This window comes from Brevundimonas sp. GW821-FHT10E09 (assembly GCF_058809375.1).
On the sequence record NZ_JBXASO010000021.1, the window covers coordinates 1 to 47,150 of the forward strand.

Genomic DNA, 47,150 nt, shown 5'->3' on the forward strand with positions numbered 1-47,150 from the left:
GTGACGTCCATCCCGAACCTCAAAAGGGGGTCCCTATTGCACGCCGATAGGGGGTCCCTTTTAGACGCCGATTGACACTGATGACCCGCATGCTCGGCGCATTCGAGCATCGCGTCGTAGGCTCTCCGGGTTACTTCGAACGCTTTGGGCGGCCCGAAACGCCGGAGGACCTGAGCGGACATGCCTGTCTTCAGCATCGTTTTCCCTCGACGGGTAAGTTCGAACGCTGGCCGCTTTATCGCGGCGAGACCTTTGTCGGGAATGACCTTCCCTCGACACTCAGCGCGAGCACGTTGGAGCCGCTGATTTATCTGGCCGAGCAGGGACAGGGTCTGACATGCGTTCCGCTGTTCACTGTCAGGCGACAACTGGCGAGCGGCGAACTTGAGCCGGTGCTGACCTCATTCATGAAAAGCACAGGCAAGCTGCGCATCGTCTGGCCGTCAAGCCGTCATCCGACGCCCAAGGTCCGCGCCTTCGTGGACTTCGTGGCGGCCGAACTCTTGGTCACCGAGCGGGCGGGCCCGGTGTCGGCGACATCGCAAGTGTCAGCCTAACAAGAGCGGATATTGCGGCCTAGGACTGTTAACGACCTTCCGAACGCTAGGAAGGTCAGGGAAGAGTCACGACCCGACAATCAGCCTGAACGAGGCTGATTAGAAACTCATCTAGGGCGCGATCCGAAACGTGGCTACAGACGTGGGAAAAATTGAAGAAGCGCCCATAGAATATTGTTTTTCTTTCATTATTTACCCCAGAAAGCGGATCGCCCGCTCCGCCATTCGTCTTAGGCCCCAAACCGGGGCCGGCGAAATCAAACTTTCGAATTGAATCAGCAGGGCCCGGATCGGGCCACGCCCCCGTGTTCCGCAGCCTGAAGGCTGCAGGGCTCCGCCGCGATCACGCCGCGACGGAGCGCCCTTGCCTTATTGGGCCGCCAGCGCGGCCTGGACCTCGGCCCGGGCGGCTTCCATATCGCGGCGGAAGACGTCGGAGCGTTGTTCGGCGCCATAGATGACCATGCCCGACTGGATGCCGGCCTCGACGGCGCTGTAGCTGTGGGATCCGCAGATGTAGCGGCTCTCGGCGAACTCGCGGCCGCGCGCATAGAGGGCGTCGGCGCGCTGGGGCGCCAGTTCGGCCAGGATCATCGCCACATGCATCCCATGGGCCGAGTGACCGGACGGATAGTCGGGATTACCGGCCAGATGGTCGCTCTTGGCTTCGCAGATCGGCTGGTCCGTGCCGATATAGGGGCGTTTGGTGGCCCAGTGAGTCTTGGCGTCGCCGACCACAGACCGGTCGTCGCCCGCCCGGTCCAGCAACGCCGTCAGGACCGGCGCGGTTTCGCGCGTCAGGCGCACGCCCAAGGCCTCGGCGAAATGATCATAGGCGTCCCCGGTGACGTCGTGGGTGGCCAGCACCCAGCGCGGCGTGCCCTCCAGACTGCGGGTCTGCAGGAAGACGCCCCGGTTGGCGATGTCGCGGGGCGAACCCGGCGCGGGCGGAGGCGCCAGGACGGCGGTCAGGTCCGGCCGGTCCGGCTTGGCCAGATAACCGCGCGGGACGGCGGCGCCGGTCGGCTCGATCGCCAGACCGTCGCAGCGCGTCTCGGTCCGCAGCCGGTTGCAGGCGGCGGCGTCCGCCCCCGTCAGCCGCACCTCATAGCCCGGGAAGCGCGGATCGGCCCACAGATAGTCCGTCGACACATATTGCGCCCCGCTGGCGAAGGCGGCGCTGCGGCGCGCGACGTCGCCGGAGCGGGCCTCGGCCGTATCCGCATCGGCGCGGGTGCGGACGATGAAGCCGGCGCGAACGGCGGCCTGGATGCGCGCCTGCTCGGCCACGGGGTCATTGAGCGTCAGATAGGCGGCGGCCGGCGAGGTCTCGTCGGTGTTGACGAAGAAGACGCGGCCTTCCAGCGAGCGGCGCGCGCCACGATAGCTGGCGACCTTTTCCGGGCCTTCGTCCAGGGCGAAGAAGACCTTGCCCCGCGCGGCTCCCAAGGTCGGCCAGCCGCCGGCCAGAACCGCGTCACGCAGGGTGGGATGATCGCCCTGGACACCGTCCGGCGTGATCAGCCGGTCGGCGTCGAAGACCGAGCGGACCTCGGCGTCCAGGGCGTCCCAGGCGGCGGCGTCGAAATCCAGGGGCGTCACCCCGCCCGGCATGGAGACCGCGCCCGTCTTGGCGTTCAGCATGATCAGGATCGGGGCGTGATCGGGATGGGCGCGCGACCAGTCGCGGATCTCGGTCAGACAGGCCACGAAAGTCAGGCAGGTGCTGCGGAAATCGACGTCCGGCATATGCAGGGTCTTGAAGCCGGGTCGGGCCATGGCTTCAGCGAAGGCGGCGCTGGTCAGCGCCCCCTGCCCCGGCCGGCCCAGGGCGGACAGGGGATGGGCGTAGCGCCCGCCCTGCGGATCGTTCAGCACGTCGATCTCGATCTGGCGCGCGCCGGCGTCCAGTTGTTCGGTCAGGGGCCGGTGCGAATAGTCCAGGGCCACGGCGGCGGGATTGACGGCGATCATGGCCTGCAGCTCGGCGGCCGGGATCGGCAGCTTGTAGCTGTTATGGGTCCCCACGGCCGTCAGATCGTTCATCCCCAGACGCCGATCCATCCAGGCCACAGCACAGGCGTCGCCGCCCGCCGCCCGAACGTCCGGCGCGCTCAGATCACAGGTCGGCTGGACGGCGTTGAGGGCGGATCCGGCCAACAGGGCGGCCATCAGGGTGAACATGGGGAACTCCTTGGGTTTGGAACAGGAAGGGCCTGGGCCGCGCGGTGCGGGGGCTATAGCGACCAGCGCAGGCTGGCGGTGACGCTGGGACCGACGCGGCCGAGTTGCAGCAGGCGTCGCGTGTCGTGCTCATAGGCCAGGTCGGTCGTGTCGGTCAGGTTCGAGGCGGCGATCACCAGTTCCCCGCCCGATCCGATGTCGAAAGAGGCCTGGGCGTCCAGATAGCCGGCGTCCGCCACGGTGAAGTCCGACACCCCTCCCCCCTGCATGTCCGCCTCGGATCGGAAGGCGGACCGCCAGGACCAGGACAGACCGATGGCGACCGGTCCCCGCTCGAAGAAGGGGTTGATCGAATAGGCCAGACGCGACACCCCCGCCAGGCTGTACCCCTCCGGCCCCTGGCCGTCCGTCCAGGTCCCGCTGGCCCAAAGGCCGAATCCCGAAGGCAGCCGCCGATGGAGCCCGACCTCCAGCCCCCGGCTGACCGCCCGCCCCAGATTGGCCGGCCGCGACATCAGCACCTCGGCATGCACCAGGGGACCGGCCCGGGTCTCGAACACCAGCATCTCCGGCGCGGCCACCAGTCCGATGAAGTCGTCGATGGTCTTGTGGAAGACCGCGACGCTGAGCGCGCCCTGAGGGAAGGTCCATTCGTAGGAGGCGTCGAGATTGGTCGACATGTAGGGACTGAGATCCGGGTTGCCGCCCACCCCGACGAACAGCGAACCCGGCGAAGGATCGTCGATCTCGGCCTGTCCGCGCTCGTAGATGGACGAGACCAGAGAACTGGCCGGCGCCGTCGCCAGCCGCAGATCGGCCAGGGACGGCCGGGTCATGGTGCGGGACGCCGCCAGTCGCAGCCGGCGCCCCTGATCAAGGTCGAAGGCGATGTTCAGGCTGGGAAGCAGACGGATATCCGACCCCGTATGAGATACGCCCCGGATCGCCGCCACGCCCTTGTCATCCGCCGTCAGCAGCGCGCCGTCCACGGCCGTCCGGGTCGCCACCAGGCGAAGACCCAGATTGCCGAAGAAGGGCGCCGATCCCGCTTCGCCTTCAAAGTCGATCCGCGCATAGACGGCGCCGACCCGTTCGCCCACCTTGTACGAATTCTGCAGGTCGGCGCCGGTGGGCTTCAGGTCGCCCGGCGAGACTACGATGCTGTCGCTTTCACCCGGGAGGATGAAGGCGGTCTGGAAGGGTGCGAAGTCGGCGACGACCCAAGATCCTGGATGTTCGTCGATAACCTGATCGAAGACGCCGTTCTGAACGCGCGAACTGAAGAAGTCCGGGCTCAGCGTCTTTCCCGGTCCAAGCACGGCTTCGCGGTCCCGGCGCTGATAGTCGCGAGACCGGTCGCTGACCTGGCCGCCGAAACGAAAGTCAAACAGGCTCAGCCCGCCGATCCGGATATCTGCAGCCCGGCCGATGTCGATCAGGGCCGTGGCGTCGTCATCGACGGATTCGATGGCGCGCACGCCCAGCTTTTTCCATTTCAGGGCGGAAGGGTCGTCAAGATCGAAGTCGGTCCGCAGCAGGGCCGCCTTTCGAACGGAGACGGCGTCGCCCACGTCGAAGCTGTAGGATGGCGAAAGGCGCGCGCGAAAAGAGAGGCGTTCAAGCGGCGTATCCAGTTTCGATCGTGCGCGCGACAGGCTGACCCGCGGCTGAAACCTCCACGCCCCCAGCATCACCCGGGCCATTCCCGAGACCACGATATTCAGATGCGCCTGGTCCGAGAACTCGGTGTTGTTGTCGATCGTGCCGGACTGGACGGCGCCGGCCGAAACCACCCCGTCGGTGATCGTCGCCTGTGCATCGTCCGCCTCCAGCAGCTTGCCGAGCCCATAGACGATCCGGTCTTCACGGATGGCGTTGTCAAAGGTCGAGACCAGGCTGTCGAACCGCAGATGGACGGACGGCGACGCCCGCCATTCTCCCCCCAGGAACAGGCTCCGGCGCAGGCGGTCCTCCTGTTCGACGGTCGTGCGGACGTCGCTGGGCGCCACGACCTGTTCACCGTCCAGGGCCACCGGCAGATAGCGCTGAATCTGGAAACGGTCGTAGAGAACCGAACGTCCCTCTTGCGACAGGCCGCCGACCAGCCCCCAGTCGCCGTCGTCCGAAACCAGCCGCCCGGCCACGGACAGGTCGAGACGGGGGTCCCGCAGTCGCGCCTCGGCCGCGCCGCCGACCCGCAGGCTCAGGAACGGATCGCCATCCAGCCCCCCGACCGTCTCGATATTGATGTTGGAGCCGATTCCGCCCTCGATCAGATCCGGCGTCGCGGACTTGGTCAGTTGCGCGCCGGCCAGCAGGTCCGCCGACAGGGCGCGAAAGCGGAACTGGCGGCCGCTCTGGGTCGAGTTGCGGATGTTCTCGTTGAAGGCCACCGGCGCGCCGTTCAGGGTCACCGACTGGAACAGGGGGCCCAGGCCTCGGACGCTGACAAACTGCCCCTCCCCCACCTCGCGCTCGATGGCGACGCCAGGGACGCGCTGGAGGGCCTCGGCCAGATTGGCGGCCGGCAGTTCGCCGATCCGGGTCGAAGAGGCGCTGTCGGAGATGACGTCGGCCTTGCGCTTGCGGCGCAGGGATTCCTCGATCTGTTCCGACAGCCGGCCGACCACGGCAATGTCTTCCAACTCGGTCGGGGCCGCGGGCTGCGGCCGCTCCGGCGCCGCGGGCGCCGCCCAGACCCGAACGCCACGGGCGCCGATGAAGCGGTATTGAAGGCCTGCGCCGTCCAGCATCCGGCTGACCGCCGCGCGCCAGGTCATGCGGCCCCGAACGGGACGGCTGCGCCGCGCTTCGCCCGGCGAGGCGACAAAAGCCAGTTCACATCCCGCCGCCACGCAAAGATCCACCAGCGCACGGCGGGCGTCCTGGGCAGGAATATCGAACGTCAGTGTCCCGTCCTGCGCTTGGGCGCGCCCGGTCCATCCCCCGCTGACCAGCACAGACAAAACCGCCCCCGCGACAACGACACGTCGCGCACCGAGCGGCGTCGATGGTGCGAACGGCTTCAAACGGAGCAGGCCTTAGGACAATGGGACGAAGTTCAGCGTCGATCCTTAGCGCGACCGCGTGACAGCTCTGCGATGGCCCCAGCCTGCACTGACCTAGTCTGCTCGTATCAGGGCGCGACCGTCCGAGGTCCGTTCAATGGAAATCGGCAACAGATCGTCCATGCGGTCGATCAGTCCGACCTGTCCGGTCAAGGGCAACACCACCGTCACCCTCGTCTTCGCCAGGGCGGGATCGGCGATGACCATCGGCCGGTCGGCATAACGGGCAGCCTCAGCGATCACGTCGGACAGCGGCGCGTCATGGAAGATCAAGCGCCGTTCGCGCCAGGCCGTGGCGGACTCGACGTCCGGACGGCTCAGATGGACGCGGTCCAGGCCGGGGGTGAAGACGGCCTTCTGGCCGGGCGCCAGCATCACCGCGTGATCAAGCGAACGCCTCTTGCCGACGTCATGGCGGCCGATGGCGACACGCCCTTCCAGCAAGGAGACCTCCGCCCGGTTCCGCCGCAAGGTGGTGGTGAACCGCGTGCCCGTGACGATGACATTCCGATCCGCAACAGCGACCTGGAACGGGCGGGCAGGATTGTGGACGACATCGAAATAGGCCGCGCCCCGCAACAGGACGACGCGCCGGGCGTCATCCTCGAACCGCACCCGGATTTGCGTATCGGCGTCCAGGGTGACGCGAGAACCGTCCTCCAAGGCGAGATCGGTGATTTCGCCGGGCGCGCTGGCGTAGACCACCGCCCCCTTGTCGGCGCTCTGGGATCCCAGGCCGGGCAGGATCATCAGGACGGCGATGGCCGCGACGGCCGAGGTCGCCAGGCCGCCGATCAGGATTCGTCGGCCGGTGTTCACGGGCTTGCGCCCCCGCAGCCGCGCCAGATCGCCTTCGAAGGCGCCGGCCAGAGGCGCGAGGCCCGCCAGACGCGCCTTCGCGGTCTCGTAGGCTGGCAGGTTGTCGTCCTTCTCCAACCAATCGAGGAAGGCCGCCTGATCGCGCGCGGGGACGGTCGGCCGACGCATGCGCGCCAGCCAGTCTTCGGCGGTTCGCGGCCGACGATCGAACAGGGATGTCAGGCGCTGGATCATGCGCGAACGAAACGCTCCTGGACGCGGCAGGGGGATAAGGCGCCGACGCCTTCAATATTCACAACGACACAGGGGTACGACACCTCAACCCTCTCGCGAAATCTTCAGCTGACGGAGGGCTTCGGCGATGTGTTTCTCGACCATGCTGACCGAAACCCCCAGGCGTTTGGCGATCTGGCTGTAGGTCTGCCCCTCGAACCGGTTGAGCAGGAAGGCGTCGCGCGTTCGCGGCGGCAGGGCGCGAATGATCCGGGCGGCGGCGGCCAGGTTTTCCCGGCCGATCAGATGCTGGTCCGCGGCGGGGGCGTCGCTGGCCACGGCCCGCGGGCCGGCGTCCAGGGCGTGAATGTCGTCGGTTCCGCGCACGCCCTTGCGGCCGGCCGATTTCCAGCGGTCCGTCTGCAGATTGCGGGCGATCACAAACAACAGGGGTCGAGCGTCGGCGCCTGACAGATCGTGGCCGGCGCGATGAAACCGAACAAAGGCCTCCTGCACCACGTCCTCGGCGTCCTCGATCGTCTGCCCCTTGCGTTGCAGATAGCCGATCAGGTCGCGGCGCAGTTCGACGACAAGACGCTCAACCGACATGGTCGCCGTCTTCCCGCTGGGCAAACGCGCAAAGACGTCCCCTCTTGCGGAGGGGACGTCGCGCCAGGCCAACCTCTAGGGGATCAGAAGTGATGGTCTGAACTGCTGCCATGGTCACGGCTCCCAAGCGAGCCGGCGCCTCAGCCGGCCGCATGAGCGGCCGGCTGGAAGTTCTGCAGACGACGTCGGCCGTCCGCAGCCCTCACCATGGTTCGGCGTTCCGGAAATGGATCAGAACTCCATCCGCAGGCCAAGGTTGATACGGCGACCCGACAGTTCGTACATGGTGGGGAAGGACGGATCCATCGTATAGCCCTTGGTCGCCTCATCGGTGACGTTGATGCCCTCCAGGTTGATCTGGAGGCTGTCGGTCACATTGTAGCTGGCCGACAGGTCGATCTGACCATAGCCTTCGCGCCAGATCGGATACATTTCGTAGCCGATCCCTTCGACGTACTTGTCCTTGAAGTTGTAGGACGCGCGCGCCTGGAACTTCGAGTTATCGTAGTAGAGGGTGAAGTTGTAGGTGTTGTCGGCCAGACCGACGGGCGGCATGCTGATGCCCAGTTTTGTCGTGGACGTCAGCGAGCTGTCCAACACCGTGTAGTTGGCGTTGATGCCGAAGCCTTCCAGCGGCGCATAGAACTGGCCGAACGGCACGACGGCGACCAGTTCGACGCCGCTGACTTCATACGAACCCGGCTCGTTGATGGGCTGATAGACGTCGAAGGTGTAGACGCCGTCGATCGAGCCGTTTGCGTTGTACTTGGTCACGTTCGGCACCGTGCCCGTCAGGGCCTGGCGAACGACGCCCTCGATCTCTTTCCAGAAGTAGGACACGGCCAGAAGACCGCCGTCACCCAGATACTGTTCCAGGCCCACTTCCCATTGCTTGGCGTAGGTCGGCTTCAGATTGGGGTTGCCGTCGGTGAAGCGGAACGAGTTCCAGCTGGCCGTGCGCTTGTAGGCCAGATCGGTCAGGGCCGGGCGGATCAGGGTTTCCGAAGCTGCGGCGCGGAAGATCAGGCTGTCCGTCAGATCGGCCGTGATGTTGAGGCTGGGCAGAACCTTGTCATAGCTGCCGTCGCTCGACACCGGCTCGGGCGTATAACCGGTCGAACCGTTCGGGTTCTGGATCTGGTGGTAACCCGACGAAGTGATCGAGGTGTCGACGTAGCGAGCGCCGCCGTTGACGGCGACCGGCACGGCCCCCAGGTCGAAGTTCAGGTCGGCCATGGCGTACAGCGACACGACCTCTTCCGACACCTCGTAATAGTCGCCCACGTTGAACGGCGTGTAGAAGCCGTCGTAGCGGAAGGTGCGGCGGGCGTAGTCGTTGGACACCTGGCTCCAGGTCAGGTCACGGACGCTGTAGGCGCCGCCGGGGACCAGATCGCTGACCGCCGTCAGTTCGCTCTGCGACATCGGGCGTCCGAGGTAGTCGACCTTGCCGGCGCCGGTGCCCTGGATGTTCAGGGAGCCGTACTGGCGCTCCTTCGACTTGTCGGTATAGCGGGCGCCGACCTGGACGCTGGTCAGGGCCGGGAAGAAGTCCAGATTCAGGTCTTTGGTGAAGTCGATCTGGGCGGCGTATTTGTCGTCGCTGATCTGCTCCAGCGACGTCTCGTAGCCTTCGAACAGATAGCTGGACGGCGAGTTGTACATGTCGATCGACGCCGGGTTGGCGCTCTTGATCGTCTCACCGCCCTGGGCCGTCCAGCGCGTCCGCGACGGCGCATAGACCGTGTGCTTCAGGTTGGCGTAGTCCAGCGTCTTCTCGGCGCCGGAATAGCCGGCCAGAGCATGCAGCTTCCAGCTGTCGCCGCTCCAGTTCAGTTCCGTCCCGAACTGCCGATAGTCCGTCTCGTTGATCCGCTCCTTGCTGAGCATCTCATGTTGGGTAAGGGTATAGGATACGTCGCGCAGCACGATCAGGCCGGAGTCAGCCAGGGTGGTCTTGTCGTACTCGTGGATGGTTTCCAGCGTCGAGCGGCTGGAGGCCGAATAGGCCGCCGCGTCATATTCGTCTTCGGTGGTTTCGTACCGGCCGATCAGGGCGTCGAAGGCCAGGCTGAAGTTCGATGACGGACGGTATTGCAGCGACAGGGCGCCGCCCCATTGGTCCTGGGTGTTCAGATAGGCGCGGTCGCCGACCTTGTCCTGGAAGATGATGCGGTCCGTCTCGGCCGTATTGGCGCGGTTCTGAACGACGACGCCGGCGTCGCGCGCCAGCACAGCCATCGCCTGGGCGCCCCGGGCGCCCGTCGAGTTGGCGAGAAAACGGGTCATCGGGCGGAAGTTGATGCCCGAGTTCGAGTCGGTCCGGTTGGTCCGGCGCGCGGTCGAGAAGGACACCAAGGCCCCGAGGTCGCCCCAGGTGTCGCTGGCCAGGAAGGACAGTTTCGGATCGGTCTTTTCCGAGATCGAATTATAGGCGCCCTCGACAGAACCGACGACCCGGCGGCCGGCGTAGTCGAACGGGCGGGCGGTCGAGATATTGACCGAACCGGCGATGCCGCCCTCTTCATCGGCGGCGCGCGGCGACTTCTGGACCGTCACCTGCTGGATGATTTCCGAGGCGAAGATGTCGAACTCGACGTCGCGGCCGCCGCTGCCCGAGGCGGTCGCCAGGCCGTTGATGCTGACGAAGGTGAACTCGCTGGGCAGGCCGCGCACGTTGACGCGCTGGCCCAGGCCCTTGTTGCGTTCGATGGTCACGCCGGGGATGCGCTGCAGCGCCTCGGCCAGGTTCTGCTCGGGGAAGTTGGCCACGTCGGTCGCGACGATGGAGTCCGAGAAGCCGACCGTCTTGCGCTTGATATCCACCGCCTCTTCGAGGCTGCGGCGATACGAGCCGGTGACGATGATCTCGTCGATCTCGGTCGCTTCAGCCGCGCTCGGCGCGGTGACGACGGCTTGATCGGCCGATTGCGCCAGGGCGGCGAACGGCGACGCGGCGACCAGGGCGAAAGCCGTGGTGCCCAGGATTCGGTTCTTCATTTCAGGTAGCCCCCAGTGAGTTCTAGGCGCTTCAACGACAGGGCCTCACAGCCCCTCAATGTGTGACAGGGCTTTTCATTCAAACTTCACGGCGCTGTCGCGTTCGCCGCTTCCGGACAGCAAAACGGCCCGCCGGACGCCCTGAAGGACGCCTGACGAGCCGCTGTCAGCCTGACTGTTCCGCCTGAAACGGTTAGCCGCCGTAGCTCCGGCCGCCGCCGCCGAAGCCGCCGCGCGACACGACGGCCGTGCGGCTCTGAACCCGGGCCGGCGCCTGACGCGCCACATCGCCATGTTCGCGGGCGTTGGCGACGGTGCGACCGGTCCGATAGTCGCGGTAGGTGTACCCGCCGCCGTAGCCGTTCGAGTAGCGGTTCTCGCGGTCGCGATACAGCGGGCCGCCGCCGCGATAACCGCCGCCGTTCAACAACTGGCCGACCACGAACCCCGCCAGCAGAGGCGTGAAGAAGGAGCCGTTGCCGCCCTGATTGTTGGGCTGGCATTGCGACGGCCCCCACTGGCCTTCGCATTCTTCGCGCGTCGCATAGCGCGGCGCGGTCTTGGCGGCTTCTTCCTGAGCCTTGGCCAGGGCGGCGTCGCACTGGTCGTCAGGGATGTCGTTGGCGGCGCGGCATTCGTCCAGACTGGCGTAGGCCAGGGCGGGTTCCGGCTCGGGCTCGGGCGCCCGGACCTGAGGCGAACTGCAGGCGGCCAGCGAGAAGCTGGCGGTCGCCATCAGACTGCTGACATGCAGAATGCGCGACCGTTTCAGCCGACGCATGGTTTCCGTCTTGGGCAGGTCCTTGGGATCGGTCATGGCGGTCACGACGTCATGCAGGCGGCGTTCAGCAGCCCGACGCAGATGGAGATGGAGGCCAGATAGACGGCCGCGGCGATTTCGCCCGCCTCGATACGGGCCACCAGATTGCGGAAGGCCATGCGGCTGATGGCGACGAAGACCACGATCTGGATCACGCCGGCCAACAGGGCCCAGGCCGCGAACTCCATCAGGCTGACGGTGTGCGACAGGGCCGAGGCCAGGGGCAGGACATAGCCGATCAGGGCCCCGCCCAGCGCAATGGCGGCGGCGGTGTTGCCCTCACGGATCAGCGTATGCTCGTGATAGGGCGTGACCCACTGGTAAACCAGCTTGAAGGCCAGGGTGAAGGCGCCGGCGACGGCGAAGGCGATCAGGAAGGCGATCGCGCCCTGCTGAAAAATGAACCAGTCGAACATTCAGTCTTCCCTTTCGGATCGCGCGGTCAGGCGCGGAACTCGGCCATTTCCAATGGAATGCCGATCATGATTTCGTGGGTGGTCTCGCCGCCCTCGGGCTGTTGCTCCAGGGCGATCATCAGTTCGCGGCCGTCCGCCAGTTGGCGCGCGTACAGCATGCAGGTCTGAAAGATCTTGGCGTAGGGCGTGGTCGCCGCCCGGTCGTCCCAGATGGTCTCCCATAGAGTGACCGGCGGCTGAACGGCGTCGCTCTCGGCGAACCAAAAGCGCGGATAGTCCGGCAGTTCCTCCGCCGCACCGTGAAAGACCGGCGCCGACAGACGGTCGCGCCAGATCCGGCGTTCCCGCTCGCCCGGCGGATAGGCCGAGGTCCAGGGGATGAACAGGCTGAAATCATAGCTTTCGGCGCCCGCCTCGTCGTCGCTCATGGCCTGAAGCATGACGTGATCGTCGGTGTAGAAGCGGTGGACGAACTGGCCGCTGTCCAGACTGACCAGGCCCTGGGCCGAGATGTCCAGCACGTCCCGATCCAGCACGAAATGGGTCTCATCGCCCAACCGGCGCCAGGCCAGCGGATCCAGCGACACCGTCCGACCCACGGTGATGTTTCGCACGGTCGCCAGCTTGGAGGCCGGCTCGACCTTGTTCGATGATCCAAAGAGTTTCTTGAACATGGGCGACTATCTAGGCCCGAAGCGCGCCGACGGCGAGCGAACAGCGAGGATGCGACCGAATGATGCGGTTCATGGCTCGAAAATTCAACACATCTTGCCGGACGTCAAGCGTTCATGTTACGCGTTTCATGAAACATGCCTGCAACCGCCCCGCCCTCGTCCGCCGCCAATGACCGCATCCGTGCGTGGCGACAGGCGCGTCGGGAGGCGGGGCTGGTCAAGCTGGAGCTCTGGGTGCCCGAATCCGCTCGCGACGACGTGAAGGCCGCCGTCCGCGCCATCATCACCGATTCCACCCGCGGCCCCCGGCTTGCTGCTCAGAGCCTTGCCGGCCGCTCGCGCCGCCCCACTTCTCATTCCATCCCCCCTGGAGACGACCACCATATGGACGCCGTGATCGAAACCCCCTGGACCGTGCCCGCCATCAAGGCGGCGCTCGATGAATCCCCCCTGCTGCGCGAGGGCGAGATGACCCTGCGCGTGCTGGAGGGCGCCGAGCCCGTCCTGTTGGCGACCATGCACGAATACGGCGACCTGCCGGTCTATCTCAGCGTCGGCGGCGCTCAGATCGTCTGTTCGGTCCTGCTGTGGCCCGTCGCCGAACAGGCCGACCGCCACGCCTTCAACGAATTCCTGCTGAAGGCCCAGCGCGTGGTGCCCCTGTCCAACTTCGCCATCACCAACGTCGGCGGCGAAGACGTGTATGAGCTGATGGGCGAACTGTCGTGCAAGACGACGCTACAGACCATCCTCATCGAACTGCGCACCCTGGCCGAGAATGCGATCGACGCCACTGAACTGCGTGAAACCTTCGGCGCCGACGCCGCCTGATCCGGAGACCCGACCATGTCCATGCTCAGAAAACTCTCCGCCCTGTTCCGCGGTTCGGCCCATGATGCGGCCCAGGGCGTCGTCGACGCCAATGCGCTGAAGATCCTCGACCAGGAAATCCGCGACGCCGACAACGCTCAGGGCAAGGCCCGCGACGACCTCGCCGGCTTGGTGGCCCGTCGCCGCATGGCCGAAAACGAAATGGCCAGCTTCCGCGACCAGATCGCCAAATACGAAAGCTCGGCCCGCTCCGCCCTGGGCCAGGGCAAGACCGACCTCGCCCGCGAGGTCGCCGGCCGTATCGCCGAGCTGGAGGTCGAGATCACCAGCCGCGGCCCGCTGATCGAGGACATGAAGACGGCCGAGACGCGCCTGCGCACCGCCATCGCCTCGACCGACCAGAAGATCGAGACGCTTCGTCGCGAGATCGACATCGTCAAGGTCAACGACTCCGTCCAGCGCGCCCAGACCTCGGTCGCCCTGAACTCGGCCGGCGCCCAGTCGCGCATCGGCTCGGCGGCCGACAGCCTGCAACGCATCAAGCAGCGCCAGGCGATCCAGGAAGAAAAGCTGAACGCCAGCCAGGCCCTGGAAGACCGCCGCACCGGCGCCGACCTGGACGCCAAGCTGCGCGAGGCCGGCATCCTGCCCGGCCATTCGTCAGCCGACGACGTCCTGGCCCGCCTCAGCCAGCCGGACGTGACCGTGGTCACGCCGCGCATCGGCCAATCGACCCCCGACAAGGACCCGGCCTGAACCATGGAGCGTCTGCGCCTCGAAGCCCGAACCGACTGGGACGCCAAGGCCGAGGAACTCGGCTTCACCTGGCGCCACACTGACGGCAAACCCTATTGGGACGAGACGGCCGCCTACGCCTTCTCGCTGGCCGAGATCGAGGACGGGATCGAGGCGCCGACCGCCGAACTGCACGGCCTCTGCCTGGACCTCGTCAATGAGGCGGTCCAGTCGGAGCGCCTGATGGAGCAGCTCGATATTCCCGAGCCGATGCGGGACTATGTCGCCGAAAGCTGGAAACGGCAGGAGCCGTCCCTCTATGGCCGGTTCGACTTCGCCTATGACGGCGCGGGTCCGGCCAAGCTCTACGAATACAACGCCGACACCCCGACCAGCATCTATGAGACGGCGGTGTTCCAATGGCTGTGGCTGGAGGACCAGATCGCCGCCGGTGTCCTGCCCGCCGACGCCGACCAGTTCAACAGCCTGCACGAGAAGCTGGTCGACCGGTTTCGCGCCATCTTCCCGAACGGCGGCTTCCTCCACTTCAGCTCCGACGCCGACTTCGTCGAGGACCGCCAGACCGTGCGTTTCCTCGAGGATCTCGCGCGTCAGGCCGGGCTGGACCCTCAGTTCGTCGCCATCGATCAGATCGGCCTGAACGAAGACGGCCGGTTTGTCGATCATGAGAACTGGATCATCCAGGCCATGTTCAAACTCTATCCGTGGGAGCAGATGCTGCGCGACGACTACGCCGCCCCCCTGCCGACCGCAGAGGTCACGGTGCTGGAGCCGGCGTGGAAGAGCATCCTGTCCAACAAGGCCATCCTGCCCCTGTTGTGGGAGCGGCATGCGGGCCACCCCAATCTACTGGAATCCTATTTCGAGGGCGACCCTAAGGCGACGGCCCTGGGGACCTCCTATGTCCGCAAGCCCCTGTTCTCGCGCGAAGGCGACAATGTCGAACTGATCGATCAGGGCCTCAGCGCCGCCGAGGTGGTGGACGGCGGTTACGGCGAGGGCCGCTACATCCGTCAGGCCCTGCACAATCCGCCGCGTTTCGACGACAACTATGTCATCGTCGGCTCCTGGGTCGTCGGCGAAGAACCGGCCGGCATCAGCCTGCGCGAGGATCAGGGGCGCATCACCCGCAACACCTCGCGCTTCGTGCCCCACTTCATCCGCGACTGACGCTCACCCCGCCGCCTGATCAGAACCACCGGTCCTGCATCGCCAGCGTCGTGTCGTCCTTGCTGACCAGCAGATCCAGCATCGGTCCGATCTTGGGCAGTTCCCAGCGGAAGAAGTAGCGCGCGGCCTGGCGCTTGCCGTCGTAGAAGTCGCCGGTCTTGCCCGCCGCCGCCAGCGCCTGCTCCAGCCAGATCCAGGCCAGCACCGCATGGCCCACGGCCTCCAGATAGGTCGAGGCGTTGGCCAGGGCCCGCTCCGGGTCGCCGTCCTGCCAGACCGTGGCCGTCGCCGCCCCGATCCGGCCCATGGCCTCGGCCAGGGCCTCGCTGTAGGGCGCCAACTCACCATCGCCTGACGCCCGCGCCACGGTGGCCATCACCGTCTCGCCCAGCAGCTTCAGCCCCGAGCCGCCGTCCATGATCGCCTTGCGGCCCAACAGGTCCAGTCCCTGGATCCCGTGCGTGCCCTCGTGGATCGGGTTCAGCCGGTTGTCGCGATAGAACTGCTCGACCGGATAGTCGCGTGTATAGCCGTAGCCGCCCAGCACCTGGATCGCCAGGCTGTTGCCCTCCAGGCACCATTGCGACGGCCAGCTCTTGGCGATGGGCGTCAGCATGTCCAGCAGCCGTCCGGCGCGGTCCCGCTCGGCCGCGTCCTCGGCCGTCGTCTGGTCGTCGGTCAGCCGCGCGCAATACAGGTTCAGCCCCAACGCACCCTCGGCATAGGCCTTCTGCGCCAGCAGCATGCGGCGCACGTCCGCGTGCTGGATGATCGGCACGGGCGGACTGGCGGGATCCTTGGCCGACAGGGGCCGTCCCTGCGGCCGCCCGCGCGCATAATCCAGGGCGTGCAGATAGCCGGTGTATCCCAGGGCCGCCGCCCCCGCCCCAACGCCGATCCGCGCCTCGTTCATCATGTGGAACATGGCGGCCAGCCCCTGATGCGGCGCCCCGACCAGCCAGCCGACCGCGCCCCCCTGCCCGCCCGGCGCATGCCGGCCTTCACCGAAGTTCAGCAGGGTGTTGGTCGTGCCGCGATAGCCCATCTTGTGGTTCAGACCCGCCAGGACGACGTCGTTGCGCTCGCCCGGCGCGCCGCTCTCGTCCAGCAGGTGCTTGGGAACCACGAACAGCGAGATCCCCTTCACCCCCGCCGGCGCCCCCTCCATCCGCGCCAGCACCATATGGACGATGGTCTCCGACAGGTCGTGATCCCCGCCCGAAATCCACATCTTCGACCCGAACAGCCGATAGCTGCCGTCGGCCTGCGCAACCGCGCGGGTGCGAATGTCGCCCAGCGACGATCCCGCCTGCGGCTCCGACAGACACATGGTGCCGAAGAACCGTCCCTCCAGCATCGGCCGCACATAGGCGTCGACCTGCGCGGCCGTGCCGTGGGTCTTCAGCAGATTGGCCGCCCCAATCGTCAGGAACGGATAGGCGGCCGTGCCCACATTGGCGGCCTGGAACCAGGCGAAGCCGGCGCGCTCGATCACATTGGGCAGTTGCAGCCCGCCCAGATCATAGTCCTGGGACGCCGAAAACAGCCCCGCCTCGCGGAACGCCGCCAGGGCCTCGGCCACCTCGGGGATCATCGTCACCCGCTCGCCGTCGAACGTCGGCTCGTTCTGATCGGCCTTGCGATTGTGCGGGGCGAACATATCCGCCGCAAGCTGGGCGCAGGTATCCAGCACCCCGTCGAACGACACCCGGTCATGATCCGCAAACCGCGCCCGCTGCGTCAGCCGCTCGACCTCCAGCCATTCGTACAGAATGAAATCCAGATCGCGCCGGGACAGGATCAGCGAGGCGTCAGACATGCGAAGGCTCCGAAGACGCCGCCTTGCGGCGACACCCGGCCAGCCTAGGTCGCCGCCCCGCAGGCGGCAAGTTCGCCCTCAACCGCCGGCCGGACGATCCTCGGCCACCAAGTGCTGCAGCACCCGCTTCTCCAGCACCAGCAGGGCCCCGGCGCCATTGGTCCGCATCACCAGCCCCTCCGCCAGCGGCCTGACCGCCTGATGCACGGCTCCCGCCAGACGCATGAAGTCGGACCGCCCCCGGCCGGACACCCCGTGCAGGGCGCACAGCTGCCGCCAGTCCTGGACAAAGCCCGCCAGCACCGCCCGGAACCGCTCGGCGCGCGCCCGGGCTTCAGCGCCGTCTGCCGCGGGCGTCAGCTCCTGGCTCAGATCGTCCACCAACCATTGAACCTCCGCCGCCGGCATGACAGCGAACCTCTGGTCAGCCTCGGTCAGCAGTTGCGACGGTGCGGTCGGGTCCCAACCCACCGTCCGCCACTGATCGCGCGGCGGCGTCTTGCCGCAGGCGAACTGCCAGAAGCCGGCCGTGCCCGTGGTGTCGGCGACCAGATGAATCCGCTCGGCGTCGGACCCGTTCTCTACATGGTGACGCCGCCAGTTGTCGAAGATCCAGGCCTCTCCCGCCCCCATGTGCACGGCCTCGCCGTCGCAGTGAAACCGCACCTGGGGCCGGGTGAAGACCGGGATGTGCAGCCTGACCCGCGTATGCCAGTGATAATTGATGTCGGCGTGCTCCGGCACCCCTGCGCCGGCCGCCAGTCGCATCAGCCGCGACCGGCTCCACACCACGCCGAAACCCGACAGGACCTGACGCAGATAGGGCATCTGCTCCAGCCAGGGGGTTGGCGACATCTGTCCATGGACCGAATCCGTTTCCACTCCGCCGGCGCTGATCAGACGCGCCGCGCTGTTGCCATGCACGCGATCCGGATGCGGCCCCCACGCCTCGTCCGGCAGGGCCGCAACCTCGGCCTGCAGACGCTCGACATCGAACAGGACCGGAAGCTGATAGAAGCGCTGCGACAGTCGCATGGGTCAGTCCCTGTAACGGATCAAGGCGTCGCCCAGCGCGGCCTGAAGCGGCGCGAGCCAGGGTTCGTAGTTGCGCCACTGCGCCAGGCCGTCGCGGCTGATCGGTCGCCGCACCTGTTCTGAACTGGGCGTGCGCACGCTGCGCCGGGTCTGATGGAAGTCCAGACAGGCCGGTTCGAACGCCAGCCCGCAATGCTCCAGCATCCGCCGCACCCCGCCCTCGAGATCCTCGACCAGATCCTCGTACTGCACCCTCAGCACACGCCCCGGCAGCACCTCGTCCCAATGCCGCATCAGGTCCAGATAGCTGCGGTAATAGCGGGCGATAGGGTCGATATCGTAAGTGAATTCCTGGTTGGTCGTGCCGAACAGCTGTTTCAGATTGCTGAAGCAACAGGCCATGGGCTCACGCCGCACATCGATGATCTTCGCCTTCGGCAGAATCAGATGGATCAGGCCGATATGCCAGAAATTGTTCGGCATCTTGTCGATGAAGAACGGCCGCCCCTCCCGGCGATAGGTCCGCGTCTCGGCCAGGAACCGTTCGCCCAGCGCACGAGCCTCCGCCGCCGACATCTGAAGCACAGCCTCCGGCCGAACCGGCAGGCCGCAGTCGGGATCACGCCCGAACAGTTCGCCCGCATATCGGCCGATCTCCGTCAGCTCCTGCGTCCCCTCGACCTGTGAATGCGAAGCCAGGATCTGCTCGATCAGCGTCGATCCAGAACGCGGCAAGCCCAGAACGAAGATGGGATCGGCGTCCGACGCCCCGCAGTCGGCGCGGTCAGAGAACACCTCGGACGTAAACGCTCGAGCCGTGCGAACGGCGCATGCTTCGGCTGCCTCCGGTCTGCAGCCGCCCAGCGAACGCCTAATCCCGTTGCCCTGTGCGTACCAACGCCACGAAGCCTCATAATCCGCGCGGTCCTCCAGCGCCTTGCCCAGGGCGAAGGCCAGATAGACCCGGTCCATATCCTGCACGTCCGTCCGCGCCGCCGCGGCCTGCAACCGCTCGACATCCGCGTCCGAGAAGCTGTGGAGCTTCAGATTGGCCAGGCTGAACCAGGCGACGCCATAATCCGGCCGCGCCTCCAAGGCGGCGCGATAGTCGGCCACCGCCTCCTCCAGCCGCCCCGTGACCTTCAGGGCGTTCGCGCGCCACAGCCTCAACTCGGCCGTCTCGGCGCCGACCACGGACGCCCCGTCCAGCAGCCGCCGATAAATCTCGATGACCGGCTCATAGTCGCCCAAGGCCACGCAGGCGGCGGCGAACAGTTTCAGATACTCTCGTCGCTCTGGTTCGCGCTGCAGCAGTCGTTCCGCTTCGCGCCGCGCCGCCTGCGGCTTCTGCCGCTGCAACAGCATCATGGCGTAGTCGAAGCGCGCGGCCTCATAGTCCGGCGCACTGGCCAGTACCCCCTCCAATAGGGTCTCCGCCTCTTCCGCATCGCCGCAGGCCTGACGAATGCGCGCGAGCAGACGCAAGGCCCCGGCCGACGCCCCCTGGCGGTCCAGCACATCGCGGACGACAGTCTCGGCTTCCGCCAGATCGCCGTCGGCCAACAGACTGTCCGCCGCCACGATCTCCGGCGGCAGACGCCTCAGCATCGCCAGCCTCTGCGCCGCCCCGTCCGCAGGCCCGGTCTCGCCTCGCATCCGGTGCAACTGCTCCAGCATGTCCCAACTGGCCGGCAGGCTGGGGTTCAGCCGGACCGCCTCACGCAACGCCTCCAGCGCCGCCGTCGCATCGCCCATCACGACATGACAATGACCGCGTTCCTGAAGCCCCCGGCTGAACCGTGGATACAAGGCCTGCAACCCATCCAGCACTGCCAGCGCCTCTGGCGCGCGACGCGCGACGAGCAGATCCCTAGCCTGACGTAACAGGTCATTGCGCTGCGTCGTCCCGCCATCGACCTCAGCAGCCGCCGTCATCGCGGCGCGCCGACCGCCAGCAGCGGCGCCAGCCAGTCCGGATCGGGCTGGTCCGCGTCATAGTATTCGAAAATCAGATGAATTCGGTCGGTGGCGCCGCCGTTTCGCACCCAGTGCGGTCCCAGATTATTGACCTCCACCGCCTCACCGACCGGGAACCGGTGCTCCTGCCCGCCGAAGAAGGAGACGACCTCCGGGTTGGTCGTGATCGGCACATGGATCTTGTGCGGCCATTTGGCGGCCGGATTGGCGTCGATATGCGGATGGATCACGCCGCCCGCCGGCATCCGGGCCAGCATCACGCGCGGAAAGACGCCCCGCCCATAACCATAGGCCTGAACCGCCTGGGCCAGCACCGGCTCCAGCAGCGCGCGCCACGCCGCCCAGAGCGGGCGATCGTGCGAACCTCGCCAGTCGCGCGGACTGTCGACGAACCGGAACACGATGTGCCGGGTCTGGTCCAGCACCTCGAACTTGTTCGGCTTGCTCTGGTTTTCCGCGTCCCAGACGGCTTCCGGAATCTCCAGCACGGCGGCATTCAGGACGGCGATATCGACCGGCCCCAGCCTGCGGATCGTCGCGGTCTTTCGCGGATTGGCGGCGGGCGCGACGGTCATGGCGATCACCTCAGCCCTTCGAAGCTGTAGCCGAACAGTTCGATATCCTGAGCATAGCGGGCGGCGACGCCGTCGATCAGCTGTTTGTCGTAATAGAGCCGATAGTCGCCGTGGGTGCTGGCGTTCACCCGGTCCAGCGGACGCGCGGCGATGCCGATACGGGCGCAAAGACTATCGTAAGAGGCCTGCATCTCCTCCACCCGCCCGAACTGATCGGTCAGCAGGGTCTTGCCGTCCTCGTCCGCCAGCAGCGACGCCTGAGGCTGGAACAGGATGTGCTGTTCCGGCGGCTGCTGAAACAGGAAGTGGCGCATCACGTCGCGCGGGCGGCGCTGGAAGACGTCGCCGTCGCGCAGCATGAATGCGCAGTAGGAGACGAACCGGTCGAACGGATTGCGCACAAAGGCGAACTTGAAATAGTCGGCGAAGGCCTCTTCGCCGACGTAGGGCCGAACCTGCCGCAAGGACAGGTGGCCGTGGCGGATCGCCGCCAGATCCTCCCAGGGGAAGCGTTTGTCGATGAACAATCCCACCTGTTCCAGGTCCTCCTCCCCCATCTGCTCGCGCAGGGCGCGGCGCACGGCATGGGTGCCGGTCTTGGGCACGGCGGCGAAGATGAACCGGTGATGGTGGGAAACGATCATGCTTCTGGATATCCAGAAAAGGGCGCCCCTCCCCCCGAAGGGGGCGGAGCGCCCAGCCTAGTCTAAGCGTCGGATCAGAACTTGTAGGTCAGGCCGGCCGTATAGGTCGTTCCGCTCTGGTTCTGATTGTACAGATACTCGTTCTGACCCCAGAACTGGGTGTCCTTTTCGTTCGTCAGGTTGACCGCGTCGAACGTCAGCTGCAACGACTCGGTGATGTTGAAGAAGGCTGCGGCGTCGACATAGGTGCCGCCTTCGAACCCGCGCGTGCTGGCGCTCATGACGGCAGTATTGTAGCCGGTGTACCACTTGTCGCGATAGTTCAGCGAGGCGCGCGCACCCCAACGGTCGGTCTCGTAATAGACCGTGGCGTTGTAGCTTGTCTTGGAAATCCCCGTCAGATCGTCCGGCATGTCGATGTAGGTGTAGTTCGCCACAACACCCAGATTGTCGAACGGCGCAGGCAGGAACGACAGTTGGCTCTGCGCCGCCAGTTCCAGGCCTGTCAGTTCCACCCGGCCTTCCTTGTTCACCGGCATCGAGAACTCATTGACGATAGTGCTCGCGGTCGCGCCGGGGATGGTGCTGTAAGGCACCCCCGTTTCGCTGAATGGCACGTCAGTAAACCTCACCGTCTCGATGAAGTTCTTGATGTCCTTATGGAACAAGCTAGCCGACATCAGGCCGACGTCGCCGAAGTAGTATTCGACGGCGAAGTCCAGGGTGTTGTCCTTGTAGGGCTCCAGATTTGGATTGCCGCGCGAAGCAGTAATCTTGCCCGAGCTGTCCTGGAAGGCGCTGCCCTCGGCCGCCATCGAGCCGAGGCCCGGACGGTTCAGGTTCTGGGTCGCGGAGAAGCGCACCAGCAGTTCCGGCGTCACTTCCAGGACCGAGTTCATGGCCGGCAACACGCCCTCGTAGCTGCCTTCCACGTCGGTCGTGCCCAGATAGGCGTAGTTGTCGCCCTGGATCCAGCCGGTGCTGTGGGTGTCGGTGCTGTAGCCGCGCAGGCCGATATTGCCGCGGAAGCGGCGGCCGAACAGTTCGCTGTCCCAGTCGCCCTGAACGAAGCCGGACAGGGTTTCCTCGGTCGTCTCATAGACGTTCTCGATGTCCTGCAAGGCGCCGCCGGTGCCGTCCTTGTTCTGCTCCAGACGGTGGTACTCGTTGTACTTGGCGAAGGCCTTGTCATAGTCGCCGACCAGCCAAGATCCGAAAGCGTTGGTGAAGACCGAGGTGACGTCGCCGACCGCCGTGCCGCGCATCTTGGACCGCGTGCCGTTGACATTGTCGTCATAGAACAGGTCTTCGCCCTGCTGGCGGAACTTGTGATAGGCGACGCCCGCGCGCAGCGTCCAGGTGTCGTTCAGTTCGTACCGCGCGTTAAGCTCGCCCTCGTGCAGCTCCGATTCATTGTTGAAGGCGCGATAGTAGAACGAATCCATCGCATAGTTGGCCGGATTGGTCGGGTCCCAGTTCGGATATTCGAACGAGGCGGACTGGCCGTTCTCACCATAGTTGGCGATCAGATTGCCCTTGGCGCGCATGTACAGCTTGTCGTCGTACGGCGTGTCATAGGTCGATTTTTCCCAACCCACGTGACCGTCGAACTTCAGACGGTCGGACATTTCCCATTCACCGGTCAGCGCGACCTGATTGAACTTGTTCTCGTTCAGCGACCGGCGATGCTCGCTGCCGAAGGTGGCGCCCGTGACGTCGGTCATGGTCACGTAGTTGTCGCTGTCCCAGGTCAGGCCGTTGATGACCGAGGCCGACTGGAAGATCGACGGCCAGACGCCGCCGGCGGCCGTGTCGAAGGCCACCGAACCGGTCGAAGCCAGAGGCCGCGTCGCCAGATGATACTCGTTACGGCGCGTCGTGAACTCGCCGTGCAGCACATCGAGCGTCAGTTCCATGCCATCCATCGGACGCCACTGGACCGCCGCCGTCAGGCCCAACCGTTCCTGCTCGGCGTTCCACGACGAGATACGATTGCCGTCGGCGAAATACAGATCTCCGGACAGGAACTTGGCCCGTTGGGCGGCGGACAGGCCGGAGATGTTCAATCCCTTGGTCACGAGGCTCTGCATCGTCGCGGCGCTGGGGTTGGAACGGTTATACGTGTTGTGGCCCTGCTCCGTCGTCTCGCGTTTGCTGTAGGCGGCCGAGAAGGAGACGCCGAACACATTGTCCCAGTTCTGGGTGAACAGGGCGGCGATGCGCGGCTGGGTGTCTTCGGTATATTCGTTGGTGCCGACCTTCAGCGACAGGGCGCCGTCGGCGCCTGTGCCGTAGTCAAAGGGCTTGCCGGTGAACAGGCCGACGGTGCCGGCCATGCCGCCCTCTTTCTGCGCGGCTTCAAAGGTCTTCTCGACCTCGACCCGCGAGAACAGTTCCGAAGCGAAGATATTGAAATCGAACGCGCGGTCACGCGAGCGCTGGCCGCGGCTGTCCTGCGCCGAGTCGACGTTGCCCAGCACTTCCATGCCGTTCAGCTGCACCCGGGCGAAGTCCGGACCGAGGCCCCGCAGCGAGATCCGACGGCCCTCGCCGGCCTCACGGTTGATCTGCACGCCGGGCAGGCGCTGCAGCGATTCCGCCAGATTGAGATCCGGGAACTTGGCCATGTCCTCGGCCACAATGGCGTCGACCTGGATGACCGAATCCTGCTTGATCGCCCGCGCGTCGCTCAGCGACTTGCGGAAGCCGGTGACGACGATCTCGTCGACCTCGGCGGTCGCCGCCTCCTGGGCGAAGGCTGCGGATGCGCTGGCGCCGGCGACCGCCGCCGACACCGTCGCCAACAGCACCTTCTTGAGGTTCGGGCCCATGCCCCGAACGGGATATTGCTTCGACATAATCGTGTCCCCCGACAAACTGGTGTGAACCAAGCGGCTCGGTCCGACGCACGGCCAATCTGACCGCCGCCGCCAAGTCCGGCCTCATTAGGTCGCGGGCGTTTCAGTCATGTGACGGTTTGAGGGAATTATGTTGAATTATGTGGTTATGTGTGGGAAAGCCAAAACGGCGCCCTGGAGATCCCTCAGCCCAAAAACCTAAGCCAATCAACCCAAAAGTCAGGAAACACGCCAACTCGCTGGATTTTAAGCCGCATGCAGAACGAAAACCTGGCCCCGCCAGAACGCCATTCATATGAGAGGCTTAAGGCGACTTATGTGGTTGTGTGTGGGATTTGGCGTTGGTAAGGGGATCGATCATGAGCGCCCCCCTCCTCAAAGACTCGAAACATCTCAGCCAAGGCGCCCGCCTGGCGGAGATCCTCCAGCTGATGGAGGAGAAGGTCTTCTGGACCGTGTCCGAACTCGCTGAGCGGTTTCAGGTCTCCGAAGAAACTATCCGCCGCGACGCCCGCCAACTGGAGCGCAGCGGCGTTGTGCAAAAGGTGCACGGCGGACTGTCCTCGACCAATAATCTGATCGAGGCGCCCTATCGCATCCGCCTGCGCGAAAACGCCGAGTCCAAGCAGAAGATCGCCCAGAAGGCCGCCGGCCTTGTTACCGAAGGCATGACCCTGCTGCTCGATTCCGGCACCACCTGCCACTGGCTGGCTCGCGCCCTGGCCCCGGTTCGCAATCTCACCATCGTCACCAACAGCGTCGAGATCGCACACGAGGTTCTGGGCAATCCCGGCCAGCGCCTGCTGCTGGCGGGCGGCCAGGTCAATCCGGTCCACAACGCCGCCTTCGGCCCGGAAGCCAAGTCCTTCTGCCGCCGCTTCGCCCCCGACCTGACCGTCCTGTCGATGGGCGCCGTGGACGCGGACCGGGGCTTCCTCGACTTCGACGCCGACGAGGCCTCGTTCAAACAGAGCCTGCTGGAACAGGCGCGCCGCATCGTCGTGCTGGCCGACCATACGAAGTTCGCCAAGTCCGGCTTCATCCAGGTCGCGTCTTTCCGCGACGTCCAGGACCTGGTGACCGACCTGCCCCCGCCCGGCGGCGTTTCCAGAGTCGCAGCCCAGTGGGACACCCGGCTGCATGTCGCCGATCCGACCTAATCAACGTACCCGCGTGTCCACCCTGATCCGCACGGCGTCGTGGCGCCAGTGCTCGCGGTCGGACTCCACCACCCGCCCTTGGGCGTCATAGCTGGCGCGCCGCACCGCCAGACCCGGCAGACCGGACTTCGCCCCCAGAACCTCGCCCTCATGGCCGGTCAGGGCTCACGGCTGCATGCTGACCACGTTGCCCGAGACCGACAGCCTATAGGCGCCCTTCAATATGTCGGTCAGCGACTGGTCGAACGAAAAAGCGCGACGGGTCGTTCGTCATACAGGCCCCTGACTGATCGAGCCGTCTTTCCGACGCCAGACGATTATCACCAAGCGCGCTCTTTAAGGCCGCCATTTCACGAAAGCTTCGCCAAACACCGGCCTTCCGTCTGGTACGGACCAGTGACGCCCTCATCGCAAATGCGACGCGGACGACGGTCGGGATAATAACGGCGACCCTCCCCGGCCTGGTCCCCGCCATGTCTTCAGGAGCCCTTCCATGCGCACGCCCCTCCTCTGCCTGCCCCTTCTGGCGGCCGCCCTCGTCGCCGCGGCGCCTGCCCACGCCGAGCCCCGCCGCGCCGGCCATGTGATCATCATCGGCGTCGACGGCCTCAGCCCGGACGGCGTCAACAAGGCCGACACCCCAGTCCTGGACGACATGATGGCCAAGGGCAGCTGGAGCCTGCACGCCCGCGGCGTCCTGCCGACCACCAGCGGCGCAAACTGGGCCTCAATCATCACCGGCGCCGGCCCCGAGCAACACGGCGTCACCAGCAACGACTGGCAGGTGGGCGAGTTCAACTTCCCCACCTCGGTCACCGGCTCCGGCGGTTTCTTCCCCTCGATCTTCCAGGTCCTGACCGATCAGAACCCGGGGCTGGAGATCGGCTCCATCTACAACTGGGACGGCTTCGGCCGTCTCTACGACCACCGTTTCGTCGACTACGACGCCCATGGCGCGGACGAGGACAGGACCACCGACCTGGCCGTCAACTATATCAAGGCCCGGCGCCCGGATTTCCTCTTCATCCACCTGGACCACGTCGATCACGCCGGACACGCCGACGGCCACGGCACGCCCCACTATTATGAAGCGGTCACCAAGGCCGACGCCCTGATCGGCCGCATCCGCCAGGCGACGGTCGAGGCCGGCATCGCCGAGGATACGGTCATCCTGATCACCTCCGACCACGGCGGCGTCGGCAAGGGCCATGGCGGCGAAAGCCTGGCCGAGCTGGAAATCCCCTGGATCGCCTATGGCGAGGGCGTAAAGCCCGGCGTCGAACTGGATCTGCCCATCAACACCTTCGACACCGGCGCGACGGTCGCCTGGCTGCTGGGCGCCGATGTTCCCTACGCCTGGCTGGGCCGCCCGGTCCGGCCGATCCTTCAGGGCGAGGCCATGCCGGTCCAAGTCTATCGCACCAGCAGCTTCTACGCCTCTCCGGCCATCCTGCCGGCCGGCGCGGGCAACACCCCGCCCGGCGGCCTGTTCATCGACGGCCCGGCGCGCATGAGCCTGCAAAACCCGAACGCCGTGGGCGAGGTGCGCTATACGCTGGACAACTCGACGCCGACACCCGCCTCCCCCGTCTACGCCGGCCCGGTCGAGATCACGCGCAACACCATTGTTCGGGCCGGCCTGTTCGTCGATGGAAAACCGGCCAGCGTCCCGTCGGTCGGCTATTTCCGCGTTCTGGACCCGCGCATCGCCGCCAGCCGGGGCGTGACCTACAGCGTCTATCTGCTGCCCGAAGCCCCGGTGCGGCTGCCCGACTTCTCCCGCCTGACGCCGGTCGCATCCGGCAGGGTGCACGAGATCACGATCGACGGCCTGACCCTGCCGCGCGAGGACGCGGTCGCCGTGGTGTTCGAAGGCCAGATCCAGATCGACACCGCCGGCGAATATGGCTTCTCGACCGCCTCGGACGACGGCAGCAAACTCTATATCGACGGCAAGACGGTCGTGGACAATGACGGCGATCACGGCGTGATCACCGCCGTCGGCACGATCCGCCTCGAACCCGGCAAGCACGCCATTCGCGTCGAATGGTTCAACGGCGGCGGCGGCGCCTGGCTGGGCGCCTATTTCGAGGGCCCCGGCCTTCCGCGCCAGTTCATCGACCCGAACCGCCTGACTCCGCGCTGAAGAGGCTGGCGGGGGATGATCCGGCGGCGGCCGCTCGATCACCCCCGCCTACCCACATCATGGCTTTTCTGGTATAGACCAGAAAACACGTATTGAGCGCCCATGCCCCGCCCTGCTTCACCTGACGACTTCGTCGCCGCCATCTTCGACCTGTTCGAGCGGATGGGCGGCGACCACTACGGCGAGGCCGTGACCCAGCTGGATCACGCCCTTCAGACGGCGCACCACGCCCGCGACGCCGGGGAAACGGACGCTCTCGTCGCCGCCGCCCTGCTGCATGACATCGGCCATCTTCTGAAGAAACACGGACAAGACGCCGCCGATCGCGGCATCGACGCCGTGCACGAACGGATCGGCGCCGCCTGGCTGGCCCAAGCCTTCGCGCCCGAGGTTTCGGAACCGGTTCGGCTGCACGTCGAGGCCAAACGTTATCTGGCGACCGCCGAGCCCGGCTATGCGGCGGCCCTCAGCCCCGCCTCCCTCCAGAGCCTGCATCTCCAGGGCGGCCCCATGAACCAAGACGAGGCCGCCGTCTTCTGCACCCATCCCCATTTCGATACGGCCATCCGCCTGCGCCGCTACGACGAGATGGGCAAGACCGAAGGGGCCGTCATCGCCCCGCTCGCCACCTACAGGAACAAGCTGACGGCCCTCGCCGCACGCTCCGCCTAGGCCGCGCGCCGGGCCGCCTCGGCTTCCAGCGCCGGAACCAGATCCGCGACCGTATCGATGACCAGATCGGCGCCGGCCGCATAGAGCCGCTCGGACGCCGCCGCCAGCATCCGGGCGGGCGCCTCCTGCTCCAACGCCGTCAGCGCCTGTTCGCTCTAGCCGATCATATTGCCCGAGGCGGCGACCCCCACAGCGAAACAGCCGGCGTTGCGCCCTTCGGCCATCCCCCAATTCCGCGTCGTCGATCTTGACCAACCGCGACAGGGGCCAGACGACCAGATCCAGGCAGGCCTTGTAGATCATCAGCGGCGACCGCCGTCCCTGCGGCGGTTCGTGATCGCAGACCGGGATTCGGGCCGCCACGGCCACTTACGGGAAAAAATGGCGGAGACGGAGGGATTCGAACCCTCGGTACCCCTTACAGGGTACGACGATTTAGCAAACCGTTGCCTTCAGCCACTCGGCCACGTCTCCAGCGAAGGGCTCGATAGCCGAGCATGATGCGTCGTGCAATCCGGTTCGAACCAAAGACCTGTTGTTAACGCGACATAGAGGCGGCGCATGCAGGGTGGCGGCCGTGCGGAAACTCCGGATCGACATGCCCGACTGCGCCCGTCCCCTTGCCGCGCCGACCGCAGCGAGTGCGAACGACCGCGCCGCCGCCAGCCTCGCGCCGCATGCCGAGCGGGGTCCGTTCCGGCCGGAGGTGTGGCGCAACGCGCGCCAGCGCTCGACCGTGCGGCTGGCCGCCTATTATTTCCGCGCCGCTGACGTTCTGGCTGTGGTCGGTCTGGCCGTTGTGGCCCTGTGGTCGCTGGGGTCTCTCGATGTGAAGACCCTGACTGTCGGCGCCGTCCTGCCCCTGGCCACCGGCGTCCTCGTCGCCCTGGCCCTGCTGCGGAGCCTGGGCCTTTATCGATTCGGGGCAGAGCCGACGCCCCTGCTCCATCTGGTCGGGGTGGTCGGGATCGTCGCCCTGGCGATCGGGGCGGCGCTGCTGGTGGGTCTGGGCCTGGACGGGCACGGCCTGGGGCCGGTCCTGCCCTGGGGTCTTGCGGCGACGGTCTGTCTGGTCGCCCTGCACGGCTTATGGCGGGTGCTGGCGGCGCGTTGGCGACGGCAGGGCCTGCTGTCGCCCAATATCGTCATCGTCGGGGCGACCCGGAACGCCGAGGCCCTGATCCGGCGGGCGCTGGAACGGCGCGACCTGAACGTGCTGGGCGTGTTCGACGACCGCCTGGCCCGCTCGCCTGACCGTCTGGCCGGGGTGCCGGTGCTGGGCGGGGCCAACGCCCTGCTGACCCATCGGATGCTGCCCTATGTCGACCGGATCGTTCTGGCGATCGACGCCGATGCGGGCGCGCGGGTGCGGGATCTGACGCGCCGTCTGGAGACCCTGCCCAATCCACTGACCGTCCTGTTCGATTCCGACGCGAGTCGTGAGGCGGCGCTGAATCGTCTGGCCGGTCCGTCCCTGGCCGAGATCGGGTCCGCTCCCGACGCCGACCGCCGCGCCTTCGTCAAACGAGTGCAGGATGTGGTGATCGGCGCCCTGGCCCTGGTCGCCTTCGCCCCAGTCATGGCGGTGATCGCCCTGGCTGTGCGGCTGGACAGCCCCGGCCCGGTCTTCTTCCGTCAGCGTCGCCATGGCTTCAACCAGGAGACCATCGTGGTGTGGAAATTCCGCTCGATGCGTCACTGCGACGCCGATGCGACCGCCAGCCGCCAGGTCGTCGCCGACGACGACCGCGTCACCCGCATCGGCCGCTTCATCCGCGCCTCCAGCCTGGACGAACTGCCCCAGCTGTTCAACGTGCTGAGGGGCGAGATGTCCCTGGTCGGCCCGCGCCCTCACGCCATCGGCATGAGGACCGGCGAGACCGAATCCGCGCTTCTGGTCGCCGAATACGCCCACCGTCACCGTATCAAGCCCGGCATGACCGGCTGGGCCGCCGTCTGCGGGTCGCGCGGACCGGTGGACAGCGAGGCCGAGGTGCGCCGCCGCGTCGAGCTGGACATCGACTATATCCAGCGTCAGTCCTTCTGGCTGGACCTGTGGATCATCCTGATCACCATCCCCGTCCTGCTGGGCGACCGGGCGGCCGTGCGGTGAGCGAGAAGCGCATGTTCTGGCGCGGCGTCTGGGGCTATCTGCCGGCCCAGATCGTCCAGGGCGTGGTCGGCTTCCTGACCATCGTCGTCTTCACCCGCCTGCTCAGCCCCGAGGATTTCGGCCACTACGCCCTGGCCTTCTCCGTCACCAGCCTGGCCCATACGGTCAGCTTCAGCTGGCTGGAGGCGTCCATGGCCCGCTTCTGGGCGGCCGAGCGCACGCCGGAGGGCCTGGCGGCCCATTTCGCCAGCCTGTACCGCACCTCCTTCGCCGTCATCGCCGTCTTCGTGCCCGTCGCGGCTCTCGTGGTCTGGCTTCTGCCCCTGACCCCGGCCTTCAAGCTGGCGGTCGGCTTCGGCCTGGCCGGGGCGCCGATCCGCAACCTGGCCAAGCTGGCGCAGGAGCGGTATCGCGCGGCCGGCGAGGTGTCCAAGGCCGCCTCGGTCGATATGTTTGTCGCCGTCCTGGGCTTCCTGGTCGGGGCCGGTTTCGCCCTGGCCGGGGCCGGCGCGGCCTCGCCCATGCTGGGCCTGATGATCGCTCCGCTGTTCGCCCTGCCCTTCATCCTGCCGGGCGAACTGCGCCAGTCGGCCGGCGGAACCGTGGATCGCGCGCGGCTGAAGGCCTACGCCGCCTACGGCTATCCGATCGCGGCGTCGCTGACCCTGGCCCTGGTCCTGGCCTCGACCGACCGTTTCCTACTGGCCGGCTTCATGGATGCGGCGGCGGTGGGCGCCTATCACGCCAGCTACAGCCTGGCGAACCGCACCCTGGACGTGATGTTCATCTGGCTGGGCGCGGCCGGGGCCCCGGCCATGGTCATGGCGCTGGAGCGCGGCGGCCGAGAGGCGCTGCGTCACACGGCCCTGGAACAGGGTTCGACCCTGATCCTGATCGGCCTGCCCGCCGCCGTCGGCCTGGCCCTGGTCGCCCGCCCCCAGGCCGAACTGATGATCGGCCCCGACCTGCGCGTCGCCGCCGCCCTGGTCACGCCCTGGATCGCGGCCTCGGCCTTCATGTCGGGCCTGATCGCCTATTATTTCGGATTCGGCTTCACCCTGGGCAAGAAGACCGGCCTGCTGCTGGTCACCATGGCTGTTCCGGCGCTGGCCAACATCCTGCTGAACCTGATCCTGATCCCCCGGCTCGGCGTGCTGGGCGCCGCTGTCGCCACGGCCCTCAGCTTCGCCATAGGCTTGGTCGCCTGTCTGCTGATCAGCCGCCGCGCCATCGCCCTGCCCATTCCGTGGGAGGCCCTGATCCGGTGCGGCGTGGCCTCGACCGGCATGGCCCTGGTGGTCTGGCGGCTTCCACCGCTGGGCGGTTTTGTCGAACTGATGCTGGACGCGAGCGTCGGCGGACTGGTCTATGCGGCCCTGGCGCTGACGCTTAACGCCGCCGGAGTGCGCGACGTGCTGAACCGCCTGATCCAGGCTCGACGAAGGGCGACGGCATGAGCGGCTCCCGCGCCGATATCCACGACAACCCCGGCTGGGCCGCCGCCCGGCCCGAACTGTCGGTCCTGATCCCCTTCCTGCGCGACGACCCCGAGCCCCTGCTGCGCCGGCTGGATACAGAAGGCCCCGCCCTGGCCGGCCAGGTCGAGCTGATCCTGCTGGACGACGGCACGGGCGACGCCGCCCTGACCGCCCGGCTTAAGGCGGCGCTGGACGCCCTGGCCCTGCCTGCCCGCCTCGTCACCCTGTCCGCCAATGAAGGCCGGGCGCGCGGGCGCAACCGCCTGACCATCGCCGCCCGCGCCGGCTCCTGGCTGTTCCTCGACAGCGACATGAAGCCGGACAGCCCCCGCTTTCTCCAGACCTGGGTCGATCTGATTGCGCGCGACGACCCCGCCGTGGCCTTCGGCGGTTTCTCGCTGAAACAGGCCCCACGCGACCGCCGCTTCGCCGTCCACCGCGCCCTGTCCGGCGCCAGCGAATGCGTCCGCGCCGCCCAGCGCGCCAGGACGCCCGAGAAATACGTCTACACCTCGAACCTGCTGGTCCGGCGCGACGTCTTCGCCGTCGAATCCTTCGACCCCGGCTTCACCGGCTGGGGGTGGGAGGATGTCGAATGGGCCATGCGGGTCGCCCGCCGGTTTCAGGTCGCCCACATCGACAATCCGGCCACCCATATGGGCCTGGACACGGTGCCGGACCTGGCGCGCAAGTTCGACCAGGGCGCCGCCAACTTCGCCCGCGTGGTCGCCCTGCACCCCGAGATCGTCCAGACCTACCCCAGCTACAAGGCCGCCCGCGCCCTGAAACGCCTGCCGTCCCTGCCCCTGATCCGTCGCCTGGCCCGGGGCGCCGCCCTGTCGCCCCTGTTGCCGACCCGCACCCGCGCCTTCGCCCTGCGTCTGTATCGCGCCGCCGTCTATGCGGACGCCATCTGATGCGGGACGTCGCCGTCCTGATTCCCACCCTGCGCCGCCCCGCCATGCTGGAGCGGGCCCTGCGTTCGGTCTTCGCCCAGGTCGGGTCGCTGGACCGGATCGCCGCCGTGGTCGTCGCCGACAATGACCCCGAGGGTTCGGCCGCCGCCCTGATCGACCGCCTGCGCGTCGAGGCGCCGGTTCCCCTGACCTATGCCCACGCCCCGGTCCCCGGCGTCGCCACGGCCCGCAACGTGGGCCTGGCCGCTACCGACGCCCGCCTGATCGCCTTCCTGGATGACGACGAGGCCGCCTCCCCCGGCTGGCTGTCCGCCCTGTTGCAGGCCCAGTCTCAGACCGGCGCCGACGTCCTGTTCGGCCCGATCCGGGGCCGCGTCCCCGAGGGCACGGGATGGACCACCGCCTATCTGGAGCGGTTCTTCGGCCGCGACGGCCCGACCCAGACCCGCCTGACCGACCAGATCCACGGCTGCGGCAACAGTCTGATGGTCCGCGCCACGGCCCTGCCCGGCCCCGCCCCCTTCGACTCCGCCATGGACCAGACCGGCGGCGAAGACGACCGCCTGTTCACCGCCCTGCAAGCGCGCGGCGGCCGGTTCGGCTGGGCCGCCGACGCCTGGGTGGACGAGTTCGCGCCCCCCGACCGCGCCACCCTGAGCTACGCCCTGATGCGCGCCTTCGCCTATGGCCAGAGCCCCAGCCAGATGGCCGCCGCCCGCGGCGACTGGCCCGGCGTCGCCCGTTGGATGCTGATCGGCGCCGCCCAGGCCGCCGTCTGGGGTCTCGCCTCCCTGACCCTCGCCCTGCTCCGCCGCCCCGCCCGCGCCGAAACCCTGGACCGGATGTCGCGCGGCCTGGGCAAGCTGTTTTGGACCAAGGGGTTCGAGCCGAAACTCTATGGCGCGGCCATGTTGCGAAGGCGCGCCTAGCCCGCCAGCCGGCTCAGGAACTTCGGCGGCTTGTAGGTCGAGCGGTTCATGACCACCCCGGCGATACGGCCGCCGACCGCCTCGATCTCGTCGCGCAGAATCACCGGTCCGCTCGCGGTCGCGCCGCCGGCCGCCACCACCAGCACCGTCATGTCCACGAAGGGCGCCAGGATGATCGCCATGTCGTTGCGGTCGGCGGCCGGGCTGTCGATGACGATGGTGTCGGCGTGCGGCCGCAGGGCGTCCCAATAACCGGCCTCGCCGATCGCCTCGACCCGGTGGCCAGAGCGCAGGGCCTCCATGTGGAAGCGCGTGATCCACAACCGGCCGCCCAGGCAGGGTCGCGCAGTCAGCAGGCGCGCGGGTGGGATCGGCTTGCCGTCCCGTCCCGTCGGCGCGGGGGTGACGGCGAAGAAGCTTGAACCGTCGGGCGAGGCCTGGGCCGGCTTGCCCAGTTGGCCGAACCGGTCCGGTTCGGCGGCGATGGCTTCGAGCTGCCCCTGCTGGGCCAGGTCCCCGTCCACCAGCCAGACCGGCTTTCGCGCACGGACGGCGGCCAGTCGCGCGAACTCCCGCGCCACGGTCGAGACGCCTTCTCCGGTCGTGGCGGCGGCGAACTGGATCACGCGGGCGCGGTGCGCCGGCGCCGGACCCAGCGCCGCCCACAGGCCCGCCATTTCGGACGTCAGATCGACCATCGAATCGCCACGCGCTCCATCGGCTCAGCCTAACACGGGCATGAGGCTAGTGCGCCTTCGCCGGAGCCACGGCCAGGACCGGCATATCCAGCGTCCGCCGCACCGAGTCCGGCGTTGCAAAGCCGCGCCGCGAGAAGATCCGCAGCAGGCCGATGCACAGGGCGGTGAAGGCGGCGAACAGGAAGACCGCCGCCAGGGCCGGCGCCTTCAGGCTCTTGCCGGTCGAGGGGGGCTGGGCGCGTTCGATCACGGTGACATTGTCGGCGCCGGCGGCGACCAGGGCGTTGTCCGCCCGGCTCTGGCTCTCGCGCTGCTGGAACTCGCGAATATTGGCGGTCAGGACTTCGCGATTGCCGGCCAGGGTCGCGTTTTCGGACTCCAGCGCCGTCAGCCGCGCCTGCCGCGCCCGAATGTCCGTTAACTGACGATCCAGCGCCGAGAGCCTCGCCGCAAGGGCGTCGCGGTCGGCCTGGGTGTTGATCCGGTTGGTCTCCAACTCGGTCCAGACAGGGTTCGGCCCGGTGCGGACCTCCTTGGCCCCCACCGCCGTTCCCGTGCCCACATAGGCCTGCAGCTGGGCGATCCGCGCCTCGATGTCCCTCACAGGCTGGGCGTCCGGCTGATAGCGCGACAGCAGTTGCTCCCGCTCGGTCCGCAGTTGCAGCACCTGATCCTGGGCCGAGATGTTCAGGTCCTGCTGAAGCGCCACCTCCGCCGGGGTCGCCGCCTGCTGCGCCACCAGGGTGTTCAGCCTCTGGCTGGTCTGGTTCAGCTGGCTCTGGGTCGACAGCCTGTCGGTGAAGACCGTCTGATAGACGGCCGCCAGCGTAGTCTTGGCGGCGGTGAAGTCGCCGATGTCGTTGCTGGTCAGGAACTGCTCATAGGCCTGATCCGCCGCGCTCAAATCGCCTTCGAACGCCAGTCTCTGGGTGGCGATGGCGGGGGTCTTGTCCTGGAAGACCTCGCGGCGATAGGCCAGATATTGCTCGATCACGGTGTTCAGCACGCGCGCCGCGCGCTCCGGGTCGTCGGCCTCGTAGCTCAGACGGATGACCGCGCTGCCCGGCGCGGTGCCGACGCTCAGACTGGCGCCGATCAGCTTGCGCGCCGCCGCCTCTGCCCGTTCCCGTGATCCCGTCGGCGTCTTGCCCAGGATCGCCGCCGGCCCCAGCGCCTCGACCACGCGCTGGCGCACCTGCCCCGAGCTCAGGATCGCAGCCTCGGAATTGGCGACCTCGTCGCCCTGCGGAGCCTGGCCCCGCTCGGCCGTGCCGACGCGGGGTTGATAGACATATTCCTGTCCCACGCCGGCGAAGACCGCGCCCTGGGCCGTGTAATTCTTCTTCAGGGTGAAGGCGGCGGCGGCGCCCAGGGCGAAGATGACCAGGAAGACGATGATCATCAGCAGCAGTTCGCGGAACAGCAGGCCGACGACGTCCAGCACGCCATAGCGCGGTCGGGTCGTGACATATGCCGTCGAGCGCATAGGCGGGCCGAATCCTGGAAAGTCTCTTGCGAATCCACCTTTCGCCCACCGGCGTTAACCATCGGTTACCCATAAGCGGCGAGTCTGCGACCCAACGCTCCTTTCGTCGGACCAGATCGATTCCATGACGCCAGATCGCCGACTATTCCTGCTGGCCCTCGGATCGGGCTGCGCCGCCCTGGCGGCCTGCGGCGGCAACGCCGCCCGGATGCCGCGCCCGAGGGGCGACGTGCAGCGGGTCGAAGCGGCGGGACGCGGCGACTTCCCCAACATCCCTTTCGCCGACTGGACGGACGAAGAGCCGGACTATCTGCTCTATCCGGGGGACGAGATCGAGGTGGCCCTGCCCACAGCATCTGAATTGACCCGCACCCTGAAGGTCGGACCCGACGGTCGGGTCGCCCTGCCCCTGGTCGGCCAGGTCATGGCGGCGGACCGGACCTTGCCGGAGTTGGAGCGGGAGGTGTCTTCGGCCTACGCCTCGCAACTGGTGCGGCCGGTCGTGGAGGTGACGTTGCGCCAGGCAGGGCCGATCCGCGTCTGGATCGACGGCGAGGTGCGGACCCCGGGCGTGATCGAGATGACCGGCGATCTGGACGCCTATCAGGCCGTGGTCCAGGCGGGCGGCTTCCTGCCGTCGGGCAAGCCCGAGCGCGCGGCCCTGATCCGGCGTGGTCCCGGCGGATCGCGCATGATGCGGGTGGTCGACCTGCGCCCGCGTCGCGGCGAGGTCGTGGCCCTGCGTCGGGGCGACATCATTTTCGTGCCGCGATCGACCCTGGGCGAACTCGCCGCCTTCTTCACCCAGGTGCGCGCCGCCCTGCCCATCGGCTTCAGCTATTCGATCAATGGATCGAACGGCAACGGCTACGCCACCTTCTGAAGCCTCAGGCGGCCAGCCGCACCACGCCGGCGTCGATATAGCGACGGGCGGCCTTCTGGGCCTCGGCGATCTCTTCGCGCTCCATCTCCTGGCTCATCTCGCGGCGATAGACGCGCGCCTCGATCGAACCCTTCATGGCGGCCAGGTTGAAGATCATGTGGGCCGAGACCCGGTCCATCGGACAACCGCCCGAACCGGCCGAATACATCATGCCCAGCTTGAACAGGTCGTCGCCCGACATGTCGACGGTCGGCAGCGGCAAGGACACGACTTCCACGTCGGCCTGCAGGTCGTGCGCCATTTCTTGCGCGTTCATTACCGTATCTCCTGAACGGGCGCCGTTCTGGGCCCGCCTCTGATACCGCATCAAATACCGCCGGTTTGAAGTTAAAGTTAACGCCGCAAGGCGCCGCCAAACTTTTAAGTAAAGCAGGAATGAATACTGCGAAAAGCGTTCAGCGTTCCGATACGATTTGGAAGGGGCTTGTTTACGTCTTGGTGGCCCGCTGACCGAACAGGACCCTGCGCGCCGCCTCGGCGTCCTTGCCCGCCGCGCCGGCGTTTCCACGCCGATCTTCCAGCAGAGCACGCCCGGCCTTGACCGCGGGCCTTGACCCGACCCGATCCATCCAGGTCGCCAGATGCGGAAAGTCCGCCAGTGTCTGCCCCTGCAGCGTCGGCAATATCCACGGCCAGGCGGCCATGTCGGCGATGGAATAGTCGCCCGCCAGATAGTCGCGGTCCTTCAGGCGTCGATCCATGACGCCATACAGACGGTGCGTCTCGTTCGTATAGCGCTGCACCCCATAGGCGATCTGGCGCTGGTCGCGGATCATCGCGGGCGCATACTGGCGGAAATGATGGGTCTGGCCCGCCATCGGCCCCAGGCCTCCGACCTGCCAGAACAGCCACTGGTTCACCTCGACGCGCGCTCGCGCCTCGGTCGGATAGAAGCGGCCGGATTTGTCGCCGAGATACTGCAGGATTGCGCCGGATTCGAAGATCGAGATCGGTTGGCCGCCCGGCCCCTCCGGATCGACGATGGCGGGCATGCGGCCGTTCGGACTGATGGCCTGGAACCCAGGCTCGAACTGTTCACCCGTTCCGATGTTCACCGGCTTGACCTCATAGGCCAGCCCCATCTCCTCCAGCGCGATGGACACCTTCCATCCATTCGGCGTGGGCCAGTACCAGAGCTGGATCGGAGCGGTCATTGCGGCGGTCTTTCCTGTGGCGTGCCTCGCATCTGGGGGCCGTGACACGCAGCCGCAATCCGCATTTCGATCCTGACACGGTCATTCAGGACGCGTTCAGGCGCGAAATCCGACCTTCACTTCATTAACGGGCCAGTTCGTCGTTTCCGTCGGCGGCCCAGAATGGAGCACGCAGATGAACCGCCTCACCAAGGCCGCTGTTGTCGCTATCGCCCTGTCCACCACGGCCGTTCCCCTGCTGGCCGAGGCGCAGAGCCGCGACGATCGTCGGGAATATCGCCAGGACCGCCGCGACGACCGGCGAGACTACCGCTCGGAACGCCGCGACGACCGTCGTGACTGGCGTCAGGGCCGCTACGACAATCGGCAGGATTATCGTCATGACCGGTGGGACGACCGTCGCGACTTCCGCCACGAACGCCGCGATGACCGCTGGGACCGCAACAATCGCAACTGGTGGCGCGGCCGATCGGACTTCCGGGGCTACAACGGCCCGCGCTCGGGATACTGGTACGCGCCCAGCTACGGCTATTACCGGGTCGAGCCCCGTTACTACGGCTATCGCTGGCGGACGGGCGGCTATCTGCCGCCGCAGTACCGGACCTATTATGTCCGCGACCCGTATTTCTATGGTCTTCGCGAACCGCCTCGCGGCTATCGCTACGTCCACGCCGGCAGCGACATTCTGATGGTCGCGGTCGCCACGGGCCTGATCGCCAGCGTCCTGTCCAACGTCTATTGAGGACGCCAAGCCGTTGAGCCGACAAGCCCCGCGAGAAAATCTCGCGGGGCTTTTGTCTGGGGCGTCCCCCGAACGGCATTCAGCCGGGGTTCATCGACTAAGCGCGATCATCACCTTAAGCCGCTGGAAAACCAGCGTGCAGGAATGAAAAGACCATGAAACGCCTCCTGATGGCTTTCACCGCCGTCGCCGCCCTGGGCGCCCCGCTGGCCGCACCGATACAGGCCCTGGCCCAGGACCGTCAGATTGGCCGCGAACAACGCGACGCCGACCGCCCCCAAAGGCCGCAGATCACGCGGGGAGAACGTCCCGCGCCGAACCGTCCTTTGCAGTCCCGGCCGGAAGCCCCTGTGCGTCCCGAGCGGCCCCGTCCGGAGCGACCCGGTTTCGGTGAGACACGGCCGGCGCGTCCGGACCGCCCGCAGACAGGGGACGACAGGCCCGATCGTCCGAATTACGGCGGCGCACGGCCGGATCGTCCCGACGTCAGGCCCGGCCGCCCTGAAGGCGCCCACCCCGGTCGGCCGCCTCGTCCCGACCGTCCCGAGGGCGGCTGGACTCGCCCCGACCGCCCCCAGACCGGCGGATCTCGCCCTGACCGCCCCTCAAGCGGCGGCCGACCGGATCGGCCGGGCGACAGCGGCGGACGGCCCCATCGCCCCGACGGCGGCTGGAACCGGCCGGATCGGCCCGACAATGGTCACACGCGGCCCGGCCAGCCCCACCGGCCCGGCTCGGGCTGGAACCAGAACCGCGACCGGCACGACGAATTCCGCCGTCGCTTCAGCAGTGATCAGTGGCGGCGCGACTTCTATCGCAACCACCGGTCCGACTGGTGGCGGAACGACCGTCGCTTCCATGGCTACAGCGGCGTCCGCATGGGGTTCTATTTCGCGCCGGGCTGGGGCTACTACAGCGTGCCCCGCTCCTATTGGGGCCGCGACTGGTCAGCCGGCGACTATCTGCCGGACACCTTCTGGCGGTATCGACTGGACGACTGGCGCACCTATGGTCTCGGCTTTCCGCCGGAGGGGGCGCGCTGGGTCCTGGTCGACAATACGATCTATCTGATCGACGAGCGTGACGGCTACATCATCGACGTGATCCGAGACGTCTGGCGTTGGTAGTCTCGACGAAGACGGCCCGGAGATCGCTCTCCGGGCCTTCTGACTAGAATGGGTCGCTCAAGCAGAGAGCGGCCGCGCCGCGAGCGTTAGCGACCAGCCGAGGTTTGGGGGCCGCAGCCCCCAAAAATCAAAGACCCAGCTTGGCCTTCAGGATGTCGTTGACCGCGGCCGGATTGGCCTTGCCGCCCGTCGCCTTCATGACCTGACCGACGAACCAGCCCAGGGCCTGGGGCTTCTCGGCGACGGCGGCCGCCTTGTCCGGGTTGGCGGCGATGATCTCGTCCACCGCCTTCTCGATGGCGCCGGTGTCGGTGACCTGTTTCAGGCCGTGTTTCTCGACCACCTCGGCCGGCGCGCCCTCGCCGTTCCAGACGTGGTCGAAGACCTCCTTGGCGATCTTGGACGAGATGACGTTCGTCTCGATCAGCTCGACCAGCTGGGCCACATGGGCGGCCGGCAGGGGGTTCTCGCTGAAGTCCTTGCCGTCGGCGGCCAGACGCGCCGAGACCTCGTTGGTGACCCAGTTGGACACCAGCTTGGCGTCGCGCCCCTTCGCGGCGGCCTCGAAATAGTCCGCCTTGGCCTGTTCCGAGATCAGGACGATGGCGTCGTACTGCGACAGGCCATATTCGCTCATTAGCCGCTTGCGCTTCTCGTCCGGCAGTTCGGGCAGGGACGCCTTGATCTCGGCGATCCAGGCCTCTTCCAGGTCCAGCGGCAGCAGGTCGGGATCGGGGAAATAGCGATAGTCCTGCGCCTCTTCCTTGGACCGCATCGAACGCGTCTCGCCCTTGGTCGGGTCGAACAGCCGGGTCTCCTGAGTGATCGAACCGCCGTCCTCAAGGATCTCGATCTGGCGGCGCGCCTCGTACTGGATCGCCTGGGAGATGAAGCGGAACGAGTTGACGTTCTTGATCTCGCAGCGCGTGCCGAGGAAGCTGAAATCGCCGCTGGCCTTAAACTTCTCGTAGTTGCCGGCGCGGCAGACGGACACGTTCACGTCGGCGCGCAGATTGCCCTTCTCCATGTCGCCGTCGCAGGTGCCCAGATAGATCAGGATGGTCCGGATCTTCTTCACATAGGCGACCGCCTCTTCCGGCGTGCGCAGGTCGGGGCGCGAGACGATCTCCATCAGGGCCGTGCCGGCCCGGTTCAGATCGACATAGCTCTCGGTCGGCGACAGGTCGTGGATCAGCTTGCCCGCATCCTGTTCCAGGTGCAGGCGCTCGATGCCGACGTTGAAGAAGCTGCCGTCCTCGGCCTCCACCTCGACCACGCCTTCGCCGACGATCGGGTAATAGAGCTGGCTGATCTGATAGCCGGTCGGCAGGTCGGGGTAGAAGTAGTTCTTGCGGTCGAACTGGCTGCGCTTGTTGATCTGCGCGCGCAGGCCCAGGCCGGTCTTCACCGCCTGTTCGACGCAGTGCTTGTTCAGCGTCGGCAGCATGCCGGGGAAGCCGGCGTCCACCAGGGACACCTGTTCGTTCGGCCCCGCGCCGAAGCCGACGGCGGCGCCGGAGAAGAGTTTGGCCTTGGAGGCCACCTGGGCGTGGATCTCCAGCCCCATGACGATTTCCCAATCGCCGGTGCGGCCCTTGATGGTTTTCGAGTTCGGAACAGTGTCGGTCATGGGTTCGTCCTAGCGCCGTCGGCGGCGGCGAGAAAGAGGCTGTCTTGAGGGTGTCGCGAAATCGCGCTCAACATCGGTCGCCTCAATGGAGAATCCGATGACCAAGACCCTGTTCGCCGCTGCTGCGGCCTCCCTGCTTCTGGTCGGCGCCGCCTCGGCCCAGACTGCGCCGGCTCCGGCCCCCGAACACGCCTCTGACCACGCGCATGACGAACATCATGCCCAGCATCCGACCATCGAAAGCCCGATCGAGGCCCTGCTGGCCGATCCCGCGACCAAGGCCGTGGTGGAGAAACACCTGCCCGGCATGGACAAGCATCCCGCCTATGGCCAGTTCAAGGCCATGAGCCTGCGCCAGGTCGCGCCCTACTCCCAGGGCCACATCACAGACGAGAAGATCGCGGCGATCGACGCCGATCTGAAGGCGCTTCCGGCGGCCTGATGAAGAGGGAGGGCCGGCGATCACGCCGGCCCTCCATTCAACTCACCACCACTGCCCAGGCTTGGCCGTAAAGCCCGCAGCGCTTTCCAGCGCCGCGCCGACCTGGAAGACCGTGGCCTCGTCCAGGGCCTTGCCGATGACCTGGAGACCCAGCGGGAGGCCGCCGGAATCGACGCCGGCGGGGACCGAGATGCCCGGCAGGCCGGCCAGGTTGGTCGTGACCGTGAAGACGTCGTTCAGGTACATGGTCAGGGGGTCGATCTGCTTGTCGCCCAGAGCAAAGGCGGCCGACGGGGTCGAGGGGGTCAGGATGGCGTCCACCTGGCCCCAGACATTGTCGAAGTCCTCGGCGATGCGGCGACGCACCTTCAGGGCGCGGACATAATAGGCGTCGTAGAAGCCGGCCGACAGCACATAGGCGCCGATGGTCAGGCGACGCTGGACCTCCTTGCCGAAGCCCTCGGCGCGCGAGGTGGCGTAGAGGTCGTCCAGCGAGCTGAACTGATCCGCCCGGTGGCCGAACCGCATGCCGTCGTAACGGGCCAGGTTGGACGAGGCCTCGGCCGGGGCGACGATATAATAGGTCGGCAGGGCATACTTCGTGTGCGGCAGGCTGATCTCGACGATCTCACAGCCCGCGTCCTTCAGCCAGGCCACGCCCTGGTCCCAAAGGGCCTGGATCTCGGCGGGCATGCCGTCCACGACATATTCGCGCGGCACGCCGATGCGCAGCCCCTTGACCGACTTGCCGACCGAAGCGGTCCAGTCGGGGGTCGGGACGTCAAGGCTGGTCGAATCCTTGTCGTCGAACGAGCACATGGATTGCAGCAGCAGGGCCGCATCCTCGACCGTCTTGGTGATCGGTCCCGCCTGGTCCAGCGAAGACGCGAAGGCCACCATGCCGAAGCGGCTCGCGCGGCCATAGGTGGGCTTGATCCCGACCGTGCCGGTGAAGGCGGCGGGCTGGCGGATCGAGCCGCCGGTGTCGGACGCGGTCGCAGCCAGGCACAGGTCGGCAGCGACGGCCGAGGCCGAACCGCCCGAGGATCCGCCCGGCGTCAGATCGGCGTTGGAGCCGGTCGATTTCCACGGGTTCTTGACCGGACCGAAGGCCGAGGTCTCGTTGGACGAGCCCATGGCGAATTCGTCCATGTTCAGCTTGCCCAGCATCACCGCCCCGTCACGCCACAGATTGGCGGTGACGGTCGATTCATAGGGCGGGACGAAGCCGCGCAGCATGTTGGAGCCGGCCGTGGTCTGCACGCCCTCAGTGCAGAACAGGTCCTTGATGCCCAGCGGCGCGCCTTCCAGCGCCCCGCCCTCGCCCGAGGCGATGCGGGCGTCGGAGGCGCGGGCCATGTCCATGGCCTTGTCCGCCGTCACCTCGACATAGGCGTTCAGGGTCGGATTGGCGGCCTCGACGGAGGTCAGGAAGGCCTGGGTGATCTCGGCCGAGGAGAAATCCCTGGCCTTCAGGCCGTCGACGGCGCCCTTCAGGGTCAGTTTGGTCAGGTCGCTCATGACTATTCGACCACCTTGGGCACGACGAAGAAGCCGTCGGCCGACTTCGGGGCGTTGGACAGGACGGCGTCGATCTTGCCGCCGTCGGTGACCACGTCTTCGCGCAGGCGCAGGGGCTGGGCGACGTTCGAGGTCATGGGCTCGACGCCGTCGACATCGACCTCGTTCAGCTGTTCGATCCACTGCAGGATGCCGTTCAGCTCCTGGGCCAGCGGCTCCAGCCGATCCTCGGGGGTCTTGATGCGGGCGAGATGCGCAACCTTGCGCACCGTCGCAGCGTCGATGGCCATGCGGCCCTCCAATGCACGTCGATAAAGGGGTCTAGGGGCGGGATTAGCGGCACAGGCGGGGATTCACAAGAACGAGCCGGTGTTCGCCTTCAACCATGGCGGCGCCGGGCGCCTTGGCGCAAAAGCAGGGTGACAAGCTGCCAAACGCGCCAAACCTGCCAAATCCGCTTCACAGCGCACCTCCCGCGTTTATGACCTGACACTATAGCCTCGCCTGGAGGGCCGTTGGGTTGGGTACGCAAAATGCGCCTGAAAGCCTTGCCTGGCCGTACATCGGCATGATGGGCAGATAAATTCCGGGCCTGCCACGTCACTCCGCCGACACGCTCTGCGCCTCAGCAGGACGAAATGCGGCATGGGCGGCGAGCGCCAAACGTCCGGCCGCATTGACGCCACAGTCACACGTCTTGCTTTGGCTTCGCGCAACTACAGGACAGGCCATGTTCGTCGCCGCCATAGCCGCCGCCGTCTTGCAGTCTGTCCCCGCGCCCACGCCCTGCAGCTATGACAGGGAGGCGATGCTGGCCCTGTCACCTCAAGCTCTCGATCAAGACATGGAGGGGGGTTGGCGTCCGCTCGGGAACAGGCGCGAATGCCGCGACACGGCCGTTGAGCTTCTGGCCGCCTATCGCAAGGCGCGCTGGAGAGACATGACCAGCGACCAGCTTCACACCAACTATTGGCACGAGGGCCAAGTCCGAGCCGCCTTGGGCCAGACGGATCATGCCGTGCGGCTGCTGCTGGCGGGGGTCAGTCCTGATCCCATCGGCGACGGTAAGGCGGACTATGCGATCGGAACGGTGGCCTTCCTGCTCAAGGACCGCGCCGCGTTGCAAGCCGCTCGAGACCGTCTCGCGGCCGTTCCGCCTCCCCCGGGATTCGAAGAGGATGCGGCGAGGTTTAAAGCCCAATATGGACGTGAGCTAAGCTGGCCGCTCAACCTCGATGTGCTCGACGGCTTTCTGACCTGTTTCGACAAGCCTTACGACGAAGCCTACAGCCGCGACTGCCGGCCCTGACGCTGTTTCCATAAGCCTCCGCCTTTGACTTCCCTGCGCGCCGGTCCTAACCGCAGGCCGTGCCCGTTCTCGACCTCCTTGACCTGCCCGCCGCCTGCCCGCCCGACACGCCGTGGATGGGGCTGGATCTGGGCGAGAAGACCATCGGCGTCGCCGTGTCGGATGCGACGCGCCTGATCGCCTCGCCGCTGGAGCTGATCCGCAAGTCCAAGTTCACGCTGGAGGCCGATCAGTTGTTCAAGCTGATGGCCCATCGCAAGGTCTCGGCCCTGGTGATCGGCCTGCCCGCCAATATGGACGGAACCGAGGGGCCGCGCGCCCAGTCGTGCCGCGCCTTCGCCCGCAATCTGGAGCGGCTGCGGCCGGTCAACATCGCCTTCTGGGACGAGCGGCTGTCCACCAGCGCGGTCGAGCGGTTCCTGATCGAGGATCTGGACCTGAACCGCAAGCGCCGCGCCCAGGTCGTGGACCGCACCGCCGCCGCCTGGATCTTGCAGGGGGCGCTGGATCGGGTGCGGGATCAGGCGACCTGGGTTTGACGGGGCTGATCGCCGGCGTCCTGCCGGTCTTTCTGATGATCGCCCTGGGTTATGGGCTGCGAAAATCCGGCTTCCTGCCCGATGAGGCCTGGCGGCCGATCGAGAAGCTGTCGATCAACATCTTCTACCCGAGCTTCCTGATCCCGGCGATCTGGCACGCCGATCTGGCCGGCGGCGGTGCGACGGTGGCGGGGGCTGCGGCGGTGGGGGCGACCCTGATCGTGGCGGCGGCGACATTCGCCGCGAAACCGCTGATCCCGCTGGACGGGCCGGCCTATACCAGCGTGTTTCAGGGGGTGATCCGCTGGAACAGTTTCGTCTTCGTGCCGGTGATCCAGTCGGTCTATGGCTCGGAGGGGACGGCCATGGCGGCGGTCGCCATCGCCTTCATCATTCCGGTGACCAATATCGCCTGTGTGGCGGTGCTGGCCAAATGGGGGTCGTTGAAACGCGAGCCCTCGGCCCTGGGCCTGACCAAGTCGATGATCGCCAATCCGATCCTGCTGGCCTGTCTGATCGGGTTGGCGCTGAACCTGTTGCGCGTGCCGCTGATCCCGGGCCTGTCGGACGCGATGGACCTGCTGGGCGCCGCCGCCCTGCCGCTGGGGCTGATCGTCGCCGGGGCGGGTCTGTCTTTCGCCGAGGTCAAGCGAAGCCGCACCACCATCGCCGCCGTGACCCTGGTCAAGCTGGGCGTCATGCCGCCGCTGATGTGGTTCATCGCCTGGGCCTTGGGCGGCGACAGTCTGGCCCAGGGGATCGCCTTGATCTGCGGGGCCGCGCCGGGATCGGCCGCCTCCTACATACTGGCGCGCCAGATGGGCGGGGATGCGCCCCTGATCGCGGGGGTCATCGCCCTGACCACCGTGGGCAGCGCCGTGGTCATTCCAATCCTTCTGATGCTGTTCCACTTCACCTGACCGGCGCCCGACACTGGCGTTTGCACCGACTCCCGCCTATAGGCGCGTCTCGATGACCCAGCCCCACGACGTCACCGACCAGACCATTCGCGAGCGGCTGGTTCCGTTCCCCAAGGCCCATTTCCTGGCCGCCTCGGACCTGAACCCCTTCGTCACGCCGCAGTTGCTGGATCTCGGCGACGCCTTTGTGGATTTCAATCGCCAGTCGTCCAAGGCCCTGGACCTGCTGCACGGGCGCACGGTGGTGAACCTGTTCTTCGAGAACTCGACCCGCACCAGTTCCTCGTTCGAGATCGCCGCCAAGCGACTGGGCGCCGATGTGGTGACCATGCCGGTCGGCTCGTCCTCGGTGAAGAAGGGCGAGACCCTGATCGATACGGCGGTGACGCTGAATGCGATGAAGCCGGACATTCTGGTCATCCGCCACTCGGCCTCGGGCGCGGCGGAGTTGCTGAGCCAGAAGGTCGGGTGCGCCGTCGTCAACGCCGGGGACGGCCGGCATGAACACCCGACCCAGGCCCTGCTGGACCTGCTGTCGATGCGTCGCGCCTTTGGGGATGTGACCAGCCTGACGGTCGCCATCTGCGGCGACATCACCCACAGCCGGGTGGCGCGGTCGAACGTGGCGATGTTGCAGATGATGGGGGCGCGGGTGCGTTTGATCGGGCCGCCGACCCTGGTGCCGGGCGACGCCGACCGCTGGGGCTGCGAAGTCTTCCATGACATGCGCGAGGGGCTGGCGGGCTGCGACGTGGTGATGATGCTGCGGCTTCAGCTGGAGCGGATGGCCGGCGCCCTGGTGCCCTCGACCCGCGAATATTTCCGCTTCTGGGGCCTGGACCGCGAGAAGCTGGCCTGGGCCAAGCCGGGGGCCCGGGTCATGCACCCCGGGCCGATGAACCGGGGGGTCGAGATCGATTCCGACGTGGCCGACGATCTGGACGTCTCCCTGATCCAGGATCAGGTGGAGATGGGCGTCGCCGCCCGCATGGCCGTGCTGGCCTCCCTGTCGGCCCGCTGGGGGGACAAGTGATGATGACGAACGCTCAAATCCTCCCCCGTTGGGGGAGGGGGACCGCGAAGCGGTGGAGGGGGCACGCCCCAGACACCCTGTTCGCGGCAGGGGGGGGGGGGGGGGGGGGGGGGGGGGGGGGGGGGGGGGGGGGGGGGGGGGGGGGGGGGGGGGGGGGGGGGGGGGG

The 47,150-nt window shown here is 67.0% G+C and carries 42 protein-coding genes and 1 tRNA gene; 19 read left to right on the forward strand and 24 right to left on the reverse strand.

The window, feature by feature from the left end:
* The first annotated feature begins 80 nt into the window (after positions 1-80).
* Complete coding sequence (locus AC1RSI_RS15595) at positions 81-557, forward strand: LysR substrate-binding domain-containing protein (RefSeq protein WP_492322690.1); 477 nt, start codon at positions 81-83, stop codon at positions 555-557.
* 369 nt (positions 558-926) lie between these two features.
* Here AC1RSI_RS15595 and AC1RSI_RS15600 read toward each other — a convergent pair whose 3' ends face one another.
* The 8 genes from AC1RSI_RS15600 to AC1RSI_RS15635 all read right to left on the reverse strand — a co-directional run bounded on the left by AC1RSI_RS15600 (position 927) and on the right by AC1RSI_RS15635 (position 12,360).
* Positions 927-2,741, reverse strand: coding sequence for a Ca2+-dependent phosphoinositide-specific phospholipase C (locus tag AC1RSI_RS15600; RefSeq protein WP_291757210.1), 1,815 nt, complete (start codon positions 2,739-2,741; stop codon positions 927-929).
* 53 nt (positions 2,742-2,794) lie between these two features.
* Entirely contained in the window at positions 2,795-5,701 is a 2,907-nt protein-coding gene (locus tag AC1RSI_RS15605) for a TonB-dependent receptor (protein WP_492322691.1), read from the reverse strand.
* 162 nt (positions 5,702-5,863) lie between these two features.
* Positions 5,864-6,862 carry a FecR family protein gene (locus AC1RSI_RS15610; protein WP_154726635.1) on the reverse strand — a complete coding sequence of 333 codons (999 nt, stop codon included), beginning with the start codon at positions 6,860-6,862 and terminating at the stop codon, positions 5,864-5,866.
* An 84-nt stretch (positions 6,863-6,946) separates the two neighbouring features.
* On the reverse strand, positions 6,947-7,450 hold the full coding sequence (locus AC1RSI_RS15615; RefSeq protein ID WP_008261471.1) for an RNA polymerase sigma factor: 504 nt from the start codon (positions 7,448-7,450) through the stop codon (positions 6,947-6,949).
* A gap of 231 nt (positions 7,451-7,681) precedes the next feature.
* Complete coding sequence (locus AC1RSI_RS15620) at positions 7,682-10,450, reverse strand: TonB-dependent receptor (protein WP_154726636.1); 2,769 nt, start codon at positions 10,448-10,450, stop codon at positions 7,682-7,684.
* 193 nt (positions 10,451-10,643) lie between these two features.
* Positions 10,644-11,267: a DUF1190 domain-containing protein gene (locus tag AC1RSI_RS15625; protein WP_230307696.1), complete on the reverse strand. Its 624-nt coding sequence runs from the start codon at positions 11,265-11,267 to the stop codon at positions 10,644-10,646.
* A 5-nt stretch (positions 11,268-11,272) separates the two neighbouring features.
* On the reverse strand, positions 11,273-11,686 hold the full coding sequence (locus AC1RSI_RS15630) for a DUF350 domain-containing protein (RefSeq protein ID WP_008261051.1): 414 nt from the start codon (positions 11,684-11,686) through the stop codon (positions 11,273-11,275).
* A gap of 26 nt (positions 11,687-11,712) precedes the next feature.
* Positions 11,713-12,360, reverse strand: a complete 648-nt coding sequence (locus AC1RSI_RS15635) for a YjfK family protein (protein ID WP_154726638.1) — start codon at positions 12,358-12,360, stop codon at positions 11,713-11,715.
* A gap of 135 nt (positions 12,361-12,495) precedes the next feature.
* Between AC1RSI_RS15635 and AC1RSI_RS15640 the strand changes: the two genes are divergently transcribed.
* Genes AC1RSI_RS15640 through AC1RSI_RS15650 form a run of 3 tightly spaced genes read left to right on the forward strand, consistent with a single transcriptional unit; the run spans position 12,496 to position 15,117 of the window.
* Positions 12,496-13,191: a YjfI family protein gene (locus tag AC1RSI_RS15640; protein WP_008259979.1), complete on the forward strand. Its 696-nt coding sequence runs from the start codon at positions 12,496-12,498 to the stop codon at positions 13,189-13,191.
* Between the two features lie 15 nt (positions 13,192-13,206).
* Positions 13,207-13,947, forward strand: a complete 741-nt coding sequence (locus AC1RSI_RS15645) for a PspA/IM30 family protein (protein WP_035305458.1) — start codon at positions 13,207-13,209, stop codon at positions 13,945-13,947.
* A gap of 3 nt (positions 13,948-13,950) precedes the next feature.
* Positions 13,951-15,117 carry a glutathionylspermidine synthase family protein gene (locus AC1RSI_RS15650; protein ID WP_154726639.1) on the forward strand — a complete coding sequence of 389 codons (1,167 nt, stop codon included), beginning with the start codon at positions 13,951-13,953 and terminating at the stop codon, positions 15,115-15,117.
* A gap of 19 nt (positions 15,118-15,136) precedes the next feature.
* Here AC1RSI_RS15650 and AC1RSI_RS15655 read toward each other — a convergent pair whose 3' ends face one another.
* The 6 genes from AC1RSI_RS15655 to AC1RSI_RS15680 all read right to left on the reverse strand — a co-directional run bounded on the left by AC1RSI_RS15655 (position 15,137) and on the right by AC1RSI_RS15680 (position 24,025).
* Positions 15,137-16,936 carry an acyl-CoA dehydrogenase gene (locus AC1RSI_RS15655; RefSeq protein ID WP_154726640.1) on the reverse strand — a complete coding sequence of 600 codons (1,800 nt, stop codon included), beginning with the start codon at positions 16,934-16,936 and terminating at the stop codon, positions 15,137-15,139.
* 78 nt (positions 16,937-17,014) lie between these two features.
* Complete coding sequence (locus AC1RSI_RS15660) at positions 17,015-17,971, reverse strand: aspartyl/asparaginyl beta-hydroxylase domain-containing protein (RefSeq protein ID WP_008260368.1); 957 nt, start codon at positions 17,969-17,971, stop codon at positions 17,015-17,017.
* Positions 17,972-17,974: 3 nt separating this feature from the next.
* Positions 17,975-19,906 carry a tetratricopeptide repeat-containing sulfotransferase family protein gene (locus tag AC1RSI_RS15665; RefSeq protein ID WP_154726641.1) on the reverse strand — a complete coding sequence of 644 codons (1,932 nt, stop codon included), beginning with the start codon at positions 19,904-19,906 and terminating at the stop codon, positions 17,975-17,977.
* Complete coding sequence (locus AC1RSI_RS15670) at positions 19,903-20,523, reverse strand: aspartyl/asparaginyl beta-hydroxylase domain-containing protein (protein WP_154726642.1); 621 nt, start codon at positions 20,521-20,523, stop codon at positions 19,903-19,905. Before AC1RSI_RS15670 ends, AC1RSI_RS15665 begins: the two co-directional genes overlap by 4 nt.
* A 5-nt stretch (positions 20,524-20,528) precedes the next feature.
* Positions 20,529-21,167, reverse strand: coding sequence for a sulfotransferase family 2 domain-containing protein (locus AC1RSI_RS15675; RefSeq protein ID WP_154726643.1), 639 nt, complete (start codon positions 21,165-21,167; stop codon positions 20,529-20,531).
* A 74-nt stretch (positions 21,168-21,241) separates the two neighbouring features.
* The gene (locus AC1RSI_RS15680) at positions 21,242-24,025 is read right to left on the reverse strand and encodes a TonB-dependent receptor (RefSeq protein WP_035309294.1); all 2,784 of its coding nucleotides are present in this window, start codon (positions 24,023-24,025) and stop codon (positions 21,242-21,244) included.
* Positions 24,026-24,384: 359 nt separating this feature from the next.
* On the opposite strand from AC1RSI_RS15680, the gene AC1RSI_RS15685 reads away from it, so the two are divergent.
* On the forward strand, positions 24,385-25,185 hold the full coding sequence (locus AC1RSI_RS15685) for a DeoR/GlpR family DNA-binding transcription regulator (RefSeq protein WP_154726837.1): 801 nt from the start codon (positions 24,385-24,387) through the stop codon (positions 25,183-25,185).
* On the opposite strand, the gene AC1RSI_RS15690 is transcribed toward AC1RSI_RS15685, so the two are convergent.
* A complete protein-coding gene (locus AC1RSI_RS15690; protein ID WP_268865012.1) occupies positions 25,186-25,347 on the reverse strand; it encodes a UTRA domain-containing protein in 162 nt (53 codons plus the stop codon).
* A gap of 331 nt (positions 25,348-25,678) precedes the next feature.
* On the opposite strand from AC1RSI_RS15690, the gene AC1RSI_RS15695 reads away from it, so the two are divergent.
* Positions 25,679-27,331, forward strand: coding sequence for an alkaline phosphatase family protein (locus tag AC1RSI_RS15695; protein WP_154726836.1), 1,653 nt, complete (start codon positions 25,679-25,681; stop codon positions 27,329-27,331).
* A gap of 102 nt (positions 27,332-27,433) precedes the next feature.
* The gene (locus AC1RSI_RS15700) at positions 27,434-28,003 is read left to right on the forward strand and encodes a phosphonate degradation HD-domain oxygenase (protein WP_154726835.1); all 570 of its coding nucleotides are present in this window, start codon (positions 27,434-27,436) and stop codon (positions 28,001-28,003) included.
* Here the strand turns inward: AC1RSI_RS15700 and AC1RSI_RS15705 are convergent.
* Together AC1RSI_RS15705 and AC1RSI_RS15710 are read right to left on the reverse strand one after the other, a co-directional pair.
* Positions 28,000-28,137: a hypothetical protein gene (locus tag AC1RSI_RS15705; RefSeq protein ID WP_154726834.1), complete on the reverse strand. Its 138-nt coding sequence runs from the start codon at positions 28,135-28,137 to the stop codon at positions 28,000-28,002. The genes AC1RSI_RS15700 and AC1RSI_RS15705 overlap by 4 nt on opposite strands.
* Before the next feature lie 248 nt (positions 28,138-28,385).
* Positions 28,386-28,477: transfer RNA gene (locus AC1RSI_RS15710), tRNA-Ser, on the reverse strand.
* Positions 28,478-28,571: 94 nt separating this feature from the next.
* Between AC1RSI_RS15710 and AC1RSI_RS15715 the strand changes: the two genes are divergently transcribed.
* Genes AC1RSI_RS15715 through AC1RSI_RS15730 form a run of 4 tightly spaced genes read left to right on the forward strand, consistent with a single transcriptional unit; the run spans position 28,572 to position 33,440 of the window.
* Positions 28,572-30,116 (forward strand): exopolysaccharide biosynthesis polyprenyl glycosylphosphotransferase, encoded by a 1,545-nt coding sequence (locus tag AC1RSI_RS15715; protein ID WP_154726833.1) that lies wholly within the window; start codon positions 28,572-28,574, stop codon positions 30,114-30,116.
* 11 nt (positions 30,117-30,127) lie between these two features.
* Positions 30,128-31,573: an oligosaccharide flippase family protein gene (locus AC1RSI_RS15720; protein ID WP_154726838.1), complete on the forward strand. Its 1,446-nt coding sequence runs from the start codon at positions 30,128-30,130 to the stop codon at positions 31,571-31,573.
* Entirely contained in the window at positions 31,570-32,511 is a 942-nt protein-coding gene (locus AC1RSI_RS15725) for a glycosyltransferase (protein ID WP_154726832.1), read from the forward strand. Before AC1RSI_RS15720 ends, AC1RSI_RS15725 begins: the two co-directional genes overlap by 4 nt.
* A complete protein-coding gene (locus AC1RSI_RS15730) occupies positions 32,511-33,440 on the forward strand; it encodes a glycosyltransferase family 2 protein (RefSeq protein ID WP_291755634.1) in 930 nt (309 codons plus the stop codon). The genes AC1RSI_RS15725 and AC1RSI_RS15730 overlap by 1 nt, the downstream gene beginning before the upstream one ends.
* On the opposite strand, the gene AC1RSI_RS15735 is transcribed toward AC1RSI_RS15730, so the two are convergent.
* Positions 33,437-34,138 (reverse strand): P-loop NTPase family protein, encoded by a 702-nt coding sequence (locus tag AC1RSI_RS15735; protein ID WP_008261560.1) that lies wholly within the window; start codon positions 34,136-34,138, stop codon positions 33,437-33,439. The genes AC1RSI_RS15730 and AC1RSI_RS15735 overlap by 4 nt on opposite strands.
* Before the next feature lie 46 nt (positions 34,139-34,184).
* Entirely contained in the window at positions 34,185-35,624 is a 1,440-nt protein-coding gene (locus AC1RSI_RS15740; RefSeq protein ID WP_154726220.1) for a GumC family protein, read from the reverse strand.
* A 124-nt stretch (positions 35,625-35,748) separates the two neighbouring features.
* Here AC1RSI_RS15740 and AC1RSI_RS15745 point away from each other — a divergent pair, with 124 nt between their 5' ends.
* Positions 35,749-36,507, forward strand: a complete 759-nt coding sequence (locus tag AC1RSI_RS15745; protein ID WP_154726219.1) for a polysaccharide biosynthesis/export family protein — start codon at positions 35,749-35,751, stop codon at positions 36,505-36,507.
* Positions 36,508-36,511: 4 nt separating this feature from the next.
* Here AC1RSI_RS15745 and AC1RSI_RS15750 read toward each other — a convergent pair whose 3' ends face one another.
* Together AC1RSI_RS15750 and AC1RSI_RS15755 are read right to left on the reverse strand one after the other, a co-directional pair.
* Complete coding sequence (locus AC1RSI_RS15750) at positions 36,512-36,823, reverse strand: hypothetical protein (protein ID WP_008262819.1); 312 nt, start codon at positions 36,821-36,823, stop codon at positions 36,512-36,514.
* A gap of 172 nt (positions 36,824-36,995) precedes the next feature.
* Positions 36,996-37,721, reverse strand: a complete 726-nt coding sequence (locus AC1RSI_RS15755) for a glutathione S-transferase N-terminal domain-containing protein (protein ID WP_154726218.1) — start codon at positions 37,719-37,721, stop codon at positions 36,996-36,998.
* 175 nt (positions 37,722-37,896) lie between these two features.
* Here AC1RSI_RS15755 and AC1RSI_RS15760 point away from each other — a divergent pair, with 175 nt between their 5' ends.
* On the forward strand, positions 37,897-38,463 hold the full coding sequence (locus AC1RSI_RS15760) for an RcnB family protein (protein ID WP_154726217.1): 567 nt from the start codon (positions 37,897-37,899) through the stop codon (positions 38,461-38,463).
* 155 nt (positions 38,464-38,618) lie between these two features.
* Entirely contained in the window at positions 38,619-39,590 is a 972-nt protein-coding gene (locus AC1RSI_RS15765) for an RcnB family protein (RefSeq protein ID WP_230307631.1), read from the forward strand.
* A gap of 127 nt (positions 39,591-39,717) precedes the next feature.
* Here the strand turns inward: AC1RSI_RS15765 and gatB are convergent, their stop codons facing one another.
* Positions 39,718-41,220 (reverse strand): Asp-tRNA(Asn)/Glu-tRNA(Gln) amidotransferase subunit GatB, encoded by a 1,503-nt coding sequence (gene gatB / locus AC1RSI_RS15770; RefSeq protein ID WP_154726216.1) that lies wholly within the window; start codon positions 41,218-41,220, stop codon positions 39,718-39,720.
* Positions 41,221-41,317: 97 nt separating this feature from the next.
* Here gatB and AC1RSI_RS15775 point away from each other — a divergent pair, with 97 nt between their 5' ends.
* On the forward strand, positions 41,318-41,662 hold the full coding sequence (locus AC1RSI_RS15775; RefSeq protein WP_154726215.1) for a hypothetical protein: 345 nt from the start codon (positions 41,318-41,320) through the stop codon (positions 41,660-41,662).
* Between the two features lie 42 nt (positions 41,663-41,704).
* On the opposite strand, the gene gatA is transcribed toward AC1RSI_RS15775, so the two are convergent.
* A complete protein-coding gene (gene gatA, locus AC1RSI_RS15780; protein WP_035309536.1) occupies positions 41,705-43,183 on the reverse strand; it encodes an Asp-tRNA(Asn)/Glu-tRNA(Gln) amidotransferase subunit GatA in 1,479 nt (492 codons plus the stop codon).
* A gap of 2 nt (positions 43,184-43,185) precedes the next feature.
* Positions 43,186-43,473 carry an Asp-tRNA(Asn)/Glu-tRNA(Gln) amidotransferase subunit GatC gene (gene gatC, locus AC1RSI_RS15785; RefSeq protein WP_008261275.1) on the reverse strand — a complete coding sequence of 96 codons (288 nt, stop codon included), beginning with the start codon at positions 43,471-43,473 and terminating at the stop codon, positions 43,186-43,188.
* A gap of 440 nt (positions 43,474-43,913) precedes the next feature.
* Here gatC and AC1RSI_RS15790 point away from each other — a divergent pair, with 440 nt between their 5' ends.
* The 4 genes from AC1RSI_RS15790 to AC1RSI_RS15805 are packed head-to-tail and all read left to right on the forward strand — an operon-like array spanning position 43,914 to position 46,984.
* Positions 43,914-44,492: a hypothetical protein gene (locus AC1RSI_RS15790; RefSeq protein WP_154726214.1), complete on the forward strand. Its 579-nt coding sequence runs from the start codon at positions 43,914-43,916 to the stop codon at positions 44,490-44,492.
* A 59-nt stretch (positions 44,493-44,551) separates the two neighbouring features.
* A complete protein-coding gene (ruvX, locus tag AC1RSI_RS15795) occupies positions 44,552-45,031 on the forward strand; it encodes a Holliday junction resolvase RuvX (protein ID WP_008264119.1) in 480 nt (159 codons plus the stop codon).
* On the forward strand, positions 45,028-45,951 hold the full coding sequence (locus tag AC1RSI_RS15800; RefSeq protein WP_154726213.1) for an AEC family transporter: 924 nt from the start codon (positions 45,028-45,030) through the stop codon (positions 45,949-45,951). Before ruvX ends, AC1RSI_RS15800 begins: the two co-directional genes overlap by 4 nt.
* Before the next feature lie 52 nt (positions 45,952-46,003).
* On the forward strand, positions 46,004-46,984 hold the full coding sequence (locus tag AC1RSI_RS15805; RefSeq protein WP_008260068.1) for an aspartate carbamoyltransferase catalytic subunit: 981 nt from the start codon (positions 46,004-46,006) through the stop codon (positions 46,982-46,984).
* The last annotated feature ends 166 nt before the right edge of the window (positions 46,985-47,150 follow it).

Bases quoted from the DNA above. Each gene is read 5' to 3' on its own strand.
- AC1RSI_RS15650 (WP_154726639.1), top strand. From the start codon at position 13,951: ATGGAGCGTCTGCGCCTCGAAGCCCGAACCGACTGGGACGCCAAGGCC.
- AC1RSI_RS15725 (WP_154726832.1), top strand. From the start codon at position 31,570: ATGAGCGGCTCCCGCGCCGATATCCACGACAACCCCGGCTGGGCCGCC.
- AC1RSI_RS15750 (WP_008262819.1), bottom strand. From the start codon at position 36,823: ATGAACGCGCAAGAAATGGCGCACGACCTGCAGGCCGACGTGGAAGTC.
- AC1RSI_RS15765 (WP_230307631.1), top strand. From the start codon at position 38,619: ATGAAACGCCTCCTGATGGCTTTCACCGCCGTCGCCGCCCTGGGCGCC.
- AC1RSI_RS15660 (WP_008260368.1), bottom strand. From the start codon at position 17,971: ATGCGACTGTCGCAGCGCTTCTATCAGCTTCCGGTCCTGTTCGATGTC.
- AC1RSI_RS15615 (WP_008261471.1), bottom strand. From the start codon at position 7,450: ATGTCGGTTGAGCGTCTTGTCGTCGAACTGCGCCGCGACCTGATCGGC.
- AC1RSI_RS15655 (WP_154726640.1), bottom strand. From the start codon at position 16,936: ATGTCTGACGCCTCGCTGATCCTGTCCCGGCGCGATCTGGATTTCATT.
- AC1RSI_RS15645 (WP_035305458.1), top strand. From the start codon at position 13,207: ATGTCCATGCTCAGAAAACTCTCCGCCCTGTTCCGCGGTTCGGCCCAT.
- AC1RSI_RS15760 (WP_154726217.1), top strand. From the start codon at position 37,897: ATGAACCGCCTCACCAAGGCCGCTGTTGTCGCTATCGCCCTGTCCACC.
- AC1RSI_RS15805 (WP_008260068.1), top strand. From the start codon at position 46,004: ATGACCCAGCCCCACGACGTCACCGACCAGACCATTCGCGAGCGGCTG.
- AC1RSI_RS15730 (WP_291755634.1), top strand. From the start codon at position 32,511: ATGCGGGACGTCGCCGTCCTGATTCCCACCCTGCGCCGCCCCGCCATG.
- gatB (WP_154726216.1), bottom strand. From the start codon at position 41,220: ATGACCGACACTGTTCCGAACTCGAAAACCATCAAGGGCCGCACCGGC.
- AC1RSI_RS15620 (WP_154726636.1), bottom strand. From the start codon at position 10,450: ATGAAGAACCGAATCCTGGGCACCACGGCTTTCGCCCTGGTCGCCGCG.
- AC1RSI_RS15775 (WP_154726215.1), top strand. From the start codon at position 41,318: ATGACCAAGACCCTGTTCGCCGCTGCTGCGGCCTCCCTGCTTCTGGTC.
- AC1RSI_RS15675 (WP_154726643.1), bottom strand. From the start codon at position 21,167: ATGATCGTTTCCCACCATCACCGGTTCATCTTCGCCGCCGTGCCCAAG.
- AC1RSI_RS15720 (WP_154726838.1), top strand. From the start codon at position 30,128: ATGTTCTGGCGCGGCGTCTGGGGCTATCTGCCGGCCCAGATCGTCCAG.
- AC1RSI_RS15630 (WP_008261051.1), bottom strand. From the start codon at position 11,686: ATGTTCGACTGGTTCATTTTTCAGCAGGGCGCGATCGCCTTCCTGATC.
- AC1RSI_RS15740 (WP_154726220.1), bottom strand. From the start codon at position 35,624: ATGCGCTCGACGGCATATGTCACGACCCGACCGCGCTATGGCGTGCTG.
- AC1RSI_RS15680 (WP_035309294.1), bottom strand. From the start codon at position 24,025: ATGTCGAAGCAATATCCCGTTCGGGGCATGGGCCCGAACCTCAAGAAG.
- AC1RSI_RS15600 (WP_291757210.1), bottom strand. From the start codon at position 2,741: ATGTTCACCCTGATGGCCGCCCTGTTGGCCGGATCCGCCCTCAACGCC.
- AC1RSI_RS15670 (WP_154726642.1), bottom strand. From the start codon at position 20,523: ATGACCGTCGCGCCCGCCGCCAATCCGCGAAAGACCGCGACGATCCGC.
- AC1RSI_RS15625 (WP_230307696.1), bottom strand. From the start codon at position 11,267: ATGACCGATCCCAAGGACCTGCCCAAGACGGAAACCATGCGTCGGCTG.
- gatC (WP_008261275.1), bottom strand. From the start codon at position 43,473: ATGGCCATCGACGCTGCGACGGTGCGCAAGGTTGCGCATCTCGCCCGC.
- AC1RSI_RS15735 (WP_008261560.1), bottom strand. From the start codon at position 34,138: ATGGTCGATCTGACGTCCGAAATGGCGGGCCTGTGGGCGGCGCTGGGT.
- AC1RSI_RS15610 (WP_154726635.1), bottom strand. From the start codon at position 6,862: ATGATCCAGCGCCTGACATCCCTGTTCGATCGTCGGCCGCGAACCGCC.
- AC1RSI_RS15635 (WP_154726638.1), bottom strand. From the start codon at position 12,360: ATGTTCAAGAAACTCTTTGGATCATCGAACAAGGTCGAGCCGGCCTCC.
- AC1RSI_RS15685 (WP_154726837.1), top strand. From the start codon at position 24,385: ATGAGCGCCCCCCTCCTCAAAGACTCGAAACATCTCAGCCAAGGCGCC.
- AC1RSI_RS15695 (WP_154726836.1), top strand. From the start codon at position 25,679: ATGCGCACGCCCCTCCTCTGCCTGCCCCTTCTGGCGGCCGCCCTCGTC.
- AC1RSI_RS15665 (WP_154726641.1), bottom strand. From the start codon at position 19,906: ATGACGGCGGCTGCTGAGGTCGATGGCGGGACGACGCAGCGCAATGAC.
- AC1RSI_RS15640 (WP_008259979.1), top strand. From the start codon at position 12,496: ATGCCTGCAACCGCCCCGCCCTCGTCCGCCGCCAATGACCGCATCCGT.
- gatA (WP_035309536.1), bottom strand. From the start codon at position 43,183: ATGAGCGACCTGACCAAACTGACCCTGAAGGGCGCCGTCGACGGCCTG.
- AC1RSI_RS15595 (WP_492322690.1), top strand. From the start codon at position 81: ATGACCCGCATGCTCGGCGCATTCGAGCATCGCGTCGTAGGCTCTCCG.
- AC1RSI_RS15790 (WP_154726214.1), top strand. From the start codon at position 43,914: ATGTTCGTCGCCGCCATAGCCGCCGCCGTCTTGCAGTCTGTCCCCGCG.
- AC1RSI_RS15700 (WP_154726835.1), top strand. From the start codon at position 27,434: ATGCCCCGCCCTGCTTCACCTGACGACTTCGTCGCCGCCATCTTCGAC.
- AC1RSI_RS15755 (WP_154726218.1), bottom strand. From the start codon at position 37,721: ATGACCGCTCCGATCCAGCTCTGGTACTGGCCCACGCCGAATGGATGG.
- AC1RSI_RS15745 (WP_154726219.1), top strand. From the start codon at position 35,749: ATGACGCCAGATCGCCGACTATTCCTGCTGGCCCTCGGATCGGGCTGC.